General features: G+C 66.4%; 46 protein-coding genes and 1 pseudogene. 24 read left to right on the top strand and 23 right to left on the bottom strand.

The annotated features are described in order from the left end of the window. Positions 1 to 159 precede the first annotated feature (159 nt). From AC1DYX_RS00960 to AC1DYX_RS00950, 3 genes are read left to right on the top strand one after another with little or no spacing between them, the layout of a single operon-like run. Positions 160 to 1614, top strand: coding sequence for an aminotransferase-like domain-containing protein (locus tag AC1DYX_RS00960; protein ID WP_477255368.1), 1455 nt, complete (start codon positions 160 to 162; stop codon positions 1612 to 1614). Continuing rightward, a complete protein-coding gene (locus tag AC1DYX_RS00955) occupies positions 1611 to 2264 on the top strand; it encodes a TetR family transcriptional regulator C-terminal domain-containing protein (RefSeq protein ID WP_477255366.1) in 654 nt (217 codons plus the stop codon). Before AC1DYX_RS00960 ends, AC1DYX_RS00955 begins: the two co-directional genes overlap by 4 nt. Then, complete coding sequence (locus AC1DYX_RS00950; protein WP_477255364.1) at positions 2252 to 2803, top strand: GNAT family N-acetyltransferase; 552 nt, start codon at positions 2252 to 2254, stop codon at positions 2801 to 2803. Before AC1DYX_RS00955 ends, AC1DYX_RS00950 begins: the two co-directional genes overlap by 13 nt. Before the next feature lie 7 nt (positions 2804 to 2810). On the opposite strand, the gene AC1DYX_RS00945 is transcribed toward AC1DYX_RS00950, so the two are convergent. Continuing rightward, positions 2811 to 3428 carry a glutathione S-transferase family protein gene (locus AC1DYX_RS00945; RefSeq protein WP_477255361.1) on the bottom strand — a complete coding sequence of 206 codons (618 nt, stop codon included), beginning with the start codon at positions 3426 to 3428 and terminating at the stop codon, positions 2811 to 2813. 101 nt (positions 3429 to 3529) lie between these two features. After that, entirely contained in the window at positions 3530 to 4222 is a 693-nt protein-coding gene (locus tag AC1DYX_RS00940; RefSeq protein ID WP_477255359.1) for a helix-turn-helix transcriptional regulator, read from the bottom strand. A gap of 173 nt (positions 4223 to 4395) precedes the next feature. Here AC1DYX_RS00940 and AC1DYX_RS00935 point away from each other — a divergent pair, with 173 nt between their 5' ends. The 4 genes from AC1DYX_RS00935 to AC1DYX_RS00920 are packed head-to-tail and all read left to right on the top strand — an operon-like array spanning position 4396 to position 6850. Beyond that, positions 4396 to 4662: a hypothetical protein gene (locus tag AC1DYX_RS00935; RefSeq protein ID WP_477255357.1), complete on the top strand. Its 267-nt coding sequence runs from the start codon at positions 4396 to 4398 to the stop codon at positions 4660 to 4662. 12 nt (positions 4663 to 4674) lie between these two features. After that, positions 4675 to 5565 (top strand): sensor histidine kinase, encoded by an 891-nt coding sequence (locus AC1DYX_RS00930; protein ID WP_477255355.1) that lies wholly within the window; start codon positions 4675 to 4677, stop codon positions 5563 to 5565. Positions 5566 to 5567: 2 nt separating this feature from the next. Further along, positions 5568 to 6365: a LytR/AlgR family response regulator transcription factor gene (locus AC1DYX_RS00925; protein ID WP_477255353.1), complete on the top strand. Its 798-nt coding sequence runs from the start codon at positions 5568 to 5570 to the stop codon at positions 6363 to 6365. Between the two features lie 50 nt (positions 6366 to 6415). Beyond that, complete coding sequence (locus AC1DYX_RS00920) at positions 6416 to 6850, top strand: VOC family protein (protein ID WP_477255351.1); 435 nt, start codon at positions 6416 to 6418, stop codon at positions 6848 to 6850. Between the two features lie 104 nt (positions 6851 to 6954). Here AC1DYX_RS00920 and AC1DYX_RS00915 read toward each other — a convergent pair whose 3' ends face one another. From AC1DYX_RS00915 to xapA, 7 genes are all read right to left on the bottom strand, one after another. Further along, complete coding sequence (locus AC1DYX_RS00915) at positions 6955 to 7707, bottom strand: DUF2076 domain-containing protein (RefSeq protein WP_477255349.1); 753 nt, start codon at positions 7705 to 7707, stop codon at positions 6955 to 6957. A gap of 117 nt (positions 7708 to 7824) precedes the next feature. Next, complete coding sequence (locus AC1DYX_RS00910) at positions 7825 to 8229, bottom strand: cytidine deaminase (protein WP_477255347.1); 405 nt, start codon at positions 8227 to 8229, stop codon at positions 7825 to 7827. Continuing rightward, positions 8226 to 9548: a thymidine phosphorylase gene (gene deoA / locus AC1DYX_RS00905; protein WP_477255345.1), complete on the bottom strand. Its 1323-nt coding sequence runs from the start codon at positions 9546 to 9548 to the stop codon at positions 8226 to 8228. Before deoA ends, AC1DYX_RS00910 begins: the two co-directional genes overlap by 4 nt. Before the next feature lie 98 nt (positions 9549 to 9646). Continuing rightward, positions 9647 to 12040: an aldehyde dehydrogenase family protein gene (locus AC1DYX_RS00900; RefSeq protein ID WP_477255343.1), complete on the bottom strand. Its 2394-nt coding sequence runs from the start codon at positions 12038 to 12040 to the stop codon at positions 9647 to 9649. A gap of 11 nt (positions 12041 to 12051) precedes the next feature. Continuing rightward, on the bottom strand, positions 12052 to 13020 hold the full coding sequence (deoC, locus tag AC1DYX_RS00895; RefSeq protein WP_477255341.1) for a deoxyribose-phosphate aldolase: 969 nt from the start codon (positions 13018 to 13020) through the stop codon (positions 12052 to 12054). Next, positions 13017 to 14210, bottom strand: coding sequence for a phosphopentomutase (locus AC1DYX_RS00890; protein WP_477255339.1), 1194 nt, complete (start codon positions 14208 to 14210; stop codon positions 13017 to 13019). Before AC1DYX_RS00890 ends, deoC begins: the two co-directional genes overlap by 4 nt. Before the next feature lie 18 nt (positions 14211 to 14228). After that, entirely contained in the window at positions 14229 to 15080 is an 852-nt protein-coding gene (gene xapA / locus AC1DYX_RS00885; RefSeq protein WP_477255337.1) for a xanthosine phosphorylase, read from the bottom strand. A 178-nt stretch (positions 15081 to 15258) separates the two neighbouring features. Between xapA and AC1DYX_RS00880 the strand changes: the two genes are divergently transcribed. The 3 genes from AC1DYX_RS00880 to AC1DYX_RS00870 are packed head-to-tail and all read left to right on the top strand — an operon-like array spanning position 15259 to position 18218. Further along, the gene (locus AC1DYX_RS00880) at positions 15259 to 16380 is read left to right on the top strand and encodes a carbohydrate kinase (RefSeq protein WP_477255335.1); all 1122 of its coding nucleotides are present in this window, start codon (positions 15259 to 15261) and stop codon (positions 16378 to 16380) included. A gap of 2 nt (positions 16381 to 16382) precedes the next feature. After that, positions 16383 to 17303 carry a pseudouridine-5'-phosphate glycosidase gene (locus AC1DYX_RS00875; protein ID WP_477255333.1) on the top strand — a complete coding sequence of 307 codons (921 nt, stop codon included), beginning with the start codon at positions 16383 to 16385 and terminating at the stop codon, positions 17301 to 17303. Positions 17304 to 17321: 18 nt separating this feature from the next. Beyond that, positions 17322 to 18218 (top strand): LysR family transcriptional regulator, encoded by an 897-nt coding sequence (locus AC1DYX_RS00870; protein ID WP_477255331.1) that lies wholly within the window; start codon positions 17322 to 17324, stop codon positions 18216 to 18218. Between the two features lie 89 nt (positions 18219 to 18307). On the opposite strand, the gene pcp is transcribed toward AC1DYX_RS00870, so the two are convergent. After that, complete coding sequence (gene pcp / locus AC1DYX_RS00865) at positions 18308 to 18979, bottom strand: pyroglutamyl-peptidase I (protein WP_477255329.1); 672 nt, start codon at positions 18977 to 18979, stop codon at positions 18308 to 18310. A 7-nt stretch (positions 18980 to 18986) separates the two neighbouring features. Continuing rightward, positions 18987 to 19295, bottom strand: a pseudogene (locus AC1DYX_RS00860) (5-oxoproline transporter, DUF979 family subunit); the annotation flags it as partial. 379 nt (positions 19296 to 19674) lie between these two features. Between AC1DYX_RS00860 and AC1DYX_RS00855 the strand changes: the two are divergent. The 3 genes from AC1DYX_RS00855 (at position 19675) to AC1DYX_RS00845 (ending at position 23037) form a co-directional block, all read left to right on the top strand. Next, a complete protein-coding gene (locus AC1DYX_RS00855; RefSeq protein WP_477255327.1) occupies positions 19675 to 20847 on the top strand; it encodes an NHL repeat-containing protein in 1173 nt (390 codons plus the stop codon). A gap of 211 nt (positions 20848 to 21058) precedes the next feature. Beyond that, a complete protein-coding gene (locus tag AC1DYX_RS00850; protein ID WP_477255325.1) occupies positions 21059 to 21610 on the top strand; it encodes a DUF2844 domain-containing protein in 552 nt (183 codons plus the stop codon). After that, the gene (locus tag AC1DYX_RS00845; protein WP_477255323.1) at positions 21607 to 23037 is read left to right on the top strand and encodes a DUF3443 domain-containing protein; all 1431 of its coding nucleotides are present in this window, start codon (positions 21607 to 21609) and stop codon (positions 23035 to 23037) included. Before AC1DYX_RS00850 ends, AC1DYX_RS00845 begins: the two co-directional genes overlap by 4 nt. A 12-nt stretch (positions 23038 to 23049) precedes the next feature. Here the strand turns inward: AC1DYX_RS00845 and AC1DYX_RS00840 are convergent, their stop codons facing one another. Further along, positions 23050 to 23352: a YciI-like protein gene (locus AC1DYX_RS00840; RefSeq protein ID WP_477255321.1), complete on the bottom strand. Its 303-nt coding sequence runs from the start codon at positions 23350 to 23352 to the stop codon at positions 23050 to 23052. Between the two features lie 162 nt (positions 23353 to 23514). On the opposite strand from AC1DYX_RS00840, the gene AC1DYX_RS00835 reads away from it, so the two are divergent. Next, entirely contained in the window at positions 23515 to 24057 is a 543-nt protein-coding gene (locus tag AC1DYX_RS00835; protein ID WP_477255319.1) for a DUF2231 domain-containing protein, read from the top strand. Positions 24058 to 24090: 33 nt separating this feature from the next. Here the strand turns inward: AC1DYX_RS00835 and AC1DYX_RS00830 are convergent, their stop codons facing one another. Together AC1DYX_RS00830 and AC1DYX_RS00825 are read right to left on the bottom strand one after the other, a co-directional pair. Then, the gene (locus AC1DYX_RS00830) at positions 24091 to 27522 is read right to left on the bottom strand and encodes an arabinofuranosidase catalytic domain-containing protein (RefSeq protein WP_477255317.1); all 3432 of its coding nucleotides are present in this window, start codon (positions 27520 to 27522) and stop codon (positions 24091 to 24093) included. Between the two features lie 62 nt (positions 27523 to 27584). Then, entirely contained in the window at positions 27585 to 28487 is a 903-nt protein-coding gene (locus AC1DYX_RS00825) for a hypothetical protein (RefSeq protein ID WP_477255315.1), read from the bottom strand. A 208-nt stretch (positions 28488 to 28695) separates the two neighbouring features. On the opposite strand from AC1DYX_RS00825, the gene AC1DYX_RS00820 reads away from it, so the two are divergent. The 5 genes from AC1DYX_RS00820 (at position 28696) to AC1DYX_RS00800 (ending at position 34787) form a co-directional block, all read left to right on the top strand. Further along, positions 28696 to 29601, top strand: a complete 906-nt coding sequence (locus AC1DYX_RS00820) for an alpha/beta hydrolase (protein WP_477255313.1) — start codon at positions 28696 to 28698, stop codon at positions 29599 to 29601. A 320-nt stretch (positions 29602 to 29921) separates the two neighbouring features. Beyond that, positions 29922 to 30923, top strand: a complete 1002-nt coding sequence (locus AC1DYX_RS00815) for a BMP family lipoprotein (RefSeq protein WP_477255311.1) — start codon at positions 29922 to 29924, stop codon at positions 30921 to 30923. Positions 30924 to 31179: 256 nt separating this feature from the next. Beyond that, positions 31180 to 32730 carry an ABC transporter ATP-binding protein gene (locus AC1DYX_RS00810; RefSeq protein ID WP_477255309.1) on the top strand — a complete coding sequence of 517 codons (1551 nt, stop codon included), beginning with the start codon at positions 31180 to 31182 and terminating at the stop codon, positions 32728 to 32730. After that, positions 32727 to 33821: an ABC transporter permease gene (locus tag AC1DYX_RS00805; RefSeq protein ID WP_477255307.1), complete on the top strand. Its 1095-nt coding sequence runs from the start codon at positions 32727 to 32729 to the stop codon at positions 33819 to 33821. The genes AC1DYX_RS00810 and AC1DYX_RS00805 overlap by 4 nt, the downstream gene beginning before the upstream one ends. Next, entirely contained in the window at positions 33822 to 34787 is a 966-nt protein-coding gene (locus tag AC1DYX_RS00800) for an ABC transporter permease (protein ID WP_477255305.1), read from the top strand. Between the two features lie 86 nt (positions 34788 to 34873). Here AC1DYX_RS00800 and AC1DYX_RS00795 read toward each other — a convergent pair whose 3' ends face one another. The 9 genes from AC1DYX_RS00795 to xdhA form a co-directional block, all read right to left on the bottom strand. Next, complete coding sequence (locus AC1DYX_RS00795; protein ID WP_477255303.1) at positions 34874 to 35701, bottom strand: MipA/OmpV family protein; 828 nt, start codon at positions 35699 to 35701, stop codon at positions 34874 to 34876. A gap of 119 nt (positions 35702 to 35820) precedes the next feature. Then, on the bottom strand, positions 35821 to 36873 hold the full coding sequence (locus AC1DYX_RS00790) for a S1/P1 nuclease (protein WP_477255301.1): 1053 nt from the start codon (positions 36871 to 36873) through the stop codon (positions 35821 to 35823). A 39-nt stretch (positions 36874 to 36912) separates the two neighbouring features. Further along, positions 36913 to 38598: a bifunctional metallophosphatase/5'-nucleotidase gene (locus AC1DYX_RS00785; protein ID WP_477255299.1), complete on the bottom strand. Its 1686-nt coding sequence runs from the start codon at positions 38596 to 38598 to the stop codon at positions 36913 to 36915. A gap of 174 nt (positions 38599 to 38772) precedes the next feature. After that, positions 38773 to 42186, bottom strand: a complete 3414-nt coding sequence (locus tag AC1DYX_RS00780; protein WP_477255297.1) for a TonB-dependent receptor — start codon at positions 42184 to 42186, stop codon at positions 38773 to 38775. A gap of 590 nt (positions 42187 to 42776) precedes the next feature. Further along, positions 42777 to 44267 carry an adenosine deaminase family protein gene (locus AC1DYX_RS00775; RefSeq protein WP_477255295.1) on the bottom strand — a complete coding sequence of 497 codons (1491 nt, stop codon included), beginning with the start codon at positions 44265 to 44267 and terminating at the stop codon, positions 42777 to 42779. Between the two features lie 111 nt (positions 44268 to 44378). After that, positions 44379 to 45683 (bottom strand): guanine deaminase, encoded by a 1305-nt coding sequence (gene guaD, locus AC1DYX_RS00770; protein ID WP_477255293.1) that lies wholly within the window; start codon positions 45681 to 45683, stop codon positions 44379 to 44381. After that, positions 45683 to 46693 (bottom strand): xanthine dehydrogenase accessory protein XdhC, encoded by a 1011-nt coding sequence (gene xdhC / locus AC1DYX_RS00765; RefSeq protein ID WP_477255291.1) that lies wholly within the window; start codon positions 46691 to 46693, stop codon positions 45683 to 45685. The genes guaD and xdhC overlap by 1 nt, the downstream gene beginning before the upstream one ends. Position 46694: 1 nt before the next feature. Further along, positions 46695 to 49040 (bottom strand): xanthine dehydrogenase molybdopterin binding subunit, encoded by a 2346-nt coding sequence (gene xdhB, locus AC1DYX_RS00760; RefSeq protein WP_477255289.1) that lies wholly within the window; start codon positions 49038 to 49040, stop codon positions 46695 to 46697. 10 nt (positions 49041 to 49050) lie between these two features. Further along, positions 49051 to 50529: a xanthine dehydrogenase small subunit gene (xdhA, locus tag AC1DYX_RS00755; RefSeq protein WP_477255287.1), complete on the bottom strand. Its 1479-nt coding sequence runs from the start codon at positions 50527 to 50529 to the stop codon at positions 49051 to 49053. Between the two features lie 234 nt (positions 50530 to 50763). Here xdhA and AC1DYX_RS00750 point away from each other — a divergent pair, with 234 nt between their 5' ends. The 5 genes from AC1DYX_RS00750 to AC1DYX_RS00730 all read left to right on the top strand — a co-directional run. Beyond that, a complete protein-coding gene (locus tag AC1DYX_RS00750; RefSeq protein WP_477255285.1) occupies positions 50764 to 51321 on the top strand; it encodes a ClpP family protease in 558 nt (185 codons plus the stop codon). A gap of 126 nt (positions 51322 to 51447) precedes the next feature. Next, entirely contained in the window at positions 51448 to 52755 is a 1308-nt protein-coding gene (locus tag AC1DYX_RS00745; protein WP_477255283.1) for an HlyC/CorC family transporter, read from the top strand. A gap of 249 nt (positions 52756 to 53004) precedes the next feature. Further along, on the top strand, positions 53005 to 54732 hold the full coding sequence (gene pilB / locus AC1DYX_RS00740) for a type IV-A pilus assembly ATPase PilB (RefSeq protein WP_477255281.1): 1728 nt from the start codon (positions 53005 to 53007) through the stop codon (positions 54730 to 54732). Positions 54733 to 54741: 9 nt separating this feature from the next. Beyond that, positions 54742 to 55980: a type II secretion system F family protein gene (locus AC1DYX_RS00735; RefSeq protein ID WP_477255279.1), complete on the top strand. Its 1239-nt coding sequence runs from the start codon at positions 54742 to 54744 to the stop codon at positions 55978 to 55980. Positions 55981 to 56644: 664 nt separating this feature from the next. After that, positions 56645 to 57671, top strand: a 1027-nt coding sequence (locus AC1DYX_RS00730) for an ArnT family glycosyltransferase (RefSeq protein WP_477255277.1), incomplete at its 3' end; no start/stop codon positions are given.

Here is a 57671-nt window from a genome sequence, read left to right as displayed (position 1 = left end):
GTATTGAGGAAAAAATTTACCAATTGGCAAAATCAATAATGCAATAATAGACAGCAGGACAACAGCGGCACATATACACAATCTGCGAAAGCGGCCAACCGTACTGGTAGCATAGCCTGTACAGTTGCGAGCATAGTGCACGCGCGTAGCAGCGATGGAATGAAGATGGTACCAACCGAAAAAAGCGACGGCGCAGGATGGCCCGTGCTGGCGATCGACCGCCAGCGCCGCGGCGGCCTCGTCGACCAGATCGTCGCGGCGATCGCCGAGATGGTAAATCGGCGCACACTGCCGGCCGGGACGAAGATGCCGTCGGTTCGACAATTCGCAAAAGTGAATGGCGTCAGCACGTTCACGGTCGTCGAATCGTACGATCGCCTGCTGCACCTGGGCCTGCTGTCGGCGCGGCGCGGGTCCGGCTTCTACGTCGCGCGTGCCGGCGAGGCCCCGTTGCCATCCACCGCCCTGCCCGCAGCGGCCAGCACGGTCGACACGCTCACGCCCGACCTGTATTCCGGCCAGTCGGATGCGCTGCCCGTCGGCGCCGGCTGGCTGCCGCCCGAGTGGTATGGCGAGTCCACGATCCTCGATGCGGTGCGCCATGCGATGAAGATCCCGGCCGGCCGCCTGCGCGGCTACGGCCACCCGCTCGGCTTTCCCAGCCTGCGCCAGCATCTTGCAGCTACGCTGTCGGGCGAGTTGTGCGCCGTGGAGCCGGATAGAATCCTGCTCACGCACGGCGCCACGCATGCGTTCGACCTCGTGCTGCGCACCCTGACCCGGCCGGGCGACGTCGTGTTCGTCGAGGATCCCGGCTACGCCAACCTGCTCGCGCTGGTGCGCCACCACGGCTGCGTCCCGGTCGGCATCCCGCGCGGCGCGCACGGGCTGGATATGGATGTGCTGGCGCGCGCGGCCCAGGCGCACCAGCCGAAGCTCATGTTCGTCAACACGGTGCTGCAGAATCCGCTCGGCACGTCGCTGTCGCAGGCGCAGGCGCACCGCCTGCTGGCGCTGTCCGAGCAATTCGACTTCTGGCTCGTCGAGGACGACATCTACCGCGAACTGGCCGCGCGCGGCGAATCGTCGCTGGCCGCGATGGACGGGCTGCGCCGCGTGATCCGCATCGGCAGCTTTTCCAAGACCCTGTCGCCCGTGCTGCGCGTGGGCTCCATCTGCGCGTCCGCCTCGCTGGTGCCGGAACTGGTGCGCGTGAAGATGCTCACCGGGCTGACGACGTCCGAAGTCAACGAGCGCGCCGTGTTCGACGCCGTCGGCAGCCGCGCCTACCGCAAGCAGGTCGAGCGCCTCGTGCAGCAGCTCGACGGCGCGCGCGAACGGGCGCTGGAAGCCTTGGGCGACGTCGGTCTCGTCCCGCTGGCCCGGCCGCGCGGCGGCATGTTCGTCAGCGCCGGCTGGCCGGGTGCCGACGGGGTGGATGGCGGCGGCCGCGCCATCGCCGAACGGGCGCTGCGCGCCGGTATCCTGCTGGCGCCGGGCGAATTCTTTTCGCTGCGTGCGCCGGACGCGGCCTGGTTCCGCTTCAATGTAGCCTATGCTTCCGAGCCGGCCCTGCTCGACTTCCTGCGTTCGATCCGAGGAGATATGCCATGACCACCGCCACCACCATCAAGCGCCGCGCCGTTAACCGCGACAAGGTCGAGACGGCGATCCTGGGCGAAGCCGTACGCCAGTTCGCCGAATGCGGCTACGAGGGCACGTCGATCGCCACCATCGCCGAGCGCGCGGGGCTGTCGAAACAAAACCTGATGTACTACTTCCCGACCAAGCAGGCGCTGTACCAGCGCGTGCTCGACAACGTGCTGGACGACTGGCTCGCGCGCATGGCCACCCTGGCCGACCCGGGCAAGGAGCCGGGCGACGTCCTGCGCGCCTACGTGCGCGCGAAGCTGCAGTACTCGCGCGAGCAACCGCTTGCGTCGCGCGTGTATGCGATGGAAGTGATCAGCGGCGCCAAGCTGTACGCCGACCAGATCCGCCGCCGCGTGATCCCGCTGCTGCGCGCCGACATCGCCGTGTTCGAACGCTGGATCGCCGAAGGGAAGATCGCACCCGTCAACGCGACCCATCTGCTGTTCTCGATCTGGGCCATGACGCAGACCTATGCCGACTTCTCCGCCCAGATGACGCTCGTGCTCGACCGCGACCAATTGCAACAATCCGACTTCGACGACGCCGAGCGCCTGATCACGGGCATGGTGCTGGCCGCCGTCGGCCTCCAGGACAAGCCATGCCAACCCTGACGCCCATCGAACTGTCGACGCCGCGCCTGAAACTGCGCTGGATGGACGAAGGCGACGCCGCCGCGCACTACGCCGTGTTTTCCGATCCGGAAGTGGCGCGCTACTGGAGCAGCGGGCCGTGGGCGGCGCTGGACCAGGCCCACGAACACATCGCCGCCACGCAGGCCGCGTATGCCGACGGCAGCGGCATGCGGCTCGGCATCGAGCTGCGTGAAACCGGTGAGCTGATCGGCAACGCCAGCCTGCACCGTTTCGTCGAGACGAGCCGGCGCTGTGAACTGGGCTATGCGCTCGCGCGCGCCCACTGGGGATGCGGCTATGTCAGCGAGGCGTTGCGGGCGCTGCTCGACTTCGGCTTCACGGCGCTCGACCTGAACCGCGTCGAGGCCGACATCGACCCGCGCAACACGGCGTCGGCGCGGGTGCTGGAAAAGCTCGGTTTCCGCAAGGAAGGCTACATGCCCGAACGGTGGATCGTGCAAGGCGAGCCGGCCGATACGGTGTATTACGGCCTGCTGCGCCGGCACTGGAACGGCTGAGCCGCGCTCACCACGCGTGGTGGGTACGCTGCCATGCCGGCAGCGCCTGGATGCGCCCGAACCAGGCCAGCAGGTGCGGATACCCGTCCAGCGGCAGCGCGGCCTTGTCCTTGTACATGAGCGAGGCCACGACGGCGTAGTCGGCCAGCGTGACATCGTCGCCGACAAGCCAGCGGCGCGTGGTCAGGTGCTTGTCCAGCACGCGGGCCGCTTCGGCCAGGTCGGCTTCGCCGCGCGCCACTTCCTTCGGATCGGCATCCTGGCCGGTGACGAATTTCTTCCAGAGGTATTCCCACGTGAGCACGCCGATGGCCGGCGAGAAATGCTGGCACGCCCAGAACATCCAGCGGCTTACGTCGGCCCGCGCCCGGCGCTCCTGCGGCCACACGGTCTGGCCCGGCGTGCCGTCCGCCAGGTATTGCATGATCGCGCACGATTCCCACAGGATGAAGTCGCCGTCGATCAGCACCGGGAGCTTGCCGTTGTCATTGACTTCGCCGAGGCGGCGGCGGTCGTCCTGGCTGGCCAGGTCGATCTTGACGAGGTCGAACGCGATGCCGAGGTGGTCGGCCGCCAGCAGCACGCGGCGGGTATTGGACGAGTACGGGTTGTAGTAGAGCTGCATGTGTCGTCTCCAATCAGTGGGAAATTCAACAATATTAAGAGCCTGTCCTACCAATTTTCTCCTGCCGAGCAGATTCTAAGACCCTGCCCTGACAGATCCTGTCAGGAGTACTCGGGAATATCGTATTCCTGCCGCCAGCGCCGCAACAGCTGGTGGCGCGGCGACGGATAGCGTTCCGTGCCCGGCTCGGCCCGGACGATGCGGTCGACGCGGAAATGGCGGATCGCGGCGCGCAGTTCGCACCACGCCGCCATCACCCGCTTGCCTTCGAAGAACGCGAGCGCGAACGGCCACACGATGCGCTCCGTCGCCATGTCCCGCTCGTCGCGGTAGGCGATGCGCAGCTTGCACTGGTGCCGGATCGCCTCGCGCGCCGGCTGGATGAACGCCTCGACCGGCGTGGCGGCCGGAAACGCCGGCACCCACAGGCTCGTCTCCGCCATGTGGTCGCGCAGGTCGCGCGGCGTCGCGGTGGCGATCTTGGCCAGGGTGCGGTCGGCCGCGGCGGACAGCGCGGGATCGCCCTGCTGCCGCACCCAGCGCGCGCCCAGCACGAGGGCTTCCAGTTCGTCGGCGTCGAACATCAGCGGCGGCAGGAAGAAGCCGGTGCGCAACACATAGCCGACACCGGCCGAACCGTCCACCGGAGCGCCCAGCTGGACGAGCGTCTGGATGTCGCGGTAGATGGTGCGCTCGGACACGCCGAGGCGTTCGGCCAGCGCGCTGGCCGTCACCGGGCGGCGGTGGCCGCGCAGGGCGTCCATCAGCTGGAACAGGCGTCCGGTTCGGCTCATGGTCGGTGTAAAAATTTCATGAACGACATCATATTACGCCGCAGCCGCCCCGTCCATCCGACCGCACGACCCCTCATCCCATGTTTTCGGCAATTCGTCGGCCCCCAGTGGCCACGATGCCTGGACGGATTTATAGTGAACCCATCGCAACACCCCGCAGACCAGGAGCCGCCATGAACAAGACCGATTTCCGCACCTTCGCCGCCACGCTGGAAGACCTCGCCCGCGACATCGTCCAGGCCTGCCGCCGCGCCGTGCGCGCCATCGCCGTGATGCCGCTGCCCACCATGCTGGCCTGCTGCGTCGGCCTCGCCTTCGTGATCAGCCTCCTGCCCCTGGCGCTGTTCCTGTTCCTGCTGTTCCTCGGCATCAAGCTCGTCGCGGGCGCATTCATCGTCGACCGTCGCCGCGCACACCGCGAGCACTACGGCAAGCAATAAGCGGAGAACGGCATGAGCGCCAGCGACATCAACCGCGTACTCGACTTCGTACGCGACGCCTTCAACGAAGCCAGCAAGCTGTGGTGGCGCTTCTTCGACTGGCTCGCCGTCGTCGAGTGGCGCCAGCTGTTCCTCACGTGGCTGTTCGTGATGATCTTCTTCGGGATGGTGCACACACCCGAGCCCGGGGTCTGGTACATCTTCATYTCGTTCGCCGTCAAGGTGCTGGCCGGCGGCAAGCGCAAGGCCGAGCTGATGGCGCGCGAGGCGACCACGCAGGCCAAYGTCGCCACSCTGGAGCGCCGCCTGATGGAAGCGAAAATGGCCGCGCTGCAGGCCCAGGTCGAGCCGCACTTCCTGTTCAACACGCTGGCCCTGATCGGCCAGCTGATCGAGACGGATCCGCCGGAAGCGGCGCGCGTGCAYGCCCACCTGATCGACTACCTGCGCTCCACCCTGCCCCAGATGCGCCAGCGCGGCGGCGCCACGCTCGGCAAGCAGGTCGARCTGTCGCGCGCCTACCTYGCCATCATGCAGGCSCGGATGAAGGAACGCCTGCAGGTRCGCTTCCAGGTRCCGGACTTCCTCGGCAGCGCCCCGTTCCCACCGATGATGCTGCAGACGCTGATCGAGAACGCCATCAAGCACGGGCTGGAACCGAAGATCGAAGGCGGCACCGTCACCGTGCGCGCCCGTGTGGTGGACGCCGACCTGCACGTGGAAGTGTGCGACGATGGCGTCGGCATCGACCCGCACGCGGACGACGGCGTCGGCCTCGCCAATATCCGCGAGCGCCTGCAACTGCTGTACGGCGCGGATGCCGCGCTGGACATGACATCTCCGGCGGGCGGCGGCGCCTGCGCCACGATCCGGCTACCCTACAAAATGATGGAGGATGCGTGAGAATGGAAGAACGTCCCGTCACCGCCCTGATCGCCGACGACGAAGCCCCGATGCGCGACCTGCTGCGTGCGCGCCTGCAGCAGGTGTGGCCGGACCTGCAGATCGTGGCCGAGGCCGCGAACGGCGTGGAAGCCGTCGAGCTGGGCGAACAGTTGCGGCCCGACATCGCCTTCCTCGACATCCGCATGCCGGGCCTGTCCGGCATCGAGGCCGCGCGCCGGCTGTACGAGCGCTCGCACATCGTGTTCGCCACGGCCTACGACCAGTACGCGCTGGATGCCTTCGAACAGGGCGCGCTCGACTACCTGCTGAAACCCGTGTCGGCGGAGCGGCTCGCGACCACGTGCGCGCGGCTGCAGGCGCGGTTGCGCGCGTGCGCGAGCAGCGCGGCCGCCTCGCCGCCGCAGGACATCGGCCAGCAGCTGGCGAAGCTGACCACGCTGCTGGAAAACCGCGGCAAGCCGGAGAAGCCGGCSTACCTGCGCTGGATCCAGGCCCAGGTCGGRKCCAGCCTGCGCATGGTGAGCACGCGCGAGATCCTGTTTTTCCAGTCCGACGAGAAATACACRCGSGTGCAGACGGTCGGCGCGGAATTCCTCATCCGCAARACATTGAAGGAATTGCTGGACGAGCTCGACCCGGACGARTTCTGGCGCATCCACCGCTCCRCGCTCGTGCGCGTGGACGCCATCGCCGAGGTCAAGCGCGACCTGCGCGGGCGCCAGATGCTGAAGGTGCGCGGCTGGCCGGGCGAGCTGGAGGTCAGCCGCAACCACAGCTATCTGTTCCAGCAGATGTAACGATCCCCGTCTGCTGCTAGCATGGGGACTCCAATCGACAGGAGTCCGCCATGCCTTCGACCGCCATCCCCTGCCTGCGCTACCGCGACACCCCCGCCGCCATCGACTGGCTGTGTGAAGTCTTCGGCTWCGCCTGCCAGGTGGCCGTGCCCGGCATCGACGGCGCCATCGCCCACGCCCAGCTGACGCTCGGCGACGGCATGATCATGCTGGGCTCCGTCAGCGACGAGGGCGAATACGGCAAGGTGCTCGTGCAGCCTGACGAGATCAAGGGCCGCCAGACGCAGACCGTCTACCTGCAGGTGGATGACGCCGACCGCGTGTGCGAGCGCGCACGCAACGCCGGCGCCATGATCCTGCAGGAACCTGCCGACACGGAATTCGGCAGCCGCGGCTTCATGTGCCGCGACCCCGAAGGCCATGTGTGGAACGTGGGGACCTACGATCCGTGGAAGCCGGAAGACCTGTTCCTGCCGAGCCGGTAGGGTGGGCACCCCGTGCCCACGCGTAACGTCCGCGTCATGTTGGCGTTCGCGTCATGTTGGCGTTCGCGTGGGCACAGGGGTGTCCACCCTACGCAGACTTTAAGTCAGCTGAACAGGCCCTCGTCCGAACCGTCCCCATCGAAAAAACCCTGGCCGCCATCCAGGCTGCCATTGTCGACTCTGCTGTCGAACAAGCCTTCCGACGACGATCCATTGCCCAGCACCTGGTCGACGTCGCCCAGGCCGGCCTGGTCGGCCAGCGAGCTGCCGGACTGGTCGTTGAACAGGTTGTTGGCCGGGTCGTCGCTGTTCAGCAGGCGGTTGCCGCCGCGATCATGGTGGCTGAACATGTTTTCCAGCCCTTGGAACAGGAAGCCACCCGCGGCCACGCCGGCCGCCGTCGCCGCGATCGAGCCGAGCGTACTGCCGAAGCCGCCGCGCAGGAAGCCCGACGACGGTGCCGACTGGTACTGCGGCTGGTATTGCGGCTGGTATTGGGGTTGATACTGCGGCTGGGCCTGGAAAGGCTGCTGCACGTCGCGCTGGTACGATTGGGCCGGCTGGGCCGGCTGCGACCGGCCGCTATTGCCCCAGGTATTGGCATCAAGGAAACGACCATCGTCGTCTTTCCGGTCGGAACGTTGCAACTGGCTCTCCAGGCCGGCGATGCGGTCCTTGGCATTGCCGAGCGCCTGTTCGAGCAGCAATGCACGTTGCACCAGCAGGTAGGCGGCGTCCGGCTGCTGGGCCACGGCACGCTGGATCTCGGCATCCGCTTCCGGGTCCTTCTGGATGCCKCGGGCCTGGATCAGCTGGCTCAGGAAATCGTGCAACATCTGCGAATCTTGCGGGCTCATGACGTCTGCTCCTTTGAATGAACGGATAGCCCCCATGTTGTGGGCTTGTCCGCGGATTCAAGTTTGACAGCATCCGGGCCCGCTTGCCTTAAACGGCGCTGAACCGTGCAGGCCGTTTCACTTTTGCAGATCCCGGCCGCCGAACGCATTCGGCAGCTGCGCGGCGGCCGTCGTTTCCATCACGTCGCCCTTCAGGTTCGCGAGCACGACCGGCAGGTCGTTGCCGCCCAGTTCCAGGATCACCTGGCGGCAGGCGCCGCACGGGGCGATGGGGCCGTCCGTGTCGCCGATCACGGCCAGCGCCGCGAAATCGCCCGGCGCATAGCCGTGGGCGATGGCGGAAAAGAATGCCGTGCGCTCGGCGCAGTTGCACAGGCCGTACGAGGCGTTCTCGACATTACAGCCGCGGAACACGCGGCCATCCTTCGTCTCGAGGGCGGCGCCCACCTTGAAGTGCGAGTATGGCGTGTAGGCCGCTTCGCGCGCGGCGCGGGCTTCGTCGATCAGCTTCTGGTAGTTCATGGGCGTATGGTCTTGTAGATCATCGGCCGCGCCGCCGGCCGTTCGGTGGCGACGCGGTACGCGGCCTGCACCTCGCGCACGGCGCGCTCGGCCGCGGCCTGCGTGCGCGCATGGACAAGCGCCAGCGGCTGGCCGGCCTCGATCTGCGTGCCCAGCTCGACGAGGTCCGTCAGGCCCACGGCGAAGTCGATCGGATCCTGCGGCCGGATGCGCCCGCCGCCCAGGCCGACGACGGCCAGGCCCAGGCCGCGGCAATCCGTCGCAGCTGCGTAGCCGGATGCCGGCGCCGGCGCAGGCACGACGATCGGTGCCCTGGCCAGGTGCGCGTCCGGATTGTCCATCAGGTCGGCCGGGCCGCCCAGTGCCGTGACCATGCGCGCGAAGCGCTCGGCCGCCTCGCCCGAATCGAGCGCGTGCTGCAACCTGGCGCGCGCCTGCTCTTCGGTCGCGGCGAGGCCGGACAGGACGAGCATCTCGGCGCACAATGCCATCGTCACCTCGTGCAGGCGCGCCGGGCGGGCCTTGCCGGTCAGGTAATCGATCGCCACGCGCACCTCGACGGCATTGCCGGCCGCCGGGCACAGCGACTCGTCCATGCCCGTCAGGATCGCGGACGTGCGCGTGCCGGCACCGTTGCCGACGTGGACGATGGATTCCGCCAGCTCGACGGATTTTTCATACGTCGGCATGAACGCGCCGCTGCCGGCCTTGACGTCCATGACGAGGGCGTCCAGGCCCGCCGCCAGCTTCTTGGACAGGATCGAACCCGTGATCATCGCGACGGACTCCACGGTCGCCGTCGTGTCGCGGATGCTGTAGAAACGCTTGTCGGCCGGTGCCAGCTGGGCGGTCTGGCCGATGATGGCCACGCCCACGTCCTTGACGATCTTGCGGAACAGTTCCGGGTCCGGCACGGTGCAATAGCCGGGAATCGAATCGAATTTGTCGAGGGTGCCGCCCGTGTGGCCGAGGCCGCGGCCGGAAATCATTGGCACGAAGCCGCCGCAGGCGGCGATCATCGGGCCGAGCATCAGCGAGACGACGTCGCCGACGCCGCCGGTCGAGTGCTTGTCGACGACGGGGCCCGGCAGGTCCAGCGATTTCCATTCCATGACCTGGCCGGAATCGCGCATCGCGAGCGTGAAGGCCACGCGCTCGTCCATCGTCATGTCGTTGAAATAGACGGCCATCGCGAGCGCGGCGATCTGGCCTTCGGTGACGCTGCCGTCCGGGATGCCGCGCACGAAGAAGCGGATCTCTTCCGCGGTCAGGGTGCCGCCGTCGCGTTTTTTGCGGACGATTTCTTGGGGTAGGAACATACAATTCTCCAAACCGTAGGGTGGGCACCCCGTGCCCACGCGGACGTTCGCAAACCGCACACGTCACGCGTGGGCACAGGGGTGCCCACCCTACGCAATTACACGCCGTACGGAATCCACACGTTCTTGACCTGGCTCGCGTGCTGCAACACGGTACGGCCACCCGCCTGCTTCGCATCGAACCAGTCGCGCCCTTTCGCGCCACCCGTCCATGTGCGCTTCAGCGATTCGGCCGACAGCCGCTCCACTTCCGCGCATCCTTCCGCCGACCCGTCATGGCGCCACACGGCATCCACGTCGAAGTGCGACGCCAAGGTGCGCGCCAGTTCGTCGTGGCTGCCCGTGACGATGTTCAGCGCGCCGCCCGGCAGGTCCGAGGTGTCCAGCACCTGGTACAGGTCCAGCGCGGACAGCGGATGCGCTTCCGACGGCACCGCGACCACGCGGTTGCCCAGCGCCAGCGCCGGCGCCACCAGCGAGATGAAGCCCAGCAGCGGATTCTCCTCCGGGCACACGATACCGATCACGCCCACCGGCTCGTTCAGCGCGACGGTGATGCCGTGCATCGGCGGCTGGTGCGCGAGGCCGTCGTATTTGTCGGCCCATGCGGCCCAGTAGAACAGGCGCTCGACCGACGCCTGCACTTCGCGTGCTGCATCCTTTGCACCAGTCTGCGCGGCGATGCGCGCGACGAATTCGTCGGCACGCACGGCCAGGTTCTCGGCGATGTAGTACAGCACCTGCGCACGGTTGTGCGCCGTGGCCCTGGCCCAGCCGGATGCCTTGTGCGCAGCCTCGACGGCGTTGCGGATGTCCTTGCGGTTGCCCTCGCCCACGTCGGCCAGGAATTCGCCGCCCGCGCCGTGGATCGCGCGGCTGTAGGCACCGTCCGGGCGTGCCTGCTTGCCGCCGATGTACAGCTTCGCCGTGCGGTCGACGGCAAATGGGGCGTCGCCGCCGGCCAGCTTCACTTTCCCCTTTTCCGCGACGACCGGTGCGGCCGGACGGGCATCTTCCGCCAGCGGCACCAGATACTCGACCATGCCCTCTTTACCGCCCTCGCGGCCGAAGCCGGATTCCTTGTACCCGCCGAAGCCGCAGGCGGCATCGAACTGGTTCGCGGTATTGATCCACACGACGCCGGCCTTGATCTGCGGGGCGACGTCCAGCGCGAGGCTGATCGACTCGCTCCACACGCAGGCCGCCAGGCCGTACACGGTGTTGTTCGCCAGCTGCACGGCCTCGCCCGGCGTGCGGAAGCTCGAGGCGACGAGCACGGGGCCGAAGATCTCCGTCTGCGCCACGGTGGCCGTCGTCGAGGCACCGGTAATCAGCGTGGGCAGGTACCAGGCGCCAGAAGTCGGCGTATTGCCGGCCGGCGACCCGGCCTCCGGCTGCCAGATCTCGCAGCCCTCGGCACGCGCCGATTCCACGAGGCCGTGGATGCGCTGCTGCTGCACCGGGTCGACGAGCGCGCCGATGTCGTTCGATTTGTCGAGCGGCGAGCCGACGCGCAGGTTGCGCATGCGTGCCTTGACCTTCTCGATGAAGCGCGGGTAGATCGATTCCTGCACGAGCAGGCGCGAGCCCGCGCAGCAGACCTGGCCCTGGTTGAACCAGATCGAGTCGACGAGACCCTCGACGGCGGCGTCCAGGTCGGCGTCGTCGAACACGATGAACGGCGACTTGCCGCCCAGTTCCAGCGACAGCTTTTTACCGGTACCGGCCGTGGCCTTGCGGATGAGGCGACCCACTTCCGTCGAGCCGGTGAACGCCAGCTTGTCGATGCCCGGATGATTGACGATCGCCTCGCCCACGCGGCCGTCGCCCGTGACGATGTTGACGACGCCGGCCGGCACGCCGGCCTGCTGGCAGATTTCGGCGAACAGCAAGGCGGTCAGCGACGTGAATTCGGCCGGCTTGAACACGACGGTATTGCCGGCGGCGAGCGCCGGCGCGATCTTCCACGCCAGCATCAGCAGCGGGAAGTTCCACGGCACGATCTGGCCGACGACGCCCACGGCGCGGTAGTCCGCGAATTCTTCCGACTGCAGCTGGGCCCAGCCGGCGTGGTGGTAGAAGTGACGGGCGGCCAGCGGCAGGTCGGCGTCGCGCGTCTCGCGGATCGTCTTGCCGTTGTCCAGCGTTTCCAGCACGGCGAACAGGCGCGCGTGCTTCTGCAGCAGGCGTGCCAGCGCGTACAGCACCTTCGCGCGGCCGTGGCCGCCGAGGGCGACCCAGCCCGGCTGCGCGCTGCGCGCGGCGGCAACGGCGCGGTCGATGTCGGCCTGGGTGGCCTGCGTCACCTGCGCCAGTTCGCTGCCGTCGGCCGGATTAAAGGATCCGAACGTTTCGTTGGCATCCGTCCAGGCGCCGTCGACGAACAGGCCGAAACGGCGGCCGTGCGCATCCAGCCACGCGTGCGCTTCCCTGGTGCTCTCGGGTGCAGGGCCRTAATCCATGGTTTGCAGAATCTCTTTAATTGTGGGCATGACGAATCCGTTCAGGGTTGGGCGTGGCGATAAGCGGCCGAATAGCTGCCGGTGACGTAGTGCTCGAGCTGGCGCTCTATGTCGGTCAGCAGGCTCGATGCGCCGATGCGGAACAGGTGCGGCTGCAGCCATTCGTTGCCCAGCTCTTCCTTCATCACGGTCAGGTATTGCAGTGCGGACTTGGCGGAGGACACACCCCCGGCCGGCTTGTAGCCGACCTTGTAGCCGGTGCGTTCATAGTACTCGCGGATCGCGCGTACCATCACCAGCGACACGGGAATGGTCGCGTTCACACCTTCCTTGCCGGTCGATGTCTTGATGAAATCGGCGCCCGCCATCATGCAGACCCACGATGCTTTCGCCACGTTGTCCAGGGTGACGAGGTCGCCCGTCGCGAGGATCGCCTTCACGTGCGCGTCGCCGCATGCCTGGCGGTAGGCGACCATCTCGTCGTACAGCGCCTGCCAGTTCCCGGTCAGGACGTGCTGGCGCGTGATGACGATGTCGATCTCGGTGGCGCCCGCGGCCACGGACAGTTCGATCTCGCGCAGCTTCGTTTCCAGGCTGGAGAGACCGGCCGGGAACGCGGTGGAGACGGCGGCAATCGGCAGGCGGCCGTGCAGGATCTGCGCGGCCGGCTTGATCATCTCGTGGTAGACGCATACGGCGCCCGTCGTCAGCGTGTCCAGGCCCAACGCGTCCATCAGGTCCGCGCGCAGCGGACGCATGGCCTTGCGGCACAGGCGCTCGACGCGGCCCGGCGTGTCGTCGCCGGACAGCGTGGTCAGGTCGATGCACTGGATGGCGCGCACGAGCCAGGCGGCCTGGTATTCCTTCTTGACCGTGCGGCGGTTCGCCAGGCTGGCGGCGCGGCGGTCGGCGGCGTTGCGGTTGACCTTCAGGTGGTTGATCAAGCCCAGGTCGAGGCCTTGYGCCGTGTTACGTTGAAAATCCAAGGTGAGCTTTAAATGCGGACTCATAGCAATGCGGTTCCGTTGGCAAGGGGTTGGACGCCGAGGTGATGCGCCAGCGTGGCGCCGATGTCGGAAAACGTGTCGGACACGGGCAGCTCGCGCGCGGGCGCGGCCGGGCCGAAGAACAGCATCGGGATATGCTCGCGCGTGTGGTCGGAGCCGGCCCACGTCGGGTCGCACCCGTGGTCCGCCGTGACGACGACGAGGTCGCCCTCTTTCAGCTTCGCGACGAAGTCCGGCAGGCGCGCATCCAGCTCGTGCAGCGCGTCCGCATAGCCGGCCACGTCGCGGCGGTGGCCGAAGTGCATGTCGAAGTCGACGAAGTTCACGAACGTCAGCGATTTGTCGGGCGCCGTGCCGGCCACGTCCAGCAGGCGGTCGAACAAGACCATGTTGTCGGCGCCCTTGATGAGTTGCGTGACGCCCTGACCGGCGAAGATGTCGCTGATCTTGCCCAGTGCGATGACTTCGCCGCCGGCGTTTTTCACGTGGTCGAGCAGGGTGGGCGCCGTCGGGGGCACCGCATAGTCGTGGCGGTTGCTCGTGCGCTTGTAATTGCCGTCGCTGCCCGTGAACGGACGCGCGATCACGCGGCCGATGTTGTAGGGCTTGACCAGCTCGTACGCGGCTTCGCACACTTCATACAGGCGCTCGAGGCCGAAGTGCTCTTCATGCGCGGCGATCTGCATCACGGAATCGGCCGACGTATAGATGATCGGCTTGCCGGTGGCGACATGCTCGTCGCCCAGTTCCGCGATGATCGTCGTGCCGGACGCGTGGCAGTTGCCCAGCCAGCCCGGCACGCCCGTGATCGCGGCCAGCCTGTCGGTCAGCGCCGAGGGGAACGTGGGCACCGTCTTCGGAAAGTAACCCCAGTCGAACAGCACGGGCACGCCGGCGATTTCCCAGTGGCCGCTCTGCRTGTCCTTGCCGGTCGAGCGCTCGCGTGCGGCGCCCCAGGCACCCGTGAAGCCGTCGCGGCGCGCGAAGCCGGCCGGCCATTCGCCGCTCGCCTTGTGCGCGGCGGCGCCGAGGCCGATGCGTTCCAGGTTGGGCAGCGCCAGCGGCCGGCCCACCTCCGCGGCCCACTTGGCGATGTGGCCGAGGGTGTTGGCGCCCGTGTCGCCGTATTTGTCGGCATCGGGCAAGGCGCCGAGGCCGAAGGAGTCCAGCAGGAGGATGAATGCGCGTGACATGGGATCCCTTCCGAATGTTCAGGCGGCGGTCGTCGACTGGCCCAGGCGTTCGATGAAACCGTGGATCAGCGTGACCATGTCCTTGGCCGCGATGGCAGCATACTTCAGCGTCTGTTCGTGCGACAGCGGGAACGGCGTCAAGCCCTCGGCCAGGTTGGTGATGGCGGACATGCCCGCCACCTTCAGGCCGCAGTGGCGCGCCGCGATCACCTCGGGCACGACCGACATGCCGACCACGTCCGCGCCGAGCGCCTTGAATGCGCGGATCTCGGCGGCCGTCTCGAAGTTCGGGCCCGGGCAGGCCAGGTACACGCCTTCGTTCACGGTGATGTTCTTGTCCTTGGCCGTCGCCTTGATCAGGTCGCGGATATCGGCGTCGTACGCGTTGGCCATGCTGAAGAAGCGCGGACCGAAGCGGTCGTCGTTCGGGCCGGCCATCGGGCTGCCCGGCAGCAGGTTGATGTGGTCCGTCAGTACGACGACGCTGCCCGCGTCCACTTCCGGCCGCAGCGAGCCGGCGGCATTCGTCACGAACAGCAATTCGCAGCCGATCAGTTTGAACGTGCGCACGGCGGAGGTCATCACGCCCGGACCATAGCCTTCGTAGAAATGGCCGCGGCCCTTCATGCACGCGACGGGCACGCCCGCGAGCGTACCCAGCACCAGTTCGCCGGCGTGGCCATGCACGGTGCTGATCGGGAAGCCGGGCAGGTCGGCATAGCTGATCGTCACCGCGTCCGCCATCTGCTCGGCCAGCACGCCCAGGCCGGAACCGAGGATCAGGGCCACGCGCGGCGTGAAGCCCGGCTTGCGGGCGCGGATGACGTCGGCGGCTTCGAAGGGAGTATTGCTGAAGGGGTGAGGGGTCATGTTCGGTGATGGCAAGGCGGGGTCAGGGTGCAAACTATGCATGAATGTCGATTGGTATGGCAAATACCATTTTTCTGCTCGATTTATACGTTTATGCTATAGATTTGTCGAGAACCCCGTTGACCATGGGCAAACATATGTTTAAGATGAAAAACAAAAGTTTAACCCATCCGCCACCGTGACCGAACCGTCAAAAAAGCAACAGTTGTACGAGGCCATCCGCGCAAATCCGTTCGTCTCGCAACAGGAGCTGGCTAACCTGCTGGGCCTGTCGCGCTCGGCCGTCGCCGGCTATATCGCGGGGCTGATCCGCGAGCGCAAGCTGCTCGGCCGCGCCTACGTGCTGCCGGACCGCCGTCCCGTCGTGTGCGTGGGCGCCGCCAACCTCGACCGCAAGCTGCGCTCCTGCGACGCCCTCGTCCTGCGCACGTCGAATCCGGCCAGCCAGAGCGAATCGTTCGGCGGCGTGGCGCGCAACATCGCCGAGAACCTGGCGCGGCTGGGCACGACCGTGGCACTGCTGACGGCCATCGGCACGGACAGTGCCGGCACCGCCCTGCTCGACCATGCGGAAACCCTGGGCATCGACGTGCGCGGCGCCCTGCGCCTGGACAACTGCTGCAGCGGCACGTACACGGCCGTGCTCGACCGCGACGGCGAGATGGTCGTCGCGCTGGCCGACATGGCCTTGTACGACCGGCTCGACCCGGCGTTCATCGATGCGCGCCAGGCCCAGCTCACGGGCGCCGCCCTCGTCGTGGCCGACCTGAACCTGCCGCACGACACCATCGCCGCCCTGGTCGCCCAGGCCCGGCGCACCGCTACGCCGCTCGTGCTCGTGGCCGTGTCCGAACCGAAGATGGCGCGCCTGCCCGCGGACCTCGCCGGCGTGCGCCTCCTGATCCTGAACGCCGGCGAACTGGCGGCCCGCGTCGGCCGGCCGCTGCCCGACGATGATGCGGTGGGCGCCGCGATGCGCGACGTGCAGGCGCAGGGTGCACGCGACGTCATCGTCACGCGCGGCGCGCGCGGCGTGCTCGTCACCGTGGGCGACGCCATCGTCGACCTGCCGGCGGCGCCGGCTGCCGTCGTCGACGTGACGGGTGCCGGCGACGCCTTCGCGGCGGCCGTCTGCTGGTCGCTCGTGCAGGAAGATGGTGCCGACGACCTCGTGCTGGCTTGCAAGCGCGGCCTGCACCTGTCCGAGCTCACGCTGGGCGTGCCCGAGACCGTCCATCCCGGCATCGGACCGGACAGCCTCGCCGCCATCTACCAGGAACCTCTGCTATCACAGGACTGAACATGCACGCCTTCCTCCAGTTTTCCCCCGAAGTCCAGGCCGCGCGTGCGGCCGGCAAGCCCGTCGTCGCGCTCGAATCGACGATCATCTCGCACGGCATGCCCTACCCGCAGAACGTGCAGACGGCGCGCGAGGTCGAGCAGGTGATCCGCGCCGCCGGCGCCGTGCCCGCCACGATCGCCCTCATCGACGGCAAGATCTGCGTGGGCCTGGCCGACGCCCAGCTCGAACGGCTGGGCAATGCCGGCGATGCCCTGAAGGTGAGCCGGCGCGACCTGGCCTATGTGCTGGCCGAGAAGAAGCTGGGCGCGACGACGGTCGCCGCCACGATGATCTGCGCGGCCCTCGCGGGCATCGAAGTGTTCGTCACGGGCGGCATCGGCGGCGTGCACCGCGGCGCCGAGACGAGCTTCGACATCTCGGCCGACCTGCAGGAACTGGCGCGAACCAACGTCGTCGTCGTGTGCGCGGGCGTGAAGTCGATCCTCGACATCGGCCTCACGCTGGAATACCTGGAGACGCATGGCGTGCCCGTCGTGAGCGTGGGCCAGCCGGGCTTTCCGGCATTCTTCACGCGCGAATCGGGCTTCAATGCCGACTTCCAGCTCGACACGCCGGAACAGCAGGCCCGCTTCATCCGCACCAAGTGGCAGCTGGGCCTGACGGGCGGCGTCGTCGTCAGCAATCCGGTGCCCGTCGAATCCGCGCTGCGCAACGAGGAAATCGACGGCATCATCGCCCAGGCGCTGGGCGAGGCCGACGCACAGGGCGTGAAGGGCAAGGCCGTGACGCCGTTCCTGCTGGCGCGCATCAAGGACCTGACGGGCGGCCGCAGCCTGGCCACCAACATCGCGCTCGTGAAGCACAACGCCCTCGTCGGCGCCCGCCTGGCCGTGGCGCTGCACGCGGCGGCGCACATTTGAGTCAATGACGAGGCCCTCATGTCGATCGACCTGAAGCAGCTGAAATACTTCCTGGCGGTGGCCGAAGAAAAAAGCTTCAGCCGCGCCGCCGAGCGCCTGCACATCTCGCAGCCGCCGCTGTCGCAGCAGATCATGAAGCTGGAGAGCGAACTCGGGGTGCGCCTGTTCGCGCGCACGACGCGCAGCTTCGAGCTGACCGTGGCCGGCAAGGCCCTGATGCACGAGGCGGCCGACCTGCTGGGCCGCATGCGCATGACCATCGACACGATCCGCCAGATCGACCGCGGCGAGGTCGGCCGCCTGCGCGTGGGCATCGTCGGCTCGGCGATGTGGGGACCGATCCCCCGCCTGCTGGAACAATTCCAGAGCCAGTTCCCGCGCGTGACGTGGACCATCCACGAACTGGGCCCGAACGACCAGTGGGACGCGCTGCGCGGCAAGCAGATCGACGTGGGCTTCTGGCGCGAGCCGAAGATCGACGAGGACATGCTGCGGAACGCCGGCCTGAAGCAGGAACTGTGCTTCCGCGAAGACGTGTGCGTGGCCATCAACGCCCGGCACCCGCTGGCGCAGCAGAATGCGATCGAGCTGATCGACATCGCGCACGAACCGATGCTGACCCTGCACCTGGACCAGTCGGCCGAGCCGCGCTACCTGCTCCAGTGCTGCGTCAACGCGGGCTTCCAGCCGACGATCTTCCAGGAGGCGGCCGAGCCGCAGACCCTGCTGGCGATGGTCGGCGCGGGACTGGGCGTGGCGCTGATGCCGTCGACGACGAGCCGCATCGGGTGGCCGGGGGTGCGCTTCCTGCCGGTGCGCACCAATCCGCCGTCGGCCAATCTGTACATCACGTATCCCACGCAGGACGATGCGCCGGTCGTGCGGGCGTTCCTAAAAATCCTGGACCTCGGGTAGGGTGGGCACCCCGTGCCCACGCGAACCTTCGCATCACGCATACGTCACGCGTGGGCACAGGGGTGCCCACCCTACGTCCAACATGCCGTTTACTGGGTCGCCCCACCCGCCTCCGTCGTATCGGTCTCCGTCACTACCGCCACCTCCACCGCGATGCGCAATGCATCGACGATGTCGCGCAATGCCATCGACGGCGGCCGCTCCGGCCGGTCCGCGGCCTGCTCCGGCAGGAACGGCACGTGGATGAACCCGGCCCGCACGGACTGTCCGACCAGATCGTGCATCAACCCGTAGAACACGTGGTTGCACACGAACGTGCCGGCCGTCTGCGAAACGCTGGACGGAAACCCGCGCAGCCGCAGCGCGCGCACGATCGCCTTCACCGGCAAGGTGCCGAAATACGCGGCCGGGCCGTCCGCGACGATCGGCGTATCGACCGGTTGCGCGCCCCCGTTGTCGCGGAACATCGCGTCGTCGATGTTGATGGCCACGCGCTCCAGCGAGATCTCGGAGCGCCCGCCGGCCTGGCCGACGGCGATCACGATGTCGGGCCGGGTCTCGGCGACGGCGGCGCGCAGCACGTCGAGGGCCGTGCCGAACACGCAGGGAAGCTGGCGCGCGGCGACGGCGAAGCCCGGCCCGGACCAGCCGGCAAGCAGCCGTACGGCTTCCCATGAAGGATTGATAGTGGCGCCATTGAAAGGTTCGAATCCCGTCAGCAAGACGGTCTTGACGGGAGCTTGGGCAGCAGGTGCAGTCATAAACGCCTCATCGATACATCAAAAAATACAGCAGGACGATATTCGCGCCCAGCAGCGGCAACGCGGTCGGCAGCTGGGCCTTGATCACGGCATTCTTGTCGGGCAGCTGGAGCAGCGCGGCCGGCACGATGTTGAAATTCGCCGCCATCGGCGTCATCAACGTGCCGCAATAGGCGCTGAACATGCCGATCGCCGCCATCACGACGGTAAATAATGCCATGCCCGCGCAGAACGCGGCGCAGGCCAGCAGGCGCGAATCGAGCGGCAGAGTGCTCGTCGCGACGTGGGCCACGGCCTTGCCCACGCCGGCCTCGGCGTCACGGGCAGGTGCGCGGCCCAGCCCGTCACGCCGCAGGCCGCGATCACGACGAGCACGGGATTCGCACGCAACAGGAATCCGGCGACGACGGCAGCGATGCCGAGCAGCGGCCACAGATTGACGGCGGTGGGCAACGGTCCTCCAGCGGTTGTGTTGGCGTGGACGATCTTACCGCACAGCCAGATCCATGCGAACTGAGCTTCACGTTTCAACCGTGCGCACGCTGCCGCGCGCGCGTAGCGCATCCGTACGAGCCGTCGCTTCGGCGCGACTTATGGCTGACCTGCACACGAGTACCGCGTGCGTGTTGAGGTCCCGCATGGCACGACGAATATGGCTGGGTAACGTAGATGCCGTTTCCACCCGGGAGTCCGCCATGACCACCATCGAACGCGCAGTACGCTTACTCCGCATGCTCGCCCGCCCGCTGCTGCCCGCCTGCCTGTTGCTGGGCGTGGCCGGCTGCGACGGCGGCGTGGAGGTCGGCGTCAGCTGGTATCACGATCCGCCGTGGCCCGACCACCCCGACTGGCCCAGCTGGCCCGACCGGCCGCCGGGCGCGACCGGCCTGTTCCCGATCGCGGGCGACGTCTGCGGGCAATGCGCGGGTTCGCAGGACGGCACCGGTGGCGCCGCGCGCTTCAACGGCCCGCAAGGCATCGCGGCGGACGCGGCCGGCAACCTGTACGTGGCGGAAGGCCCCAGCGCCACCATCCGCAAGATCACGCCGCAGGGCGTCGTGACCACGCTGGCCGGTACGCGCGGCGCCGTCGGGTATGCGGACGGGAACGGCGCGGCGGCGCGCTTCAACGGTCCGAGCCGCCTCGTCGTGGACACGAACGGCGTCGTGTACGTGACGGACAGCGGCAATTCCGTCATCCGCCGCGTGGCGCCGGACGGCGTGACGACCACCTTGGCCGGCGACGGCACCTGCGGCAGCGCGAACGGCCCGGGCAACGTGGCGCGCTTCTGCAGGCCCACGGGCATCACGCTGGACCGGCTGGGCAACCTGTGGGTGGCCGACACCGGCAACCACCTGCTGCGCCGCATCGACGCCAACGGCATCGTCACGACGGTCGCCGGCACGCAGGGCGTGTGCGGCAGCCACGACGGCGCGGGCAACCAGGCCCAGTTCTGCGACCCGCAGGACGTGGGCGTCGACAAATGGAACAACGTGTACGTCGTCGACACGGGCAATTCCACGATCCGCATGGTGAACGACAAGGGCGTCGTGTCCACGCTGGCGGGCCTGGCCGGACGCTGCGACGCCATCGACGGCGGGCCGGGCGTCTCGCGCCTGTGCGCCCCGAGCGGCATCGCGGTGGACGGCAACGACCTGTACATTGCCGACACCAACAACTCGACGATCCGCCGGATCAACCTGGACAACGTGACAAGCACCGTGGCCGGCGTGCCCGGCCACGCGGGCGTCGTCCTCGGCCCCCTGCCCGGCGGGCTGGACCGCCCGATCGGCGTGGCGCTGGCGCCGGACCGCTCGATCGCGCTCACGACGCACAATATTGTCGTGAAGCTGTTGCCGGCCAAGTAGGGTGGGGTGATTGATGCTGGGGGCATCAATCACGCACTGTGCCCACGCGTAACGCCAACAAACCGCACACGTCACGCGTGGGCACATTCGTATGTGAGGCCACTGGCCTCACATACCCCCACCCTACAGATGTAAGGTCATGTAAAAAAAGGTGTAAATACCCCCTATTGCTCTATTACAATGCAAGCACTGCCCGCTGACAGGAGCATGCATGTTACGGTTTTTCCGCGGCCGGATCACACGCGGCCCCGCCTCACACCTTTCTCATTTGTCCCGGCCCCGGCTGGCCCTGCTGGCCGCGGCCGGCCTGGTGGCCGCATCGGCGGCCGCGCCTTGCCTCGCCTCGCTCGGACGCGCGCCAAGCGCCTTCGCCGGCACCACCACGGTGCATCAGGCCCGGGCGCTCGCGGCGGCCAATGGCACCACCGGTAGCAAAAGTAACAACGGCAGCGCCAGCTACAACGTCAACACGACGACGCTGGCCGGCGGCACCACGGTGCGCGAATATGTGGATGCGGACGGCGTCGTGTTCGCGGTCACGTGGAACGGGCCCTTCCTGCCCGACCTGCGCGAACTGCTCGGCCAGCACTTCGCCACTCTCAAGAACGAGAGCGCGCGCCAGCCGAAGGCGGGCCGGGGACAGGTCCGCGTCGCCCAGCCGGACGTGACGATCGAATCCGGTGGCCACATGCGTGCCTATGCGGGCCGCGCCTGGATCAACAGCCGCCTGCCGGCCGGCTTCGACACGGACACGCTCGAATGAAGATCCTGTCCATCCTCCTGACCTGCCTGATCCTGACCGCGTGCGGCGGCGGGGGCGGCGGTTCCTCCAATGGCGCGCCGCCCGCAGCCCAGCCTGCCGTCGCCATCAGCGCGTCCGGCACCAGCGTCACGGGCGGCGATACGCTGACGCTGACCTGGAGCACGCAAAACACCGGCGCCACGGCCTGCACGGCGTCCGGCGCCTGGTCGGGCCAGGTCGCCACGAGCGGCAGCCAGCAGGTCACGCCGGCCGCGCAAGGCGCCAGCTATACCGCCACCTACACGCTCACCTGTGGCCAGACGAGCAACAGTGTCGCGGTCACGGTCGCGCCGCCCGCCAACGTCATCCCGATCACCGTCGACGACGGCCCGGCCGGCGCGACCGGCCAGTTCAACGTGCCCTACGTCAGCGTCACCGTGTGCCGGCCCGGCACGACGGTCTGCCAGACCATCGACCACGTGCTGCTGGACACGGGTTCGTACGGCCTGCGCCTGGTCGCCCCGCTCGACACCGGACTGGCGCTGCCGGCCGTGACGTCGGCCACGGGCACGCCGGTCGGCGAATGCGGCCAGTTCGTGAGCGGCTACACATGGGGTGCCGTCGTCCAGGCCGACGTCAAGCTGGCCGGCGCAACGGCACCGGCGCAATCGATCCAGGTCATCGGGCAGGCGCCGGGCGGTGTGAGCGCGGTGCCGACGTCGTGCAGCAGCGTGGGCAGCAGCATGAACACCGTCGCCGCGGTCGGCGCCAACGGCATACTCGGCGTCGGCGTGTTCAAGGAGGATTGCGGGGCCGCGTGCGCGAGCAACGCCGTCAGCGCGATGTATTACGCCTGCACGGGCAGCACGTGCACGTCGACCGCGCTGGCGCTGGCGAAACAGGTCGCCAATCCCGTCGCCGCGCTGGGCATGGACAACAACGGCATCGTCATATCCCTGCCGGCGGTGGGCACGGGCGGCGCAACGTCGCTGAGCGGCAGCCTCACGCTCGGCATCGGCACGCGCGCGAACAACGCCCTCGGCAGCGCGACCCGCTATGCCACCGATGGGAACGGCGACTTCACGACGGTCTACAAGGGTACGTCGCTGACCGCCAGCTTCATCGACAGCGGCTCGAACGGCCTGTACTTCAACGATACGAGCCTGACGGCCTGCAGCCGGAGCACCGATTTCTACTGCCCGGCGAACCCGCTGAACCTGAACGCGACGGTGATAGCCTACGACGGCAGCGCGTCGGGTACCGTGGCGTTCACGATCGAGAGCATCGATGCGTTGCCCAGTGCCACGGTCGCGGGTCGGGTGGGCGGCACGTACGACAACAAGCACAACAGCAGCAACGCATTCGACTGGGGCCTGCCGTTCTTCTTCGGCCGCAAGGTCTACATTGGCATGGAGACAGACCCGAACGGCCCCTACTGGGCGTTCTGAACGCGCGCGGCGTCAGTCGGGCCGCACGGGTTTGGCGGCATCCTTGCCGATCACCGTGGTCCACGGGCGCACGCGCCACTGCTTCACGAGGCCGTTGATCACATACGGATCGGCGCGGGCGAAGCGCTCGGCCGCTTCCGGCGAGTCGCCGGTGAACAGCAGCACGGCCTGGTCGGCCGGATCGGCCAGCGCGCCGGCGATGACGATCTCGCCCCGCTCCTGGGCTTCCCAGCCCAGCTTCAGGTGTTCGTTGCGGAATTCGCCGCGGCGCTCCAGGTAGTCGGGCGCCAGGTCATAGATCAGCAAAAAGTGCATGGATTCTCCTTGTCGTGTCGTTGCGGGTGAGTCAAACGGGGGCTAGTGTAACCGAGCGTGCACTACGGTACCGTGCGTAGCAACTGATCTGGCTTGTGCCACACTTGACTGCACGCCGGCCCGCCCGTTCCTGACGCCGGCACGACCTTTCCCGGAGGAACCATGCCCAAATTGACACTTGCCGGCCATCCACTCCATCCGATGCTGATCGTGGCGCCGGCCGCACTGATCCCGTTCGGCTTCATCCTCGACGCCATGCACCGCGCGACGGACAACGACGATTACGCGAACGCCGCCTTCTACAGCCTGACGGGCGGCCTCGTCGGCGGTCTCGCGGCCGGTGTCGCGGGCGCGATGGATTACCTGGAAATCGACAGCGGCACCGAGGTCAAGCAAACGGCCAATGTGCACGCGCTGCTGAACGGCGGCGCGCTCGCGCTGACGGCGGCCAATCTCGCGCTGCGCCGCAACGGGTACAAGCACACGGGCGGTTCGCTGGCGCTGTCGGCTCTCGCGGCCGTCGGGGTGATCGTCTCGGGCTGGTTCGGCGGGCGCATGGTCTACGAACAAGGGATGCGCGTAAAAGGCGTCAGTCCCGTCGAGCATGCGCCCGAGGCGAAGATGCTGCCGGGCGACGAGCGCGTCGAACACGCACTGCACGACGTCGAACGTTACGCGCCTTCGTCCGGCCCGATGCTGCACTGACACGAGTCACGCGTGGGCACAGGGGTGCCCACCCTACTCATTGGCCAGGTGTACGGCGGACGTTTTGTTTGGCGCACCTGGCGTCGCCAGGTCGCCCGTCGCCGTCATCGGCGTGCCCGCCGGATGGGCTTTGGCGAGCGGCCCGGTGAACACGATGCCGGTGCCCGAGACGCTGGCGCCCGCGTCATGGGCGCGCGTCAACGGCGCCTGCAGGGTCAGCTTGCCTGACATCCACCCCGTCTCCACCGCGGCGACGACACCCTGTTCTTCATCCGCGCCGCTGCCGATGACCACTGCCTGCCCGACCGTGAACTGGCGCGCGTCGTCGACACGGACCACCGTGGCCCCGTTGTCCGCCGGTGCCGCTGCTCGGGTCAGGCCGGGCGAACCGACCGTTGCGACCGTCAAGGTTTCGGCATCGTCGCCGGCATCGATGACGACGGCCTGGCCGGGCAAAAACTGCGCGACCGTGGCGGCCTTGACGCTCGTCGATCCCGCAGCCGTCGCACCTGTCCTGATCGAGACGGACGTCACGAAATCCACGCAATCGTTGTCGCTGTCCTGGCCGTCGGGATAGCGCCCCGTGCTGCCATTGCTCGCATCGACTTGCGCGGTGGCCCCGCTGAAAGGGATGCCCGGGAGCGCGCGATCCCACGCTTGCACGCCGGGGATGCCCGGCGCCTGCGCGTGACAGGTGGCGGCCTTGCCGGCGGCCCCGCGGAATCCGCCGGATGCCCACGGGTCGACGAGATCGCCGTAGTTCAGGCTGTCGACCACGTGCCCCGCAGCATCGCGCAATACCATGCTGCCCGCTTCCCGGGACAACACCGGGCCGCCAAACCACTGGTCCGGGTTGCCCTGGAAGCCTGCGATGGTCACGGTGTCCACCCGCACGACGGCGTCCGTGTCATGGGCGCGGGTGAGCGCGCGGTCCAGCACGATCCCGCTGCCCGCCGGGCGCACCGGTTCGTTGCTCGAGTGGGCATGGCGGACGGCGGGCGTGAAACTGATGCCCGTGCCGCGCACGCTGAACGGCAGGTTGGCGGCATGGTCGTACTTCAATGGCGCCGCCAGGTCGAGGCCCGTGCCCGGCTCCACGAACGGTTCGCTGGCCACGTGGCCCTGCGCGAGTGCCGGAGAAATCGTCAGCGTGAGATCGCCGCCCGGCGTGCCATCGACGCGGACGATGTCCACGGTTTCGAGCTTGCCGGGCGCGCCGATCACGGCTTTGCCGGGCGTGTAATCGACGTTCTTCCTGGTCGGGAAGCCGATCGCGCCATGGACGACGATCGTCGTGGCGCCGGCGACGGCATCGCGGGCCAGGCTGGTGCGCCGGGCTGCCGTGCCCACCCGCTTGACGGTGACGGTATCGATGCCGTGACCGACGCTGTCGATGTCGARCCGGACCTTGTCGCCGGCGGCAATGCCATCGGTCGACGTCACCTGGATATTGGTCGCCCCTGCCGCGGCATCGAGACCGAGCCACGCCTGGCTGCCTGCCGTGCCGACGCCGGTAATGGTCACTTTCTCGTAGTGTTCGGTCGCGCGCCCGTCGACGGGATAGGTGGTGCCGTAGCCGAGAGCAAGGGTAGCGCCGACGGCGAAGCCCTCGGTCGTGGTCACGGGGACGCTCGTCGCCCCGGCCGGGATGGTGATGATGGGGCCATCGGGCAGCGGCTGCCACAGCGGCGTCGCCTGGCCGGCCGCCGTGCCGACACGGACGACCTTGCGGGTTTCCCGGTCGGCACCGCTGCCGACGACGATGGTGTCGCCCGGCTTGATCCCATCGATATTCCGCACGTGGAGGGTCGCGTCGCCCGGCCGGGCGGGCAGCACCAGGCCCGAATTGGACAGGCCCAGCACATAAAAGCCATGCGGCGCCAGCCGGGTCCCGGCAGGCATCTTGACCGTGGAGAACAGCGGTTCGCGCGTCGCGTGTTGCGCGAACGTCCAGTTCGAGATGTCGACCTCCTTTTCACCGGCGTTGTACAGCTCGATGAAGGCATTGGTCGGGTTCGTGCGTGCGCCGTCGCTCAGGCGGAATTCGTTGATCTTCACGGGCGCCACATTGCGCACCTTCGCGGCGGCCGCTTCGGTGCGCCGCGCACGGCTCGCCGGATCCTGCCACGTCGCCACGCCTTTCAGGTCGCCATTGAACGGCGCGGCGCCGGATCGAATCGTGAACACGGCGTGCACGCTTTGACCGGGCGCGATCGCGTCGGTGAAGGTTTTTTCGGGCGCATTGACGTTCCAGCCCTTCGGCGCCGCCATGGACAGCGTGACGCCCTGGACGGGGCGGTCCGCCGTATTGGTGAACGTGACCGTCAAGTCTTTGGATTGCAGCGGCGCGAACGTGTGCAGGCTGGACGGGACGTCGGACACCGCTTGCGTCCCGACACTGACGGCCGCCACATCGTAGCGGGCCGCCGCCACGTTCTGCGCGACCAGCTGGTCCGTCGCATTCGACGGATAGGTCCGCGGCGCCGTCATCGCGCCTTCGTAGAACGTGCCTTGCGACGCAGTACTGTTGTCGCCGCCATTGCCGAGAATAACGGCACCTTGCTTGCGCATGGGATCGTAAGACGCATCGATCCGGCGGCCTTCATACATGACGGCCAGTTGTCCCCGCTGGGCATCGCCACCCAGCGTCGCCCACAGGCCCGGCTTGCCTTTCGTGACGGCAGTGACGAAGCGTGTACCGAGGCTGGGCAGGTTGGCGCACCGCTTCGATTTGTCGTCGTTGACGCAACCGACCAGATTGTTTTCGTGGTCGGCCATCACCCAGGGTCCGGCTCCGCTGCCGTGGTACCACCCTTTCGCGTTGCCGAAATAGATCGCCTCCATCGTGCCATTGTCGTCGTCGATGCTGTCGATCTCGCCGTTGCCATAGTCGAAGCAGCATGCCCCGTTGTAGTGATAGCCATTGATGACGGCATACTGTCCGCCCGCCTGGTCATCCACAGGCACGCCGTGTGTATCGTTCAGGCGCAGGCCCATGCCCGGCGCGATATACACGCCATAGACCTTGTGTCCCATGACGGTGACCGGCGCCAGGTCCGCGAGCGGGAGATTGTCCATGCCGCCCAGCGCGGGCCCCGTCCACGTGCCGCGCGGCGCCTGCACCAGGTGATTGCGCTTGCCCGACTGGTCGTACAGGATCGTGATCCAGCACCAGGTGTTGGCGCAGAACGCGTCCTGCGCCGCCGCGTCCGCGTAGCCGCCGCCTTGCACGACACCGATATCGCGCGTTTTGCCGTCCGATTGGCGCATGACCTGGTACAGGGGCCCGTTGTATGCGGCGTAGAGCGCGCGCGTGGTGCTGTGCGCGGCCACGCAGGGCGCGCCCGCCCTGGCATAGATGTCGCAGGGGCCCTCGGGCCGGACCGCCTGGGCGGATGCCCAGGCCGGCAATGCACCGAACGTCAGCGCGAGCGTGAACGCCAGGCGGATGGCAAATTTCAGCATATTGGTGTTATGGCTATCTTATAAACCTCCCATCATAGAATCGAGTACATGGCCTGAACCAATTACTTTTTTCTCTCGATCCATACCGGATTTGCAATGCCCGAGGCGTTCCGCCCCCGCTGGTCCGCGGCGCGGGCGACGATCGCGTCCGCGCGCACCTGCGCATGGGCTTTCTGGTCCGGCGTCAGGCCAGCACCGATCTCGTCGAGGAACGGGCCATTGAAGGGGATGGCCTCCTGCTCGGACACGCCGTCGAGCTTGACCATGATGTCGCGCAGCGCCATGCCATAGGCCAGCGCGCTCTGGCGGTCCGCCGCGATGGCCGGATGGCCGAACCAGAAGCCGGTGAACAGCTGGTACAGGCTGGCCCAGTAGCCCTGCTCGGCCTGCGCGTTCAACATCCCGTTGACGCGCGCCTTCCATTCCTTCACGAGCGGGTCGTCGGGGCGGGTCATGAGGGCCGTTGGATCGCCGAACGGGCCTTCCTCGAGCAATTCCGCCAGCGCCCCATCGACGCCGGCGCGCGCGGCACGCTCGAGGTGGTCGATGCGCGCCATCTTCATTCTCTCGTTCACGGTGGCGCAGGTGGTCGCCGGATCGGCAATCGATTCGCCGGACGCATCCGTCCCGTCGCGCCCGGGCAGGCGGCCCGTGCGCTCGAACACGACGCAGGCGTGCAGCAGCCACCAGGCGCGCCAGGCGTCACGCGGATCGCCGCTCGCGGCCAGGCGCTCGACGCGCCGCGCCAGCGGTTCAGCCGGCGCCGCGGCGGGCGACGGCGGCGCACCCAGGTCGGACAACCACGCCGGCCCGGTGGTGATGGCATCGGCGCCAGCGTACTCCGCCTGCACCGCCGACGATGCCGGCGCGGGCGCTCCCACCCGCACGGTGCGCCACGCAGGCAGCACCAGTACGCCAACCAGACCCAGCGCCGCACAGGCCGGCACGACCGTTTTCCACTTCACGTCAATCCACTCCTTTTGCCTCGTGTAGACAGCCTAACAAAGGGTTGATCGAAGCGACAATGTCGGCGCTGTAACAGGATGTTGCGGCAAAACTACTCTTTGCGATTTCGGCCTATCCTTGAAGGGATTTGATGGGCAGCGCACAGAAGAATTCGAAAGGCAGGGGTAGACTGTATACATGAGCACTAACAAAAAATTGGCGGCGGGTATGGCTGGCTTTGCCAGCATGTTGTGGCTGGGCCTCACGGCCGCGGTCGCGGCGAACCAGCGCCGTCTCGTGTTCAACCCCACGGTCGAACGCGAAGTGCTGCATCCGCGCAGCAGCGGCCACCGCACCCGGCCCGTCGTGCTGCGCGCCCGCGATGGCACGCGGCTGTCCGGCTGGCTGATGACGCCGAAGATGCCCGGCACGCGTCCTGCCGTCATCTATTTCGGCGGCCGGTCCGAAGAAGTGTCCTGGGTCGTGCGCGACGCCGGCAAGCTGTTCCCCGGCATGGCCGTGCTGGCCGTGAATTACCGCGGCTACGGCGATTCGCACGGCGACCCGGCGGAAACGCACATGATCGAGGACGGCTGCATGCTGTTCGACTGGATGGCCGCGCACCACCACGTCGATCCGCGCCGTATCGCCGTCGTCGGCCGCAGCCTCGGTTCCGGCGTGGCCGTGCAGGTGGCGAAGGAACGGTCCGTACATGCCGTCGTCCTGATCACCCCCTACGACTCGATCCTGGCGCTGGCCAAGCGCAAGTTCCGCGTGATGCCGATCGAGTACATGCTGCGCCACCGCTTCGAGTCGATCAAGTACGCGCCCACGCTGAAAGTACCGACGTTCGTACTGCGCGCGGCCAGCGACGACGTGGTGCCGCATTCCCACACCGACCAGCTCGTCGCCAAACTGGCCCAGTTGATGGGGGACGAAACGGTGCCCGGTTCGGACCACCTCACGATTCCCTACCTGGAAGACACCCAGGCCCGCATCGCCCGTTTCCTCACGTCGCAATTCGCCACGCTGCCGGACGCGCCCGCCCTTCCCGCCTCGACGGAAATCGTGGTGGTGAAGGACATCGTCGTGCCCGCCGCCGCCTCGGCCATCCTCCCCCTCGCGAAATCCTGAACGTGGCGCAGCCATTTATATGTAAATCAAATAAATGGCTAAGCAAAATCGTATTTGCCACGAATAAACTTGCTGATGCATAGTTTCACCACCGGGTTGCGAAGGTCACCACTTTCCGCAACACCGCATGAACGCCTGTCGAGCTTGTTGGAATCCCACGACAGCGCGTCACCGGTCACGCGACAATCTCGCCAAAACCAAAACGTTGACAGAATCCGCTCGCGACAAAACCGCGCGGCGTGGTCTTTGCTGGCCGGGAGGGCCATCCCCTCCCGGCGCAACCATTGCGCCGGTACAATACGGGATTCAGGAGCCAATCGATGAAATTCAAGCAACTTTGCATGACGATCGCGGCACTTTGCGTCAGTGCCAGCGCCAGCGCCGACATGGCCGGTGCGAAACTGGCGATCGTCTACGATGCCGGCGGCAAGTTCGACAAGTCCTTCAACCAGTCCGCCGCCGAAGGCGTGACCCGGTTCACGAAGGAGACCGGCGTCAAGGTGTTTGAAGCCCAGGCCAACTACGATACCCAGGCCGAGCAGGTGCTGCGCGCCCTCGCCCGCAAGAAGTTGCAACTGATCGTCTCGATCGGCTTTTCGCAGACGCAACCCGTGCAAAAGATCGCGGCCGAATACCCGAACGTGCACTTCGTGATCATCGACGGCAATGCCCAGGGCAAGAACGTCAATTCCGTACTGTTCAAGGAACAGGAAGGCTCTTACATCGTCGGCGTCGCCGCGGCGATGGCGTCGAAGACCAGGACGATCAGCTTCGTCGGCGGCATGGACATCCCGCTGATCCGCGCATTCGCCTGCGGCTACGTGCAGGGCGCGAAAACAATCAATCCGAAGATCCAGGTACTGCAAAACATGGTCGGCACGACGAGCGCAGCCTGGAACGACCCGGCCAAGGGCGGCGAGCTGGCGCGCGCGCAATTCGATCGCGGCGCCGACGTCGTGTTCGCCGTGGCCGGCGGTTCCGGCATGGGCGCGCTGCAGATGGCCAGGGAAAAAGGCAAGCTGGCGATCGGCGTCGATTCGAACCAGAATTACCTGTACCCGGGCACCATGCTGACGTCGATGGTCAAGCGCGTCGACAACGCCGCCTACGACGCCTTCATGAAAGCGAAGAACGGCCAGTTCACGTCCGGCATCACGTACCTGGGCCTGAAGGAAGGCGGCGTGGACTGGGTGCTCGACAGGGACAACCGCATGGTCGTCACCCCCGAGATGGAAAAACGCGTGATGGCGGCGCGGGCCGACATCATCACCGGCAAGATCAACGTGGTCGACTATCGTGCGGCCAACTCTTGCCCGCAATAACCGGGCACCTCGAAAAACCGTCGCGAGCGGCCGCAATGCGGTTCGAGAAGCGCAGCTGTACGAGCAGTACAGCCGGTCCGCCGCCGCGGAGCATCGCAGAACCGCAGTGCAACGCGCAGCAGGTTTTTCGACGTGCCCAACCGTATCGAACACTGTTTTAGCGTCGAAGCGCGCCGCGCCGGTTCCATGCCGGCGCGGCGCGCTTTTAAGTAAATAAATGCATCTCTTTTAATCTGTCTACCGAAAACGGACCGCCATGCAGCCAGCCGTAGAATTTCGCAACATTAGCAAAGCCTTCGGGGCGGTGCAGGCGAATGCCGACGTCAGCTTCGCGATCGCCAGGGGCTCGATCCATGGCGTGATCGGCGAAAACGGCGCCGGCAAGTCGACCCTGATGAGCATCCTGTACGGCTACTACAATGCCGACAGCGGCCAGGTGCTGATCGACGGCCACGCCCAGGACCTCCGCACCAGCCATGAGGCGATTGCCCTCGGCATCGGCATGGTGCACCAGCACTTCATGCTCGTCGAGAACATGACCGTCCTCGACAACGTCATGCTGGGCAACGAAGGCGGCTTCAGGCTGGCCGCCAAACGCGGTGCCGTGGAAGCGAAGCTGCGCGAGATCTGCGACCGCTACCGCCTCGACGTCGACCCGCTGGCGACGATCCACGACCTGTCCGTCGGCGCCCAGCAGCGCGTCGAGATCCTCAAGCAGATCTACCGCAGCGCCGACATCCTGATCCTGGACGAGCCCACCGCCGTGCTCACCGCGCAGGAAACGGCGTCGCTGTTCGAGATCCTGCGGCTTTTCAAGGCACAGGGCAAGACCATCATCCTGATCACCCACAAGCTGCAGGAGATCATGGAGATCACGGACGAGGTGACGGTGATGCGCGCGGGCCGCGTCGTCGGCGCCGTGAAAACGGCCGCGACGTCGCGCGAAGAACTGGCGAACATGATGGTCGGCCGGCCGATCGAAAGCGAGCTGCCGCGCGCGCCGTACAACCCGGGCACCGAGGTACTGAAGGTGACGGACCTGCAGCTGAAGGATGCGAACGGCGTCGCCCTCCTGTCCGACATCGGGTTCACCTTGCGCGCGGGCGAAGTGGTCGCCATCGCGGGCGTGTCGGGCAACGGCCAGAGCGAGCTGCTGGAGATCCTGTCCGGCATGCGCCTGCCGACGGGCGGACAGGTCGAATTCCTCGGCAAGCCATTGCCCTACGCCGGCCGCACGAACGCCGACGGCCTGCCCGCGACGTTCCGCGGGCTCGGCATCGGCCACGTGCCGGAAGACCGCCTGCGCGACGGCGTGATCAAGGATTTCTCCGTCATGCAGAACACGGTGTTCGGCTACCAGGACCACGTGTGCAACCACTGGGGCCTGTTCGACTATAAAAGGATCGCGCAGCGCTGCGCGCACCTGATGACGGCGTTCGACGTCCGTCCGAACAATCCGGACCTGCGCATCGGCCTGCTCTCGGGTGGCAACCAGCAGAAGGTCGTGATCGCGCGCGAAGTGGCGGCGCGGCCGAAGCTGATGCTGGTCGGCCAGCCCACGCGCGGCGTCGACATCGGCACCATCGAAAGCATCCACAAGCAGCTCCTGCGCCTGCGCGACGAAGGCGTGGCGATCCTGCTGTCGTCGGTGGAACTGGAAGAGGTGCGCGCGCTCGCCGACCGCATCATCGTGATGTCCGGCGGCCGCATCACCGGCATCCTCCCCATCGACGAATTCGACACCACCCGCATCGGCCTCTTGATGGGCGGGATGCACAAGTCCCCGATGCTGGAAACCGAGCCATGAAAAAAACCGAACTTCCACGCTGGGCCACCGGTTTCGTCCTGCCCATCCTGAACCTGATGTCGGCGCTGCTCGTCGCGGCGCTCGTGATCCACCTGCTGGGCGAGAGCCCGTCGGCATCGCTGCGCATCCTGATCGACAGCGCGATCCTCGATCCGGAAGGCCTCGCCTACACGCTGTTCTACGCGAGCACCTTCATCTTCGCGGGCCTCGCCGTGTCGGTCGCGATGCAGGCGGGCCTCTTCAACATCGGCGCCGAAGGCCAGATGTACGTCGGCGGCCTGGGCCTGACCTGGGTCGTGCTGGCGCTCGACGCGCACCTGCCCGGCATCCTCATGATTCCGCTCGCGATGATCGGCGCCGCCGTCTTCGGCGCGCTGTGGGCCTTCATTCCCGGCTACCTGCAGGCGAAACGCGGCAGCCACGTCGTCGTCACGACGATCATGTTCAACTTCATCGCCGCGAGCCTGATGAACTTCGTGATCGTGAAATACCTGATCCCCGAGGGCCAGCAGAACCCGGCGTCGCGCGTGTTCGCGAACAGCGCCGCGCTGCCGCTGCTGAACAAGCTGCTGCCCGTGCTGGGCGACACGCCACTGAACATCAGTTTCATCCTCGCGATCCTCGCCCTCGTCGTCTATGGCGTCGCCGTGTGGCGCTCAAGTTGGGGATACAAGCTCCAGGCGACGGGCCTGAATGGCCACGCGGCGCACTATGCGGGCGTGAAGATCAGCCGCACGATCATCGTCACGATGCTCGTGTCGGGCGCGTTGGCCGGCCTCGGCGCCGTCAACTCCGTGATGGGATCGACGCATTACCTGTCGCTGAACTTCCCCGCCGGCGCCGGCTTCGTGGGCATCGCCATCGCGCTGATGGGCCGCCAGCACCCGGTCGGCATCTTCCTGTCGTCCGTGCTGTTCGGTGCGCTGATCCAGGGCGGCTTCGACCTGTCGCTGGAAAAACCGAACATCCCGCAGGAAACCTTCATCTTCATCCAGGGCCTGATCATCCTGTTCTGCGGCGCGATGGAAAATTTCTACGCCCCTGCCATCCTGAAACTGATCAACGTCACCCGTTCCACCAAGGAGGCTTGAATGGAAGACTTCCAACTCGCCAGCATCGTCGTCTCCACGATCCGCAACGCACCGGTGCTGATGTTCGCCGCGCTGGCCGGCCTGTTCGCCGAGCGCTCGGGTGTCGTCGACATCGGCCTCGAAGGCAAGATCCTCGCGTCCGCGTTCGCTTCCGCCGCCGTCGCCTATGCCACGCAGAACCCGTGGTACGGCATCCTCGCCGGCATGGGCGTGTCCGTCGCCCTCGCGATGGTGCAGGCCTTCGTCTCGATCACGCAGAAAGGCAACCAGCTCGTGGCCGGCATCGCCATCAACATCGCCATGAGCGGCCTGACGTTCGTGCTCGCGCAATTCTTTTTCCAGCAGGGCGGCCGCACGCCGGACCTGCGCAACGCGCGCCTGTTCGACGTCACCCTGCCCGGTACGGCGGCCCTCGAGCACATCCCCGTCATCGGCTGGCTGTACGGCCACGTGATCGGTGGGCAGTCGGTGCTGGTCTACCTCGCGTTCCTGCTGCTGCCCGTCGTGCACTGGGTCGTGTACCACAGCCGCTTCGGCCTGCGCCTGCGCGCCTGCGGCGAGAACCCGCACGCAGCCGACGCGGCCGGCGTCCCGGTCGAGCGCACGCGCTATCTCGCCATGCTCGTGGCGGGCGTGCTGTGCTCGTTCTCGGGCGCTTACCTGACCTTGGTCCAGAGCGGCTTCTTCCTGCGCGACATGTCGGCCGGCGCCGGCTACCTGGCGCTGACGGCGCTCGTGTTCGGCAACTGGCGGCCACTGCACACGGTGCTCGGGTGCCTGATGTTCGGCCTGTTCGGTGCGATCCAGATCCAGCTCGAAGGGGTCGACCTGCCGGTCGTCGGGCGGCTGCCGGGGTCGTTGATTCAGGCGATTCCGTATATCGTCACGGTGGTGGTTCTTGCCGGATTGATGGCCAAGTCGGTGGCACCCAAAGCCATCGGCAAACCCTTCGTCAAGTCGCGGTGACGCAATCGTGGGCTCGGGGAGCCCACCCTACGTGTGTCGATTGCCGTAGGGTGGGCACCCCGTGCCCACCAAACCCACCCGCGACATCATTCATTCGCGCGGCGGGTCGATCGCGCCAACGTCCAYGCCAATCCTACCCCGGCGGATGCGCCATAATCCTTCCTGAACAGCGGGCTGTCCCGGTTCGCATTCCCCGCATAACTGTCCAGCCGCACGAACCCGAACACACGCACGTCCGGGTTCACACGGTACGAACCGAACAAGCCCGTACGCACGAGCATCAGCCCGCCGTCCGACTTGTAGGCCGGCCGGTCCGCCGTCGCATACTGCGGCGCCACGTCGTAAAAGTAAGCATGGATGCGCCGGTCGCCGAATACCGCGCCCGCCTGCGCCTCCAGCGTCCAGGCACCGCCGTCGCCGCGGCGTTCCCACACGAAGCGCGGCTCCGTCGTCCAGCCCTGGCGCCGCAGGCCGCCGCGCGCTTCGATGACGGCACGCACCGGCAGGTCGAAACGCAGCCGCCCCGCTTCGCCGAAGTCGGCGAACTTGTATTTCACGCGCGGACCGAATTCGACGAGCGTGCCGAGGTCGGGCATGCCGCGACGCACATCCACGTCGTTCGAATGCGCGGGCAGCGCGCCGGCGAAGCCGACGTCGAACTCGACCTTGTCCGTGTCCAGCAGGCGCGCGCCGACGCCTTCCTGGTCGGCACGCAGCACCTTGCCGCGGTACAGCAGGAAAGGCGCCACGAGCCAGCGGTTGCTGCGGTCGGATGCGCCCGGGTAGGCAGGCGTGCTGAACGCGGCGGCGCCGACGCCCGCTTCCCACAGCGGCAGCCTGGTTGGCGCATCCTGTGTAGCGGGTTCGGCAGCAATGGCGGGCACGAGCGCGAGCAGCGCGGATGCAGGGAACAAGAAACGACGAATCGAGGGCATGATGATGGTCCGGTGAGATAGCCGCAGATTTTAACCCATGAAAAAAGCCGCCGTGGCCTCGTGGGCCTGCGGCGGCTTGCGGAAGGTCGCGCCGTTGGTTACGGCCAGATCGCCTTCAGCAGCGCGGCCAGGTTGTAGCCGCCCTTGATCATCTGTGTCTTTGCGAGCGCCGAGCTGGGCACCGGATAGTCGTTCGGCACTTCCAGGCTCCACGTGTACCAGGTCTCGCCCTTCTTGCCCACCTGGGGCACGATCTTGCCGGCCGTGACGCCCGCGAACGCGATCTTCGAGACGGCCAGCGTGTCGTCCGCCCACTGGTACGGCCAGGTCACGGGGTCGCCCGTGTTCTGCGGCACGCTCGGCTTGCCGTCGATGACGGCCTGGGCGAACTGTTCCGGCGTCTTCGTGCGGATGCGGCGGAATGCGTAGTCGACCGTCGTGCTGTCCCAGTACGAGTGGAACGGCTTCGTCAACGCCTTCGGCACGCCCGGCTTCTCCGGCTTCGGTTCGCCCGGCGGGATCAGGTTGGCGGACATCTGCTCGATCTTCGCGTCGTCCATCAGGAAGTTGTTGCCGCCGCGCGAATCGAAGACGACGGTCTCGTCGATCTCGGCCTTCGTCTTCGGCACGACGAACTTTCCGTTCTTGTCGACGAACGCGGCGCCCACGTGCAGCGGCTGGACGATGTCGCCGGCCAGGTGCGTCACGAGGATCAGCGCCTGGCGCTTCGTGAACTTGTGCGGGTTCGTCGCCGGCGTGTCCTTGCCCTGCAGGACGGCGATGGCCTCCTTCAGCGTCTGCACGATGTCGTCGTCCGCGGTACCGGCCGCGCCGTCGTGATAGTGGTCGAGCTGGAACGGCACGTCCGTGTAGTGGTATTCGCTGTGCTTCGGATTGGCGTTTACGTAGTCGATCATTTCCGGCGTCTGCGGACCGCACCAGTTGCCCTTCACGCAGTCGGGCCAGGTGGACACGGCTTCCAGCGATTCGCCCGACAGCAGAAGAGATTTGACCTCCGCTTCGGCATGCGTGCCCTTGATCAGTTTGTCGGCGATGGCGCCCACGGCGCGGTGGCCGTCGGTGCCCCACGCGGCCGCGTCCAGCGACACGAAGGCGCCGGCCAGCGCCACGACACATGCGATTTTGCTCATTTGCTCACCAATTTATTCACCATACGGTTTATATCGTTTTCAACGCACCTTGCGGATGCGCGCTGGCGGCGCGGCCACGCCGGCGCCGCCCAGTTCCGGGTGCTTCTGCAGGTACGCGACCAGCGCATCGAGGTCGCGCAGGCCCGTGTCGACGCGGCGCGTGCCCTGCGCGAACATCGGGATGTTGTCGCCGCCCTCGGCCAGGAAGTTGTTGGCCACCACGCGGTACGTCCTGTCGTCGGCGAGCGGCACGCCGTCGACTTTTACGTTCAGCACGCGCCGCCCGGGCGACTGCGTACCGTCCCAGTCGTATGCGAGGCCGCCGGACACCGCGAGGATCGAGGGATCGGACGACGCCGGCCGGTCCCACTGCTGTTCGAGCACGCGGCGCAACTGGGCGCCGGTGAGGTCCATCACGACGAGCGTATTCCCGAACGGGAGCACGGCCTGGGCCTGGCCGAACGACACCACGCCGCCCTCGCCCGCCTCCAGGTCCTTGCGGATGCCGCCCGGGTTCATGAAGCCGATCTGCACGCCCTGGTCGCGCGTGGCGGCGACGGCCGCGTCGGCGATCACGCCGCCCAGCACGGATTCGCCGGCCGGATTCTCCTTGCGCGACAGGGCACCCTGCACGCGCGCCACCGGCTTGGCCAGTTCCGCGCGGCTCTTCGCGCGCACGTCGGCGAGGTAGGCGGACAGGCCGGCGTCCGGCTTGAACGTGTCCGGCGCCATCACGACGTTACGCACCTGGATGTCCTGGACGGCCTTCGTGGCCGGGTCCAGGGTCAGCTTGATGCGCGACAGCAGGTGGCCGTACGCGTCGGCCTGCGTGACGACCTTGCCGTCGACCTTGCACAGATAACCCGTGTGCGAATGGCCGCTGATGACCAGACGGATCGCGGGATCGAGTTTCTTCGTGATGGCGACAATGGGACCGTGCAGCGTGTCGCAATCGGCCTTGTCGTACGCCTGGTCGGCAAAACCGCCTTCGTGGATCAGCACCACGAACACCTGTGCTCCTAACGCGCGCATGGCGGGCAGCACGGCGTTGATGGCGTCGGCTTCGTCGCGGATGTCGAGGCCGCGGATCGACGAGGCGACCGTCACGGAAGCGAGATCGTGCAGGACGGCGCCGATCAGGCCGACCTTGACGCCCTTGACGTCGACGATGCGCCAGCCGGGCACCAGCGTCTTGCCGGTCTGCGCGTCGACGACGTTGGTGGCGAGGTAGGTAAAACCGGCGCCCTTGAAGTCGGGCGCGAGGCGGCAGGCCTTGGCGGGCCGCGGCGAATCGCAGCCGCCGTGCTGCTGGCGCAGCAGCTCGCGCGGGCCCTGGTCGAATTCGTGGTTGCCGAGCGAACTGGCGACGAGGCCCATGCGGTTCAGGGCCTCGATGCTCGGTTCGTCGGCGAACATCGACGACACGGCGGGGCTGGCGCCGACGAGGTCGCCGGCGGCGACGAACAGCAGGTCCGGGTCGTCCTGGCGGAAGGCGTCCAGTGCGCCTTTCAGCACGTCGATGCCGCCGGCCTGGATGGTGCGCGGCTGGGTGGAACCCGGCGGCGTGTAGGTGTATTTGCTGGGTTCGAGGTTGCCGTGGAAATCGTTCAGGGCAACGAGGTTGATGTCGAGCGGTCGGGTCGGTGTGCCGGCGCAGCCGGACAGCAGCAGCGCGCTGCCCAATGCCAGCGCGGACATGCTCGCGGCGGGACGGAAGACGGTCATGGAATGCCTTGTGTGGAGCGTCTGGTGCCGCATCACGCGGGCGCGCCGGGTAGGCGCGCCCGTGCGAGGCTGCCATGGATTATGGCATGCGCACCCCTGCTGCGGGTCTTTACAGGGGGCGAAAAAACGGCCGGCGTGGCGCCGGCCATTGCAACGCGTCAGTTCGGGTTCAGGTCAGAACTCGTACTTGACGGTGACTTGTGCCGACCACTGCGACTCGCCCTTGACCTGGCGGATCTGCAGCGGATCGACGGCCGATCGTACGGCGTACACGTAATGGCCGTTCTGCATGCCGGCGTAGTCGACGAAGCCGCGGGTCTGGCCGCCCGACGAGAAGAACGGCGCTTCGTAGATCTGGCCCCACTTCTTGTTCAGCAGGTTGCCGAAGTTCAGGATGTCGAAGGAGATCGATGCCTTGTTACGCTTGAACATGCCCGGGATTTCCTGGCTGATGCGCAGGTCGAAGCTGTTCGTCCACGGCGAGAAGTCGCCGTAGCGCGCAACGGTGTGGCCGGCCGCCTGGCGCAGCGACTTGTTGGCGTTGACGATGTCCCAGAAACGCTGCTCGTTGGCGTGGCTGGTCGCCGAGTCGCCCGCGAACACGACCTCGCCCGAACCGAAGGCTTTCGGAATGTACATCAGGTCGTTGCTGCTGGTGCCGTCGCCGTTCATGTCGTTCTTGAAGGTCCAGCTGTACGGCTTGCCGGTACGGCCTTCGTAGAACACGCCGAAGCGGGTTTTATACGTACCGAAAAACGCCTTCTCGAAGTTCAGCAGCGCGTTGATACGGTTCTTGACCAGGTAGGCCGAGTTGGCGGCCACGTTGTCGTTCGGGTTCACGGCCGAGCGGGCGCCGTAGTTCGAACCCGACGTCGACGACGTCAGGTTCGACACTTCCGTCGCATAGGCGTGGCTTGCCGCGACCGACCAGCCGAAACCCTTCGTCATCGGATACGACAGCGACATCGTGGACACGCGGTTCTCGCCCTTGTCGGTGTTGGTGACCTTGATCACGTTGCCGAACGACGAGTTCGAGAGCGCCTTGGTCGTATTGGTGCAGCCCTTCGCCGTGGTTACGGCGTTGTTGCCCACGTTCCAGCAGGTGTCTTTCAGGCCGCCGGTAGCGTTCCAGAACATCTGGCGGCCGTCCATGCCGACCGCAGTCGGCTGGCCCAGGTTCAGGTTCTGGAAGAAGATCGCGTCCTTGGTGTGCGCGTACAGGACTTCGGCACCGGCGACGAGGCCATACCACGGCAGTTCCATCTCGAACGCCAGGTTGGCCTTCCACACGGACGGCTGCTTGACGTTCGGATCCAGCAGGTCGACGTTGGCGATCGGCGGCGTCGAACCGCCCAGCGTCGGCTGGTTGTTGACGTCGGTGCTGAAGGTACCGGTCGCCGTGTTCGCGGTCGGCGGGCACTTCGTGTTGCCGGTGGCCGAGCAGGTGATCTGCTGCGTCGTCATGCCCGTGTTCTGGTACGGGTTGGCGAGCCAGACGGACATTGCGGCGCCCTGGAACAGGCCGGCGCCACCGCGCAGCTGCATGCGGCGCGGGGTGTCGAAGTTGTAGTTGAAGCCGAAGCGCGGCTGGAACAGCTTGGTGCCGTCGATCGTCTGCTGGTTGTTGTAGCCGAAGCCGCCGGTCTGGCGGGCGCCGTTGTTCAGCACTGCTGCCTGGGCCACTTTCGGGTTCGCGACCGGCGTGCCGCCGACGCCCACCTGGTCCACGCGGAAGCCGTAGTTCAGGGTCAGCTGGCGGTTGACGTTCCAGGTGTCCTGCAGGAACAGGCCCGTGTTCGTCATGTTGAATTGCGCGACGGCGTCGTTCAGCGTGAAGCCCGGCGCGGCGACCTGCAGCGTGTACGACGTGTAGCGGCCCGTGCGCAGGTTTTCCAGCACGGCGGCTTCCACCTGGGCCTGGGACGCCTTCGTGCAGTCGATGGTGCCGAACGAGTAGCTCAGGTTGTTGTCGCAACCGAAGGTGTAGTTGCCGTACACGTTCTGCAGGAACGCGTTGTAGATCTTGTTCTTCTGGTAGTCCGCACCGAACTTGATCTCGTGGTCGCCCAGCGTCCAGTTGGCACCCGCGTAGTAGTCCTGCGTACGCGTGTGCAGCATGTTCATGTGGCGCGAGTTGTCCGTGCCCAGGTTGATGGTACGCGAACCGGTGGCCACGTTGCTCGGGGTGCCGGCCGGCAGCGCGCCGGTGAACTGCACGCCGATGCTCGGCAAGGTCGAGTTGTTGGTCGGGACGGAGTCGTAGTTGCGCGACGATGCCTTCAGTTCGGTCGAGAACGTCGGGGTCCAGTCCGAGAACAGCTGGGCGACAGTCGTCTCGATCTGCTTGCCCTGCGAGTAGTAGGCCGAGTCCAGGCTCAGCGCGGTGCCGCTGAACGTGGAGTACTGTGGCTCGGCCTGCGTGGTGCGCTGGTAGCGGACGTTGGCGCGGTGGTTGTCGCTGATGTTCCAGTCGACCTTCAGCATCTGCTCGCGCGAGACGAAGTTGCTGCCGCCCTGCGCCAGGTTGCCGGCATTGACGCCGTACCGGCTCTTCATGATGTTCTGCACCGCGGCGATCTCGGCCGGGGTGATGGCAACCGTCGTGCCGTTGCTCGATCCGACCGGGCCGAAGTCCGGCGCGTTGCGCGAGGAATTCGTTTCTTCCGACAGCGCGTACAGGAACAGCTTGTCCTCGACCAGCGGGCCGCTCGCCCACACGCCCTTCGTCGTTTCCTTGAACGGCACCGGATCCGAATAGGTATCGTTGGCCGGGTTGTAGCGCTGGCCGGCCAGGCGGTCGTCGCGGTACACGTAGTACACGCCGCCCTTCCACTGGTTCGTGCCGGACTTGGTGACGGCGTTGATGTTGCCGCCGGTGTAGCCCTTCTGCGTGACGTCGTAGTTGGCGACGTTCACCTGCGTCGACTGGATCGCTTCGATCGAGATCGGCTGGCGCGTGGTCGGGCTGCCGTTCGCTTCCAGGCCGAACGTGTCGTTCACGTTCACGCCGTCGATGGTGATCGAGTTGTAGCGCGAGTTCTGGCCGGCGACGGACAGTTCGCCGCGCTCCTTGTCGGTCTGCGAGACGCGCGGGTCGGCACGGGCATAGTCCTGCAGGTTGCGGTTGACCGATGCCTGGATCTGCAGCTGGGCGTTGCTGATCGAGGTGCCGGCGCCCATGTTGGAGCGGTTGAAGATGTCGGAACGGGCGCGGTTGCCGGCGATGGTCACGGTCTGCATCGGCGCGCCGACGGTGGCGTCGACGTTGGCGGTTTCCGCCAACTGCAGGTAGATGCCTTCGCGCTTTTCGGTGACGCCATCCTTGGAGATGATGATCGTGTACGGACCGCCGGTACGCAGGCCGCGGGCGATGTAGCGGCCCTCGGCGTCGGTGACGACATTGCTGATCGAGCCGGATTCGGTGTGGACGATTTGCACCGACGCCCCGGCGGCCGGACGGCCGTCAGCGCTCGTGATACGACCGCCGACAGCCGAGGTCGTGTTCTGCGCCAGTGCCGGCGTCCCGGCGAGCGCGATCGACAGAGCCAGCGCCAGCTTGGTCAGCTGGATCCGTTTTTGATAGATCATTGGATTAACCCCAAAAAGACTTGTTTTTTATGGTTGGGAACGAACGTTCCCCTCTTAGTACTGCAACTTTTTTCTGACCGGCCACTCGTGATGACCGCTCTCTCATTGTTTCCATCTGCTTGTTCATGGTGCAATCGGTGATATCAATGCACCAATAAAAAACAGGCCACGCGAGTCTAGCTGTTAATTATTTCTCAGCTATTACACTCAGATACCCGCGTTTTCTCAGACGTTTTGAATTATTAAAAGGCCAATATGCATGAAGCCTCTTAGCGAGACAAATACGTTTTCTCTTGGGGATTTATAGCTTGCGCGAATAATTCGATGAAAAAACCGGCGCGAGACCGCAGGCAATACACCGTTTCCCTCAGGAACGGACACGGCGCGATTATATCGGCCGCATTCCGCAATGAAATCTTTCCGCTTGTTTTTTAGGCAAACGGAATGAGGAAGAAGGGATTCTGTCGCGAGTTGACCACAGCGTTAGCATAAACATATGCGCTGTCGCTGTGGTCGGGTCGGCGGGGATCGCCGGAGCGGCGCGCCGGCGGCGGAGCACGCCACCGGCGGGGAGGAAAGTCGCGTTCGGGTCAGTGCTTCACGGCGGTGCGGTCGAGCGCCGCGACGTCCGCCTCGAAGCGCGCATAGCGTGCATCGAGCTGGCGCGTCAGGCGTTGCTTGTCGGCCTCCGGCAGGAAGCTGTAGCGGATACCGTTGTACGACGCTTTTTTCACTTCCGCATAGCTCGGCTTGTAGCGGCTGGCGAACAGCACATATTCGTTGGCCAGGTTATGACGGGTGACGCCGGCGTCGTCCGTCGAGATCACATACGGCACGCCGTACTTGCGATACAGCGTGATCGGGTGGTTCGGGCCCTGCACGCCCTCGATGAACGCGTTCGACGTCAGGTTGATCTCGACCGGAATGTCCTTGGCGCGCATGGCCTTCATGATGCCGACGGCGTTCGTCTCGTGCGCGAGGTCGATGCCGTGGCCGATGCGCTGGGCGCCCGCCACGTTCAGGGCCTGGTCGATGTGGTACTTCAGGTCTTCCGGCGCCACGTCGCCGAGGGCCAGCTCGCCCGCGTGCATGGCCACGTTGACCTTCGGATAGGCCTTCTTCAGGAAGCGGAACATCTGCATGTGCAGCGTGTAGTCGCGCATGGAGACCATCTGGCTTTCCTGGCCGACGATGTTCACGCCGACGATCTTCCCGTCCCGTGCCGCCGATTCGAACGCGGCCAGCATCGACGAGAACACGCGCGACGGCGACAGCAGGCGCACGACATAGGTCTGGTAGCGCATCGTGAAATGCTCGTCGTCGATGCCGGCGGCGGCATCGTTGACGGTCTTGACGAAGGTATCGACGGACGCCTGGAACGACGGGGTGGCGTCGAGCTTCTGGCGGGCCGCCTCCAGCAGCTGCGCGAACTTCGCCTCGTCGCGCGCGCTGTCCCAGGCGCGCTTGTCGAACTCCTCGTCGGAAACCGAGTCCGGGCTCTTGAACATGGTTTCGATATATGCCACGTTCTCGGCGATCGCGCGGTTCTTCAACTCCACCAGGCCGTCGTGGAAGTTGTTGTTGGAGACCGGGCCAAAATAACCGAAGGTCTGGAAGAACTGGCGGTCCGGCGGCGGCTGGATCGCGCCGTGGTTATTGAAATCCTTGCTCGACCAGCGCTGCAGCAGTTCGCGCCACGTGAAGTCGTCGGCATACACGTCGGGCGTCGACAGGCAGGTGCGGTCCTTCAGCGGCTTTTTACGCTCGCTCTCGACGACGTCCTTGTCCGTCTCGATCCGGTAAGTCACCTTGTTGACGCAATAGCCCTGCTTGTCGAGCCAGTCGACATAGGTCTCGGCATAGATCGCGCCGGAATAATGATGGTGCAGGTCGCCGCCCTTGGGCATCTGCGAAAAGAACAGGACCAGCTCGGCCGTCTTCGGCGCGGCGCCCGCGATCAGGGCGGCATAGTGACGCGCGGTAGCGGCTTCATTGGCGCTGGCCGCCGGGGTGCGGGCGGAAGCGGCGGCAGCGAGGGCCGCGCAGGTGATCAGCAGGCTGCTGCTCAGGAGTTTCGTCATAGTCGTCTCGGCTGGTAATTAATCGGGCGACAGCCCCTCCCAGTAGGGTGGGCACCCCTGTGCCCACCCTACCGGTTCGCACCTACCGGGACAGGTTCTTGGTGTGCATGTTCAATGCCGCTCATGCACCAACTTCCCGGCCGCATACGTGGCGCGGATGGCGCGGTCGTCGCCCAGCAGGGCCAGCGCGAACAGGGTTTCCTCGAGCGAGTCGCCGTTCGCCGTACGGCGCGCCAGCAGCGGCGTCGCCTTCGGATCGAGGACGATGAAGTCCGCCTCGGTGCCGGCGGCAAAATTGCCGATCGTCCCTTCGAGCTGCATGCTGCGCGCGGCGCCCAGCGTGGCCAGGTAGAACATGCGCAGGGCCGGGAGATAGCTGCCTTTCAATCTTGCAACTTTATACGCTTCATTCATCGTTTGCAACATCGAGAACGACGTGCCGGCGCCCACGTCCGTGCCGAGCGACACGTGCGCGCCCACGCCGTCGGCCTTGGCCACGTCGAACAGCCCGCTGCCGAGGAACAGGTTCGACGTCGGGCAGTGCGAGATGGCGGCGCCCGTCCCGGCCATCAGCGCGAAGTCGACGTCGTCCAGCCAGATGCAGTGGCCGAACATGGCGCGCGGGCGCATCAGGCCATAGTGCTCATAGACCTGCAGATAGCTGCGGTTGTCCGGGTACAGGCTCTTCACCCACGCGCATTCGTCGCGGCTTTCCGACACGTGCGTCTGGATGTACGTGGTCGGGAACGCCCGCGCCAGCTCGCCCGCGGCGCCCAGCTGGGCCGCGGTCGACGTCGGCGCGAAGCGCGGCGTGATGGCGTACAGCGCGCGGCCGTTGTCGTGCCAGCGGCGGATCAGCTCTTCGCTCTCGCGCAGGTCGGCCGTATCGCGCAGGAAGTCCGGGCAGTTGCGGTCCATCAGCACCTTGCCGCCGGCCATGCGCAGGTTGCGCGCGGCGCTCGCCTCGAAGAACGCGTCGACGGATTCCTTGTGCACCGTGCAGTAGACCAGCGCCGTCGTCGTGCCGTTGCGCAGCAGCTCGTCGAGGAAGAATTCGGCGACGGCGCGTGCGTGCACGGGATCCTTGAACTGGCGCTCGGTCGGGAACGTGTAGTTCTCCAGCCAGGGCAGCAGGTCCGGCGCGGGCGAACCGATCATGTCGGTCTGCGGGAAGTGCAAGTGCGTGTCGATGAAGCCGGGCGTGATGATCTGGCCGCGGTAATCGGTGACGTCGGTGCCGGGCGGTAGCGTCGACACGAGCCGGTCGTAGTCGCCGGCCGCCGTGACGCGGCCGTTCTCGACGACGAGCAGGCCGTCTTCGTGCCAGGCGTGGGCGTTTTCCGCCAGCGCGGGATCGGCGTGGAAGTGGAGCAGGCTCGCTCGGTAGGCCTGCACGGTGCGGGGTTCGTTCGACATTATTGTTGTTCCAGTGAGACTTGGGTTGCGGCCCCGGAGGCTTCGGCCTGCGCCGCCGCCTCCCAGACCATCAGCAGTTGCGCGACGACGGCGACGGCGATCACGGCGGGCTCCTTGCCCTTGATGCCGGGCACGCCGATCGGGCACACCATGTCGTCCAGGCGGGCGCGGGAAATGCCGCGGTCGCGCAGGCGGTGCTCGAACTGCTTGCGTTTGGTGTCCGATCCGATGAGGCCGAACCAGTCCTGGTGTGCGGGCCGCCTGAGGATCGCTTCGGTCAGGCGCTGGTCGAGCGCATGATTGTGCGTCATGACGACGAAGCTCGTGCCGGCCGGGGCCTCGTCCACCATCGCTTCCGGCAGGTCGGTCGCTTCCGCGACGACGTTCGCGGGCAGCGTTGGTGGGAACAGGTCTTCCCGCTCGTCGACCCACGTCACGCGGCACGGCAGGTCCGCCAGCAGGCGCACGACGGCCGCGCCGACGTGGCCCGCGCCGAACAGCATCACATGCGCGCGCGGTGCCGGGACGTGGTCGACCAGCCAGCGCCGGCCTGCTTCATCGAGCAGCACGCGGGTGCCGCCGCTGCGCGCGAAGTCGGGATAGCGTCCGCCCTTGCGCTGGATGTTGTGGCCCAGCGCATCGACGATGGCGAGGTCCGGTTCGCCGTCCAGCGCAACGACGCGCCAGCAGTCTTCGTGGCCGCGCGTCGCCAGTTCGGCGCAGTGGTCGCGGTCGGCCAGCTCGAACGCCAGGTGCACGACGCCGCCGCAGCACTGGCCAAGGCTCGGCCCGAGCGGGAAGCGTTCCAGCCGGCGTTTGTCTCCGCTGGCCAGCATGGCGCGCGCCGTCTCGACGCCGCGCAGTTCGAGGTGGCCGCCGCCGACCGTGCCCCACTGCCCGCTGGCATCGACCAGCATGCGGGCGCCGGATTCGCGCGGCACGGAACCGTCGACCTTCGCGACCGTGATCAACACGGCCGGTTGCGCGGTGGGGATCTCCCAGGCGTTCATGTCAGGCTGCCTTGCCCGCCGCGACGGCGTTTTCGACGAAGGACACGGCGTCGAGGATCGCCTCGCTCGTGGCCGGCGCGCGCAGCGGCGGGTTGACCTTGTGCTCGCCGACGGCCGAGATGGCATCGCGGATCGCGAGGAACACGGAGAACGGCAGCAGCAGCGGCGGCTCGCCGACGGCCTTCGAACGGTGGATCGAATCGGCCACGTTGCGGTTGTTGAAGAGGCGTACCGTGAACGCGTCCGGGCAATCGGACACGCCAGGAATCTTGTACGTGGACGGCGCGTGCGTCATCAACTTACCCTGCGCGTTCCACCACAGTTCTTCCGTCGTCAGCCAGCCCATGCCCTGGATGAAGGCGCCTTCGACCTGGCCGATGTCGATCGCGGGGTTCAAGGAATTGCCGGCGTCGTACAGCGCATCGGCGCGCAGCAGCTTCCATTCGCCCGTCAAGGTATCGATGACGACTTCCGCCACGGCGGCGCCGTACGCGAAGTAGAAGAACGGGTTACCCGTCATCGTCTTCGGATCCCAGTGCAGGTTCGGCGTGGCATAAAAGCCGTCCGACCACAGCTGCACGCGCGACAGATAGGCTTTCGCCACCAGTTCGCCGAACGGGACTTCGTGGCCGTTCGCGAACACGGTGTCGGCGACGAAGCGCACGTCTTCCACGGCACCACCGTACTGTTTTACCGCGAAGCTTGCCAGGCGCTCGCGGATCTGGCGCGCCGCGTCCTCGGCGGCCTTGCCGTTCAGGTCAGCCCCCGTGGATGCCGCCGTCGCGGACGTGTTGGCGACCTTGCTCGTGTTCGTCGCGGCGATGCGCACGCGGGTGAGATCGACGCCCAGTTCGTGCGCGACGACCTGCATCACTTTCGTGTTCACGCCCTGCCCCATCTCCGTGCCGCCGTGGTTGACGAGGATGGAACCGTCCACGTACACGTGCACGAGGGCGCCGGCCTGGTTCAGGTGCGTCACGTTGAACGCGATGCCGAATTTTACGGGCGTGAGTGCGAGGCCCTTCTTCAGCACGGGGCTCGTCGCGTTGTAGTCCTGGATGGCCTGGCGGCGCGCGCGGTATTCGCTCGTCTGTTCCAGCTCGCCCACCAGTTCGTGGATCACGTTGTCGACGACGGGCTGGCCGTACGGCGTGACGTTGCGGTCGATCTTGTCGTAGAAATTCAGCTTGCGGATGTCGAGGGAATCCTTGCCCAGGTTGCGCGCGATCTCGTCGATGATGTATTCGATGGCGATCGCGCCCTGCGGACCGCCGAAGCCGCGGAACGCCGTGTTCGACTGCGTGTTCGTCTTACCGGCCGCCGCGCGGATGTCGCAGTCGGACAGGTAATAGGTATTGTCGAAGTGGCAGATGGCGCGGGTGGCGACGGGGCCGGACAGGTCTGCGGAGAAGCCGGCGCGGCTCACCATGTCGACCTTCGCCGCGAGGATGCGGCCGGCATCGTCGTAGCCCACTTCGTACAGGTAGTGGAAGCAGTGGCGTTTACCGGTGACCATCATGTCGTCATCGCGGTCGGCGCGCAGCTTCACCGCGCGGCCCAGGCGCTTCGCCGCGATGGAGGCGGCCGCGGCCCACAACGCCGACTGCGATTCCTTGCCGCCGAAGCCACCGCCCATGCGGCGGCACTCGACGACGACGTTGTGCGAATGCAGGCCCAGCGCATGCGCCACGACGTGCTGCATCTCGCTCGGGTGCTGCGTGGAGCACAGCACGAGCATGCCGTCGTTTTCCTGCGGGATGGCATACGAGATCTGGCCTTCCAGGTAGAACTGCTCCTGGCCGCCTACGTACAGCTCGCCCTTCACGCGCAGCGGGGCGCGTTCGAACGCGGCCTCGGCGTCGCCGCGCGTCAGGCGCATCGGCGGCAGTACGTACGAACCGGCGGCGCGCGCGGCCTGCGGGGTCAGGATCGCCGGCAGCTCCTCGTAGTCGACCCTGGCCTTCTTCGCGGCGCGGCGGGCCAGGTCATGCGTATCGGCGACGACGACGAACATCGGCTGGCCGATGTATTGCACGAGGCCGTCCGCGAGGATCGGGTCGTCGTGGATGATCGGGCCGCAATCGTTGGTGCCGGGAATGTCCTTCGCGGTGAACACGGCGCGCACGCCGCGGCTGGCCAGGACGTCCGTAAAATCGATGTCGAGGATGCGGGCGTGCGCCTTGCTCGACAGGCCCAGCGCGGCGTGCAAGGTGCCGCGCACCTCGGCGACGTCGTCGGTGTAGTCGGCCTGGCCGAGCACGTGCAGCCGGGCCGATTCGTGGGCTTTGCCGAGGCCGACCTGCTTCCATTCGGCCTTGGTCAGAGCGGGGGATCCTGCGTCGTTCATTGTTGTCTCCTCAAGCCAGGGCGGTCGGTTTATTCACGAATGGATTGACGGCGGAAGGCGGCAACGGATTGTCCTTGCGCGTTTCGAGCCAGTAACGGCGCAGCAGGTTCTGCGCCGTCTTCATGCGGTAGGCGCTCGACGCGCGCATGTCGGACAGCGGTGCGTAATCCTTCGCCAGCGCGGCCATCGCGTCGCGCACGGCGGCTTCGTCCCAGGCGCGGCCGTTCAGCGTGCTTTCCGCCTGCGCGRCGCGCTTCGGCGTCGCGGCCATGCCGCCGAACGCGATGCGCGCGTCGCGCACGATGCCGTCTTCCAGCGTGAAGGCGAAGGCGGCGCAGACGGCCGAGATATCCTGGTCGAAGCGCTTGGCCAGTTTATAGGTGCGGAACGCCACGTTCGGGCGCGGCAGCGGCACGCGCACGGCCTGCACGAATTCGCCCTCGCGCCAGTCCTTGACCTGGTAGCCGAGATAGAAGCTCTCGAGCGGCATCGTGCGCTCGCCGTCCGGACCGCGCAGCACCAGCTCGCTGCCGAGCGCGATCAGCCACGGCATCGAATCGCCGATGGGCGAACCGTTGGCGACGTTGCCGCCCAGGGTGCCGGCGTTACGGATCGGCAGCGATGCGAAGCGCTGCCACAGCTCGCCCAGCTCGGCCTCGTAATGCTGGCAGATCGCGGCATACGCATCCTCGACGGAGATGCCGGCCCCGATCGAGAGTAAGCCGCCCTCCTCGCGCACGGTCTTCAGCTCGGCCACATGGCCCAGGTAGATGATGTCGGTGAGTTCGCGCATCTGCTTCGTGACCCACAGGCCGACGTCCGTCGAGCCGGCGAGGATCGTCGCCTTCGGATGCGCGGCGCGCACGGCGACCAGCTCGTCCAGGGTGCGCGGTGCATGGAAGGTCTGGCCATCGTATTCGTACGTGGCGCCGGCGGCGCGCTGCAGGGCGCGCAGTTGTTCCGTCACGGCGGCGCGGTCGAAATCGACGCGCGGCAAGGTGACCATGCGCTTGGCGGCGTCGATGATGGGACGGTAGCCCGTGCAGCGGCACAGGTTGCCGGACAGGGCGTCGTCGATCTCGCAGCGGCTCGGCTCGCGGCCTTCCTGCTTCAAATACATGCCCCACAGCGACATGGCGAAGCCCGGCGTGCAAAAGCCGCATTGCGAGCCGTGGCATTCGACGAGGGCCTGCTGCACCGGGTGCAGCGCGCCATCCTTCTGCGCGAGGTCCTCGACGGTGAACAAGGCCTTGCCGTCCAGCGTGGGCGTGAACTGGATGCAGGAATTCACCGGGCGCATCTGCAGCTCGCCGTTTTCGAGCGATCCGAGCACGACGGTGCAGGCGCCGCAATCGCCCTCGGCGCAGCCTTCCTTGGTGCCGGTGCAGTGCAGGTCTTCGCGCAGGTGCTGCAGGATGGTCTGCGTCGGCGCGACATCGTTCACTTCATGGACGGCGCCGCGGTAGAAAAATCGGATCGGTGTGGACATCAGAGCCTCGGATGGAAAACGACGGTGTATGGTGAAGACAGATGCAAGGTTAGCACCGGGGGTCGGTCGACATATATTCGAATGTCGATTTTGAATATCAGATATTTTTAATATACGGGCCGGCGCTGCGCCGTCGTTATCCGGCATGCCCGTCATCTGGCCGGCACGCAATGATGATGCGAACGAACCAATGTTGCGAAACTTGCTATCCTTGAGCCGTCACGAGGAGCTTTCATGGCATTGCACATCGTTCATTTCATAGGACCAATCAACGCGAACTCCGCCTGCACGGTGCGCAACCTGTGCCTGCAAGCGCTGCAGAGTGGCGCGAGCGAGATCGAACTGCACATGTCGACGGAAGGCGGCAACATGACGGCCGGCTTCGCCCTGTACTACTTCCTGAAATCGCTGCCGCTGCCGTTGACGACGTGGAACGTGGGCAGCGTGGAATCCGTCGGCGTCGCCATCTTCCTGGCCGGCCAGCAGCGCTACGCCTGTCCCGGCACCCGCTTCCTCATCCACCCGCTGCACTGGGGCTTCGGCAACCTCGTGGCGGCCGACCACGCCCGCATCTCCGAATGGCGCGACTGCCTCGATTTCGACGCCGAACGCTATGCCGCCATCTTCGAGGCTGCCACGCACGGCGCGCCCGCCGCCCACGACATCCGTTCCTACCTCACGGGCAGCTCCCGTATTTACACCGCCGAGCAGGCCGTCGAAGCCGGCATCGTGCATGCGGCACGGCAGGCGCGCCTGCCGGAAGCCGGGACCACGACGCACTGGTGGAATTAAACGCCACCCATCTGGCCAAACTTGCAAGCACCCTCCCCTTGTCTTAGAATCGGCCTCTGCGTGGCCGCACTGCGTCCCGCACCGCGCTGGCCTCGCCAGTTCCCCGACGATTCTTGACGGTGATCCTTGGAAACCGTACCAATTTGGGTGCTCATCCTCGCACTCGCCCTCCTGATCCTCTGCTCGGCCTTCTTCGCAATGGCGGAAACCGCCCTGATGGCGGCCAATAAATATCGCCTGCGCCATCTCGCCAAGCGGGGCAACCGCGGCGCCATCACCACCTTGTGGCTGCTGGACCGCACGGACAAGCTGCTGTCCCTCGTCCTCATCGCCAACACCCTGATCAATGCGATGGCGACGGCGCTCGTGACCGCCATCGCCATCCTGTTCTTCGGCCACGAGGAAAGCGTGATCACGATCGCCACGGCCGTCGTCGCTTTTCTCCTGATCGTGTTTGCGGAAATTGCGCCCAAGATCATCGGCGCGACGTATCCCGAGCGCATCTCGCTCGGCTCCAGCTTCGTCCTGCGCCCGCTGATGAAGGTGGCCAAGCCCGCGATCTGGTTCGTCAACCTGTTCGTGAACGGCCTGTTGCGCCTGCTGCGCATCCGCCGCGCGGGCATGGGCCATGCGGACGCCCAGCAGCGCCTGTCGCCGGAAGAGCTGCGCTCCGTCGTGCTGGAAGCGGGCAGCTATATTCCACAGAAGCACAAGAGCATCCTGTTGAACCTGTTCGAGCTGGAAAAGATCTCCGTCGAGGACATCATGACGCCGCGCAGCCAGATCGAGGCGCTGAACTTCGCGCTGCCCGTCGAGGACATCAAGGCCGAACTGACGACGTGCTACCACAACAAGCTGCCCGTGTACGAGGGCGAGATCAATCGCATCGTCGGCATCCTGCACGTGCGCAAGGCCGTCGCGCTGTTGAACGAGGCGGACGATCTGACCATCGACCACTTCCGCGAACTGCTGACCGAGCCCTATTTCATCCCGCAAGACACCGGCGTCTTCACCCAGCTCCAGTATTTCCAGGAAAACAAGGAACGCCTGGGCATCATCGTCGACGAATACGGCGAGGTGCAGGGTCTCGTCACCCTCGAGGACATCATTGAGGAAATGATCGGCGACTTCACGACCTCGTCGCCGGGCGCCACGCGCACCGATGCGATGGCGTGGAATGCCCAGGGCGAATGCCTGCTCGAGGGCACGACGCCGCTGCGCGACATCAACAAGAAGCTCGGCCTCGACCTGCCCCTCGACGGGCCGAAGACCGTCAACGGCCTGCTGCTGGAACTGCTGCAGGACATTCCGGAAGCCCCCATCTCCCTCAAGATCGGCCAATGTGTGATCGAAGTCGTGCAGGTGCAGAACCAGGCCATCAAGGTCGTGAAACTGTTGCGCCCGGTCGCGGTCAAACGCTGGCTGGCAGCCTGATCCAGGCTTGACCGGCGAGGTGTCGCCGGCCATGGACCGGCGATAAGCCCTTGATCTTGCACGAGGAATAATGATGTTGATCATTGGACATTGCATGTTGGTTACATGCCAATTCGCCTGCGTGGTATGCAAACATCTTTCCGTACGACAAACTCTTGACCGATTTGATGCCTACGGGCATCATCGAGAACGTCCGCCGGGGCTGTCCATCCTGCCCGGCTCCTTGTCGCCCTTCCGACCGTAACCACTATGGCAGCAGTCCTCCCCAACACCAACCCCGGCACGTCGCTGCCTGGGCTGGCGCGTGCGCTGGTGCAGGCCGGGCGGCTGACGCTACCTCAAGCGGACACGCTACAAAAGAAGGCGAGCGCCGACAAGGTAGGCTTCATCGATACCTTGCTCGGCAGCAGCGCGATCGATGCCCGCTCGCTGGCCGCCTTCTGCGCCGAAACCTTCGGCTATCCGCTGCTCGACCTGGCCACGTTGAGCCTCGATGCGCTGCCCGTCAACGCCATCGACCCGAAACTGATGCAGGCCCAGCGCGTGATTGCGCTCGCGCGGCGCGGCAACAAGATGTCCGTGGCGCTGTCGGATCCGACGAATACCCAGGCGCTCGACCAGATCAAGTTCCAGAGCGAATCGACGGTCGAGCCGGTGATCGTCGCCCACGACGTCCTGCTGAATTTGCTGGCGAATATCGCCAAGAGCGCCGAGCAGGACTTGAGCGAACTGGTCGGCGAGGAAGGCGACATCGAATTCGCCGAGGACGAACCGCAGGCGCAGGTGCCGGACGCGGCCGCCACGGAAGTCGAGGACGCGCCGATCGTGCGCTTCCTCAACAAGGTACTGATGGACGCGATCACGCTGGGCGCGTCGGACATCCACTTCGAACCTTACGAAAAGCAGTACCGCATCCGCCTGCGCGTGGACGGCGTGCTGCGCGACCATCTCGCGCCGCCGCTGTCGATCCGCGACAAGCTCGTCTCGCGCATCAAGGTGCTGGCCAAGCTCGACATCTCGGAAAAACGCGTCCCGCAGGACGGCCGCATGCGCCTCGTGCTGTCGCCGACGAAGACCATCGACTTCCGCGTCAGCACGCTGCCGACATTGTTTGGCGAAAAGACGGTCATGCGTATCCTCGACGCGACGCAGGCCCAGATGGGCATCGACGCGCTCGGCTACGATCCGGACCAGAAGGCCCTGCTGATCGACGCGATCACGCGCCCGTACGGCATGGTGCTCGTGACGGGCCCGACGGGCTCCGGTAAAACCGTGTCGCTGTACAGTTGCCTGAACCTGTTAAACAAGCCTGGCATCAATATCTCGACGGCGGAAGACCCGGCCGAGATCAACCTGCCCGGCGTCAACCAGGTCAACGTCAACGAAAAGGCCGGCCTCACCTTCCCCGTCGCGCTGAAGGCATTCCTGCGCCAGGATCCGGACATCATCATGGTCGGCGAGATCCGCGACCTGGAAACGGCCGACATCGCGATCAAGGCCGCGCAGACGGGCCACATGGTGTTTTCCACCCTGCACACGAATGACGCGCCGTCCACCTTGACCCGCTTGATGAACATGGGCGTGGCGCCTTTCAACATCGCCTCGTCCGTGATCCTGATCACGGCACAGCGCCTCGCGCGCCGCCTGTGCACATGCAAGCAGCCGCTCGATATCCAGCGCGACACGCTGAAGGCGGCGGGCTTCCGCGACGGCGACCTGGACGGCGATTGGAAACCCTACGGCCCCATCGGCTGCGAGCGCTGCCTCGGCTCCGGCTACAAGGGCCGCGTGGGTATCTACCAGATCATGCCGATCACGCCGGCGATCGAGGCATTGATCCTGGCGAACGGCAACGCAATGGAGATCGCCGCCCAGGCCGAGGCCGAGGGCGTGAACTCGCTGCGCCGCTCGGGCCTCATGAAGGTGAAGCAAGGACTCACGAGTCTTGAAGAAGTGCTCGGCTGCACGAACGAATAAGGATCCAACATGGCAACCACATCGGCCCGGCCGCGCAGCGGCGCCAGCGCGCAAGTCAAGGAATACATCTTCGCCTGGGAAGGCAAGGACAAGAACGGCAAGCAAGTGCGCGGCGAAATGCGCGCCGGCGGCGAGACCATCGTGAACGTGACCCTGCGCCGCCAGGGCATCATGGTGACCAAGGTCAAAAAGAAGGTCTATCGCAGCGGCAAGAAGATCCAGGACAAGGACCTCACGCTGTTTACGCGCCAGCTGGCCACGATGATGAAGGCCGGCGTGCCGCTGCTGCAATCGTTCGACATCGTCGGCAAGGGCCATGCGAACCCGTCGATGTCCAAGCTGATCATGGACCTGCGCGCGGACATCGAGACGGGCACCAGCCTGAACAACGCTTTCCGTAAATACCCGCTGTATTTCGACCCGCTGTTCTGCAACCTCGTCGGTGCCGGCGAACAGGCCGGTATCCTCGAAGACCTGCTGACGCGCCTGGCGATCTACAAGGAAAAGACGCTTGCGCTGAAGAGCAAGATCAAGGGTGCGCTGATGTACCCGTGCGCGATCCTGGCCATCGCCTTCATCGTCACGGCCGTGATCATGATCTGGGTGGTGCCGGCATTCAAATCCGTGTTCTCCAGCTTCGGCGCGAACCTGCCGGCCCCGACCCTGATCGTGATGGGCATCTCCGACTTCGTCGTGCAATGGGCGTGGGTTATCTTCCCCGCGATCTTCGCCGCGCTGTACTTCTTCTTCCAGGCGTGGCGCCGCTCGCTCAAGATGCAGCAGGCGATGGACCGCATCCTGCTGCGCCTGCCGGTGTTCGGCGAGGTCATCCGCAAGGCGACGATCGCCCGCTGGACCCGTACGCTCGCGACGATGTTCGCGGCCGGCGTGCCGCTCGTGGAAGCGCTGGACTCCGTCGGCGGCGCATCCGGCAACAACGTCTACCTCGAGGCGACCAGGAAAATCCAGACCGAGGTCAGCACGGGCACGAGCCTGAYGGTCGCCATGCAGAATGCCAATGTCTTCCCGAACATGGTCACGCAAATGGTCGCGATCGGCGAGGAATCCGGCGCGCTGGACGGCATGCTGGGCAAGGTGGCCGACTTCTACGAGGAAGAAGTGGACGAGGCCGTCAAAGCGCTGTCGTCGCTGATGGAACCCATGATCATGGTGATCCTGGGCGTGGTGATCGGTGGCCTCGTCGTGGCGATGTATTTGCCGATCTTTAAGCTGGGGTCGGTGGTCTGATCACGTTCCCGTCCAGGCTTGAGGCCTGGACGGCATCACGTAACGGGCCCGACTAGCGGCCCGGGGCAGTCATTTCCCACCGTGAATCCTCCCGTCGGTCGGCGCGTTACGTGCGCTAACGCACTGTGCATGGCGGTCACACCTGCTAAGGTGGATTGGATTGTTCTTTTCTTAATTGATTCGTTATTACCATGGCCCCCTGTCCCCAATGCGGTTCTACCTGCGTACGCCGGATCGCGCGTACTCCCTTGATGCGGCTCCTGTGGGGCAGCGAGTACATTCTTTGCAGTGATTGCGGAGAACGCTCGCTGACCTTCCCTAAGCTGGAAAAATTCATGGCGAAGAAAATGGCCGAGCGTAAGCTGCCGCTACGACGACCGCTCAGCCGCCGGTCGCGCGGTACCGTGCATTCCTGAAGACCCCTGATCCGCCCCCGGCCTGCCGCCCCAGGCCGCGCCCTCCCCCGAACCTGCTCATCCATCCGGCGTCGAATCGGCGTCGAATCACGAAACCGTCACCCCGACCATTTTGTCGTGCGCACACTGCCCGATGCCCGTCCGGAAGTGCGTGAGCATTGCGCTGAGTTGCGTCTGCGTCATATCCTGTCTACAGCCCTAGCATATGTACCGTTTTACCGGAACAGCCTCCGACCAGGACGACCGCCATGACCAACACGCCGCCCGAACTCGACGAGCTCGTTTCGCTGCGGACCCGGACAGCACGGCCCGCGCCCGACGATGCGCAGGCGACCGGGCCGCGCCTCGGGCGCCGCTTCGTGCTCGGCACCCGCACGTGGGCCTTCCTCCTGCTGGTCGTCCTGTATGCCCTGCCGGGGCTGGCGGGGCATGCGCCGTGGAAGCAGGACGAGGCGTACATCATGGACATCGTCCACAACATGCTGGCCACCGGTGACGCCCTCGTGCCCCGCGTGGCGGGCGAACCGTTCATGGAAAAGCCGCCGCTGTTCTACTGGGTCGCGGGCGCGCTGGCGGCGGCGACCGCGCCCGTGCTCGCACAGCACGACGGCGCGCGCCTGGCCGTCGGCTTGTTCATCCTGTTGACCTGCGCGGCCATGGCCCAGTGCGGCCGGCGCTGGGTAGACGCGCAGTTCGGCCGCACGACCGTGCTCGTGCTGCTCGCCTGCCTCGGGCTGGCAGCCTTTGCGCACCTGATGCTGACCGATCTCGCGCTGCTCGCCGGGATCGCGGTCGGCATGGCGGGCCTGCCGTACTGGCGCACCCGGCCCATCGCCAGCGGGCTGCAGGTCGGGCTTGGCGTCGGCATCGGTTTCCTCGGCAAGGGTTTATTGGCGCCCGGCGTGTTCGGCCTGGCCGCGCTGCTGCTGCCGCTGTGTTTCGCGCGCTGGCGCACGCGTGCCTATGCGCGCACGCTGCTCGTCGCGCTGCTGGCCGCGCTGCCCTGGCTGACGCTGTGGCCGGTCATGCTCTGGCTGCGCTCGCCCGCGCTGTTCCACGACTGGTTCTGGCTGAACAATATCGGGCGTTTCGTCGGCTTTTCCGTACCGCTGCTCGGCGCTCCGCACGATCACTGGTTCTGGTCGCGCAACCTGCCCTGGATCGCGCTCCCGGCCGCACCGCTCGCGCTGGTGGCGCTGTGGCGCGCGCGCCGCGCGCTGCGCCACGACGAGTGCCTGCAATCGGCCGCCGTTCTCGCCGCGGCCGTCCTCGGCG

The organism is Massilia sp. P2_C2 (assembly GCF_056404615.1).
The sequence above is the reverse complement of the archived record's forward strand: the minus strand, read 5'-3'. Positions and strand labels throughout refer to the sequence as shown.

Bases quoted from the DNA above. Each gene is read 5' to 3' on its own strand.
- AC1DYX_RS00945 (WP_477255361.1), bottom strand. From the start codon at position 3,428: ATGCAGCTCTACTACAACCCGTACTCGTCCAATACCCGCCGCGTGCTG.
- AC1DYX_RS00935 (WP_477255357.1), top strand. From the start codon at position 4,396: ATGAACAAGACCGATTTCCGCACCTTCGCCGCCACGCTGGAAGACCTC.
- AC1DYX_RS00955 (WP_477255366.1), top strand. From the start codon at position 1,611: ATGACCACCGCCACCACCATCAAGCGCCGCGCCGTTAACCGCGACAAG.
- AC1DYX_RS00790 (WP_477255301.1), bottom strand. From the start codon at position 36,873: ATGAGCAAAATCGCATGTGTCGTGGCGCTGGCCGGCGCCTTCGTGTCG.
- AC1DYX_RS00875 (WP_477255333.1), top strand. From the start codon at position 16,383: ATGCACGCCTTCCTCCAGTTTTCCCCCGAAGTCCAGGCCGCGCGTGCG.
- AC1DYX_RS00800 (WP_477255305.1), top strand. From the start codon at position 33,822: ATGGAAGACTTCCAACTCGCCAGCATCGTCGTCTCCACGATCCGCAAC.
- AC1DYX_RS00785 (WP_477255299.1), bottom strand. From the start codon at position 38,598: ATGACCGTCTTCCGTCCCGCCGCGAGCATGTCCGCGCTGGCATTGGGC.
- AC1DYX_RS00950 (WP_477255364.1), top strand. From the start codon at position 2,252: ATGCCAACCCTGACGCCCATCGAACTGTCGACGCCGCGCCTGAAACTG.
- xapA (WP_477255337.1), bottom strand. From the start codon at position 15,080: ATGACCCCTCACCCCTTCAGCAATACTCCCTTCGAAGCCGCCGACGTC.
- pcp (WP_477255329.1), bottom strand. From the start codon at position 18,979: ATGACTGCACCTGCTGCCCAAGCTCCCGTCAAGACCGTCTTGCTGACG.
- AC1DYX_RS00835 (WP_477255319.1), top strand. From the start codon at position 23,515: ATGCCCAAATTGACACTTGCCGGCCATCCACTCCATCCGATGCTGATC.
- deoA (WP_477255345.1), bottom strand. From the start codon at position 9,548: ATGTTCCTACCCCAAGAAATCGTCCGCAAAAAACGCGACGGCGGCACC.
- pilB (WP_477255281.1), top strand. From the start codon at position 53,005: ATGGCAGCAGTCCTCCCCAACACCAACCCCGGCACGTCGCTGCCTGGG.
- xdhB (WP_477255289.1), bottom strand. From the start codon at position 49,040: ATGAACGACGCAGGATCCCCCGCTCTGACCAAGGCCGAATGGAAGCAG.
- AC1DYX_RS00855 (WP_477255327.1), top strand. From the start codon at position 19,675: ATGACCACCATCGAACGCGCAGTACGCTTACTCCGCATGCTCGCCCGC.
- AC1DYX_RS00805 (WP_477255307.1), top strand. From the start codon at position 32,727: ATGAAAAAAACCGAACTTCCACGCTGGGCCACCGGTTTCGTCCTGCCC.
- AC1DYX_RS00780 (WP_477255297.1), bottom strand. From the start codon at position 42,186: ATGATCTATCAAAAACGGATCCAGCTGACCAAGCTGGCGCTGGCTCTG.
- AC1DYX_RS00845 (WP_477255323.1), top strand. From the start codon at position 21,607: ATGAAGATCCTGTCCATCCTCCTGACCTGCCTGATCCTGACCGCGTGC.
- AC1DYX_RS00940 (WP_477255359.1), bottom strand. From the start codon at position 4,222: ATGAGCCGAACCGGACGCCTGTTCCAGCTGATGGACGCCCTGCGCGGC.
- AC1DYX_RS00750 (WP_477255285.1), top strand. From the start codon at position 50,764: ATGGCATTGCACATCGTTCATTTCATAGGACCAATCAACGCGAACTCC.
- AC1DYX_RS00850 (WP_477255325.1), top strand. From the start codon at position 21,059: ATGTTACGGTTTTTCCGCGGCCGGATCACACGCGGCCCCGCCTCACAC.
- AC1DYX_RS00960 (WP_477255368.1), top strand. From the start codon at position 160: ATGAAGATGGTACCAACCGAAAAAAGCGACGGCGCAGGATGGCCCGTG.
- AC1DYX_RS00815 (WP_477255311.1), top strand. From the start codon at position 29,922: ATGAAATTCAAGCAACTTTGCATGACGATCGCGGCACTTTGCGTCAGT.
- AC1DYX_RS00840 (WP_477255321.1), bottom strand. From the start codon at position 23,352: ATGCACTTTTTGCTGATCTATGACCTGGCGCCCGACTACCTGGAGCGC.
- AC1DYX_RS00810 (WP_477255309.1), top strand. From the start codon at position 31,180: ATGCAGCCAGCCGTAGAATTTCGCAACATTAGCAAAGCCTTCGGGGCG.
- guaD (WP_477255293.1), bottom strand. From the start codon at position 45,683: ATGTCGAACGAACCCCGCACCGTGCAGGCCTACCGAGCGAGCCTGCTC.
- AC1DYX_RS00870 (WP_477255331.1), top strand. From the start codon at position 17,322: ATGTCGATCGACCTGAAGCAGCTGAAATACTTCCTGGCGGTGGCCGAA.
- xdhC (WP_477255291.1), bottom strand. From the start codon at position 46,693: ATGAACGCCTGGGAGATCCCCACCGCGCAACCGGCCGTGTTGATCACG.
- AC1DYX_RS00775 (WP_477255295.1), bottom strand. From the start codon at position 44,267: ATGACGAAACTCCTGAGCAGCAGCCTGCTGATCACCTGCGCGGCCCTC.
- AC1DYX_RS00910 (WP_477255347.1), bottom strand. From the start codon at position 8,229: ATGAACTACCAGAAGCTGATCGACGAAGCCCGCGCCGCGCGCGAAGCG.
- AC1DYX_RS00820 (WP_477255313.1), top strand. From the start codon at position 28,696: ATGGCTGGCTTTGCCAGCATGTTGTGGCTGGGCCTCACGGCCGCGGTC.